58 protein-coding genes (2 of these 58 only partly in view) are annotated in these 55,558 nt (G+C 73.3%); 31 read left to right on the top strand and 27 right to left on the bottom strand.

Translation table 11 applies throughout. From position 1 onward, the window contains the following. Both ACH54P_RS05760 and ACH54P_RS05755 read left to right on the top strand, forming a co-directional pair. Positions 1–632: the 3' portion of an NlpC/P60 family protein gene (locus ACH54P_RS05760; protein ID WP_489917133.1), read on the top strand. 682 nt of this gene lie to the left of the window's left edge; the window shows 632 of its 1,314 coding nt (coding positions 683–1,314); its start codon lies off the left edge, out of view; it ends in the stop codon at positions 630–632. Between the two features lie 43 nt (positions 633–675). After that, positions 676–1,386, top strand: coding sequence for an SAM-dependent methyltransferase (locus ACH54P_RS05755; protein ID WP_489911275.1), 711 nt, complete (start codon positions 676–678; stop codon positions 1,384–1,386). Positions 1,387–1,388: 2 nt separating this feature from the next. On the opposite strand, the gene ACH54P_RS05750 is transcribed toward ACH54P_RS05755, so the two are convergent. After that, complete coding sequence (locus ACH54P_RS05750) at positions 1,389–1,787, bottom strand: DUF1801 domain-containing protein (protein ID WP_489911274.1); 399 nt, start codon at positions 1,785–1,787, stop codon at positions 1,389–1,391. Between the two features lie 82 nt (positions 1,788–1,869). Here ACH54P_RS05750 and mobA point away from each other — a divergent pair, with 82 nt between their 5' ends. From mobA to ACH54P_RS05730, 4 genes are all read left to right on the top strand, one after another. Further along, a complete protein-coding gene (mobA, locus tag ACH54P_RS05745; RefSeq protein ID WP_489911273.1) occupies positions 1,870–2,415 on the top strand; it encodes a molybdenum cofactor guanylyltransferase in 546 nt (181 codons plus the stop codon). Positions 2,416–2,585: 170 nt separating this feature from the next. Then, a complete protein-coding gene (locus tag ACH54P_RS05740; RefSeq protein ID WP_013226781.1) occupies positions 2,586–3,659 on the top strand; it encodes an AAA family ATPase in 1,074 nt (357 codons plus the stop codon). Between the two features lie 7 nt (positions 3,660–3,666). Continuing rightward, positions 3,667–4,611: a DUF58 domain-containing protein gene (locus ACH54P_RS05735; protein WP_489911272.1), complete on the top strand. Its 945-nt coding sequence runs from the start codon at positions 3,667–3,669 to the stop codon at positions 4,609–4,611. Positions 4,612–4,657: 46 nt separating this feature from the next. Then, positions 4,658–5,638: a VWA domain-containing protein gene (locus ACH54P_RS05730; RefSeq protein ID WP_489911271.1), complete on the top strand. Its 981-nt coding sequence runs from the start codon at positions 4,658–4,660 to the stop codon at positions 5,636–5,638. A 3-nt stretch (positions 5,639–5,641) separates the two neighbouring features. Here ACH54P_RS05730 and ACH54P_RS05725 read toward each other — a convergent pair whose 3' ends face one another. The 8 genes from ACH54P_RS05725 to ACH54P_RS05690 all read right to left on the bottom strand — a co-directional run bounded on the left by ACH54P_RS05725 (position 5,642) and on the right by ACH54P_RS05690 (position 12,452). Then, positions 5,642–6,157: a hypothetical protein gene (locus ACH54P_RS05725; protein ID WP_489911270.1), complete on the bottom strand. Its 516-nt coding sequence runs from the start codon at positions 6,155–6,157 to the stop codon at positions 5,642–5,644. A gap of 23 nt (positions 6,158–6,180) precedes the next feature. After that, entirely contained in the window at positions 6,181–6,642 is a 462-nt protein-coding gene (locus tag ACH54P_RS05720; RefSeq protein ID WP_489911269.1) for a tRNA (cytidine(34)-2'-O)-methyltransferase, read from the bottom strand. A 3-nt stretch (positions 6,643–6,645) separates the two neighbouring features. Next, positions 6,646–7,068 carry an acyl-CoA thioesterase gene (locus tag ACH54P_RS05715; protein WP_489911268.1) on the bottom strand — a complete coding sequence of 141 codons (423 nt, stop codon included), beginning with the start codon at positions 7,066–7,068 and terminating at the stop codon, positions 6,646–6,648. A 9-nt stretch (positions 7,069–7,077) separates the two neighbouring features. Next, positions 7,078–7,776, bottom strand: coding sequence for a hypothetical protein (locus tag ACH54P_RS05710; RefSeq protein ID WP_489911267.1), 699 nt, complete (start codon positions 7,774–7,776; stop codon positions 7,078–7,080). A gap of 317 nt (positions 7,777–8,093) precedes the next feature. Further along, on the bottom strand, positions 8,094–9,038 hold the full coding sequence (locus ACH54P_RS05705) for a TAXI family TRAP transporter solute-binding subunit (RefSeq protein WP_489911266.1): 945 nt from the start codon (positions 9,036–9,038) through the stop codon (positions 8,094–8,096). After that, the gene (locus ACH54P_RS05700; protein ID WP_489911265.1) at positions 9,035–10,429 is read right to left on the bottom strand and encodes a sensor histidine kinase; all 1,395 of its coding nucleotides are present in this window, start codon (positions 10,427–10,429) and stop codon (positions 9,035–9,037) included. Before ACH54P_RS05700 ends, ACH54P_RS05705 begins: the two co-directional genes overlap by 4 nt. A gap of 3 nt (positions 10,430–10,432) precedes the next feature. Next, positions 10,433–11,101, bottom strand: coding sequence for a response regulator transcription factor (locus ACH54P_RS05695; RefSeq protein WP_489911264.1), 669 nt, complete (start codon positions 11,099–11,101; stop codon positions 10,433–10,435). A gap of 7 nt (positions 11,102–11,108) precedes the next feature. Beyond that, the gene (locus ACH54P_RS05690) at positions 11,109–12,452 is read right to left on the bottom strand and encodes an MFS transporter (RefSeq protein WP_489911263.1); all 1,344 of its coding nucleotides are present in this window, start codon (positions 12,450–12,452) and stop codon (positions 11,109–11,111) included. Between the two features lie 184 nt (positions 12,453–12,636). On the opposite strand from ACH54P_RS05690, the gene fabG reads away from it, so the two are divergent. Next, positions 12,637–13,341 (top strand): 3-oxoacyl-ACP reductase FabG, encoded by a 705-nt coding sequence (gene fabG / locus ACH54P_RS05685; protein ID WP_489911262.1) that lies wholly within the window; start codon positions 12,637–12,639, stop codon positions 13,339–13,341. 35 nt (positions 13,342–13,376) lie between these two features. Continuing rightward, complete coding sequence (fabI, locus tag ACH54P_RS05680) at positions 13,377–14,144, top strand: enoyl-ACP reductase FabI (protein WP_489911261.1); 768 nt, start codon at positions 13,377–13,379, stop codon at positions 14,142–14,144. A gap of 3 nt (positions 14,145–14,147) precedes the next feature. Here the strand turns inward: fabI and ACH54P_RS05675 are convergent, their stop codons facing one another. After that, a complete protein-coding gene (locus ACH54P_RS05675; protein ID WP_489911260.1) occupies positions 14,148–15,308 on the bottom strand; it encodes a Cmx/CmrA family chloramphenicol efflux MFS transporter in 1,161 nt (386 codons plus the stop codon). Between the two features lie 73 nt (positions 15,309–15,381). After that, positions 15,382–15,963, bottom strand: a complete 582-nt coding sequence (locus ACH54P_RS05670; protein WP_489911259.1) for a TetR/AcrR family transcriptional regulator — start codon at positions 15,961–15,963, stop codon at positions 15,382–15,384. A gap of 87 nt (positions 15,964–16,050) precedes the next feature. Here ACH54P_RS05670 and ACH54P_RS05665 point away from each other — a divergent pair, with 87 nt between their 5' ends. Beyond that, a complete protein-coding gene (locus ACH54P_RS05665; protein ID WP_489911258.1) occupies positions 16,051–17,094 on the top strand; it encodes a ferrochelatase in 1,044 nt (347 codons plus the stop codon). Here ACH54P_RS05665 and ACH54P_RS05660 read toward each other — a convergent pair. Together ACH54P_RS05660 and ACH54P_RS05655 are read right to left on the bottom strand one after the other, a co-directional pair. Further along, positions 17,036–17,548, bottom strand: a complete 513-nt coding sequence (locus ACH54P_RS05660; protein ID WP_489911257.1) for a GNAT family N-acetyltransferase — start codon at positions 17,546–17,548, stop codon at positions 17,036–17,038. The genes ACH54P_RS05665 and ACH54P_RS05660 overlap by 59 nt on opposite strands. Positions 17,549–17,566: 18 nt before the next feature. Continuing rightward, complete coding sequence (locus tag ACH54P_RS05655) at positions 17,567–18,370, bottom strand: Rv1486c family protein (protein WP_489911256.1); 804 nt, start codon at positions 18,368–18,370, stop codon at positions 17,567–17,569. A gap of 100 nt (positions 18,371–18,470) precedes the next feature. Here ACH54P_RS05655 and ACH54P_RS05650 point away from each other — a divergent pair, with 100 nt between their 5' ends. Further along, positions 18,471–19,868, top strand: a complete 1,398-nt coding sequence (locus ACH54P_RS05650; RefSeq protein ID WP_489911255.1) for an ATP-binding protein — start codon at positions 18,471–18,473, stop codon at positions 19,866–19,868. Then, the gene (locus ACH54P_RS05645; protein ID WP_489911254.1) at positions 19,865–21,829 is read left to right on the top strand and encodes a vWA domain-containing protein; all 1,965 of its coding nucleotides are present in this window, start codon (positions 19,865–19,867) and stop codon (positions 21,827–21,829) included. Before ACH54P_RS05650 ends, ACH54P_RS05645 begins: the two co-directional genes overlap by 4 nt. Before the next feature lie 466 nt (positions 21,830–22,295). On the opposite strand, the gene ACH54P_RS05640 is transcribed toward ACH54P_RS05645, so the two are convergent. Beyond that, complete coding sequence (locus ACH54P_RS05640; protein ID WP_489911253.1) at positions 22,296–23,654, bottom strand: hypothetical protein; 1,359 nt, start codon at positions 23,652–23,654, stop codon at positions 22,296–22,298. 126 nt (positions 23,655–23,780) lie between these two features. Between ACH54P_RS05640 and ACH54P_RS05635 the strand changes: the two genes are divergently transcribed. Next, positions 23,781–24,539 carry a MerR family transcriptional regulator gene (locus tag ACH54P_RS05635; RefSeq protein WP_489911252.1) on the top strand — a complete coding sequence of 253 codons (759 nt, stop codon included), beginning with the start codon at positions 23,781–23,783 and terminating at the stop codon, positions 24,537–24,539. 67 nt (positions 24,540–24,606) lie between these two features. Further along, the gene (mshC, locus tag ACH54P_RS05630; protein WP_489911251.1) at positions 24,607–25,845 is read left to right on the top strand and encodes a cysteine--1-D-myo-inosityl 2-amino-2-deoxy-alpha-D-glucopyranoside ligase; all 1,239 of its coding nucleotides are present in this window, start codon (positions 24,607–24,609) and stop codon (positions 25,843–25,845) included. Between the two features lie 52 nt (positions 25,846–25,897). Here mshC and ACH54P_RS05625 read toward each other — a convergent pair whose 3' ends face one another. Together ACH54P_RS05625 and ACH54P_RS05620 are read right to left on the bottom strand one after the other, a co-directional pair. Further along, positions 25,898–27,529, bottom strand: coding sequence for an ABC-F family ATP-binding cassette domain-containing protein (locus tag ACH54P_RS05625; RefSeq protein WP_489911250.1), 1,632 nt, complete (start codon positions 27,527–27,529; stop codon positions 25,898–25,900). Between the two features lie 157 nt (positions 27,530–27,686). Beyond that, positions 27,687–28,163, bottom strand: coding sequence for a MarR family winged helix-turn-helix transcriptional regulator (locus tag ACH54P_RS05620; RefSeq protein WP_489911249.1), 477 nt, complete (start codon positions 28,161–28,163; stop codon positions 27,687–27,689). A gap of 147 nt (positions 28,164–28,310) precedes the next feature. Here ACH54P_RS05620 and ACH54P_RS05615 point away from each other — a divergent pair, with 147 nt between their 5' ends. The 3 genes from ACH54P_RS05615 to ACH54P_RS05605 are packed head-to-tail and all read left to right on the top strand — an operon-like array spanning position 28,311 to position 30,966. Beyond that, positions 28,311–28,898 carry an ArsR/SmtB family transcription factor gene (locus ACH54P_RS05615; RefSeq protein WP_489911248.1) on the top strand — a complete coding sequence of 196 codons (588 nt, stop codon included), beginning with the start codon at positions 28,311–28,313 and terminating at the stop codon, positions 28,896–28,898. Continuing rightward, positions 28,895–30,169, top strand: a complete 1,275-nt coding sequence (locus ACH54P_RS05610; protein WP_489911247.1) for an MFS transporter — start codon at positions 28,895–28,897, stop codon at positions 30,167–30,169. Before ACH54P_RS05615 ends, ACH54P_RS05610 begins: the two co-directional genes overlap by 4 nt. Then, on the top strand, positions 30,133–30,966 hold the full coding sequence (locus ACH54P_RS05605) for a metallophosphoesterase family protein (protein WP_489911246.1): 834 nt from the start codon (positions 30,133–30,135) through the stop codon (positions 30,964–30,966). The genes ACH54P_RS05610 and ACH54P_RS05605 overlap by 37 nt, the downstream gene beginning before the upstream one ends. On the opposite strand, the gene ACH54P_RS05600 is transcribed toward ACH54P_RS05605, so the two are convergent. Next, complete coding sequence (locus ACH54P_RS05600) at positions 30,961–31,506, bottom strand: CGNR zinc finger domain-containing protein (RefSeq protein WP_489911245.1); 546 nt, start codon at positions 31,504–31,506, stop codon at positions 30,961–30,963. The two genes, ACH54P_RS05605 and ACH54P_RS05600, sit on opposite strands and share 6 nt — an antisense overlap. Positions 31,507–31,544: 38 nt before the next feature. Between ACH54P_RS05600 and ACH54P_RS05595 the strand changes: the two genes are divergently transcribed. After that, complete coding sequence (locus ACH54P_RS05595) at positions 31,545–32,480, top strand: phosphotriesterase family protein (protein ID WP_489911244.1); 936 nt, start codon at positions 31,545–31,547, stop codon at positions 32,478–32,480. 18 nt (positions 32,481–32,498) lie between these two features. Here the strand turns inward: ACH54P_RS05595 and ACH54P_RS05590 are convergent, their stop codons facing one another. Next, the gene (locus ACH54P_RS05590) at positions 32,499–33,410 is read right to left on the bottom strand and encodes a PAC2 family protein (RefSeq protein WP_489911243.1); all 912 of its coding nucleotides are present in this window, start codon (positions 33,408–33,410) and stop codon (positions 32,499–32,501) included. A gap of 38 nt (positions 33,411–33,448) precedes the next feature. On the opposite strand from ACH54P_RS05590, the gene metH reads away from it, so the two are divergent. The 6 genes from metH (at position 33,449) to hisG (ending at position 40,973) form a co-directional block, all read left to right on the top strand. Next, the gene (metH, locus tag ACH54P_RS05585) at positions 33,449–37,012 is read left to right on the top strand and encodes a methionine synthase (RefSeq protein WP_489911242.1); all 3,564 of its coding nucleotides are present in this window, start codon (positions 33,449–33,451) and stop codon (positions 37,010–37,012) included. Between the two features lie 42 nt (positions 37,013–37,054). After that, positions 37,055–37,687: an HAD family hydrolase gene (locus tag ACH54P_RS05580; protein ID WP_489917131.1), complete on the top strand. Its 633-nt coding sequence runs from the start codon at positions 37,055–37,057 to the stop codon at positions 37,685–37,687. A gap of 59 nt (positions 37,688–37,746) precedes the next feature. Then, positions 37,747–39,210: an AlkA N-terminal domain-containing protein gene (locus tag ACH54P_RS05575; protein WP_489911241.1), complete on the top strand. Its 1,464-nt coding sequence runs from the start codon at positions 37,747–37,749 to the stop codon at positions 39,208–39,210. Positions 39,211–39,227: 17 nt separating this feature from the next. Next, positions 39,228–39,713, top strand: a complete 486-nt coding sequence (locus ACH54P_RS05570; RefSeq protein WP_489911240.1) for a methylated-DNA--[protein]-cysteine S-methyltransferase — start codon at positions 39,228–39,230, stop codon at positions 39,711–39,713. A gap of 102 nt (positions 39,714–39,815) precedes the next feature. Continuing rightward, positions 39,816–40,079, top strand: coding sequence for a phosphoribosyl-ATP diphosphatase (locus tag ACH54P_RS05565; protein WP_013226745.1), 264 nt, complete (start codon positions 39,816–39,818; stop codon positions 40,077–40,079). Between the two features lie 48 nt (positions 40,080–40,127). After that, on the top strand, positions 40,128–40,973 hold the full coding sequence (gene hisG, locus ACH54P_RS05560) for an ATP phosphoribosyltransferase (RefSeq protein WP_489911239.1): 846 nt from the start codon (positions 40,128–40,130) through the stop codon (positions 40,971–40,973). Between the two features lie 165 nt (positions 40,974–41,138). Here hisG and ACH54P_RS05555 read toward each other — a convergent pair whose 3' ends face one another. From ACH54P_RS05555 to ACH54P_RS05545, 3 genes are all read right to left on the bottom strand, one after another. Continuing rightward, on the bottom strand, positions 41,139–42,074 hold the full coding sequence (locus ACH54P_RS05555; protein WP_489911238.1) for a ParA family protein: 936 nt from the start codon (positions 42,072–42,074) through the stop codon (positions 41,139–41,141). 64 nt (positions 42,075–42,138) lie between these two features. Continuing rightward, on the bottom strand, positions 42,139–42,930 hold the full coding sequence (locus ACH54P_RS05550) for a thioesterase family protein (protein WP_489911237.1): 792 nt from the start codon (positions 42,928–42,930) through the stop codon (positions 42,139–42,141). Continuing rightward, positions 42,930–43,829 carry a RecB family exonuclease gene (locus tag ACH54P_RS05545; protein ID WP_489911236.1) on the bottom strand — a complete coding sequence of 300 codons (900 nt, stop codon included), beginning with the start codon at positions 43,827–43,829 and terminating at the stop codon, positions 42,930–42,932. The genes ACH54P_RS05550 and ACH54P_RS05545 overlap by 1 nt, the downstream gene beginning before the upstream one ends. A 283-nt stretch (positions 43,830–44,112) precedes the next feature. Between ACH54P_RS05545 and ACH54P_RS05540 the strand changes: the two genes are divergently transcribed. Next, entirely contained in the window at positions 44,113–45,264 is a 1,152-nt protein-coding gene (locus ACH54P_RS05540; RefSeq protein ID WP_489911235.1) for a site-2 protease family protein, read from the top strand. A gap of 72 nt (positions 45,265–45,336) precedes the next feature. Next, entirely contained in the window at positions 45,337–46,167 is an 831-nt protein-coding gene (locus tag ACH54P_RS05535; RefSeq protein WP_489911234.1) for a tRNA (adenine-N1)-methyltransferase, read from the top strand. A 127-nt stretch (positions 46,168–46,294) separates the two neighbouring features. Here the strand turns inward: ACH54P_RS05535 and ACH54P_RS05530 are convergent, their stop codons facing one another. Both ACH54P_RS05530 and ACH54P_RS05525 read right to left on the bottom strand, forming a co-directional pair. Continuing rightward, positions 46,295–46,744 (bottom strand): hypothetical protein, encoded by a 450-nt coding sequence (locus ACH54P_RS05530; RefSeq protein ID WP_489911233.1) that lies wholly within the window; start codon positions 46,742–46,744, stop codon positions 46,295–46,297. 13 nt (positions 46,745–46,757) lie between these two features. Beyond that, entirely contained in the window at positions 46,758–47,645 is an 888-nt protein-coding gene (locus ACH54P_RS05525; RefSeq protein ID WP_489911232.1) for a hypothetical protein, read from the bottom strand. Between the two features lie 362 nt (positions 47,646–48,007). Between ACH54P_RS05525 and arc the strand changes: the two genes are divergently transcribed. Next, entirely contained in the window at positions 48,008–49,810 is a 1,803-nt protein-coding gene (gene arc / locus ACH54P_RS05520; protein WP_489911231.1) for a proteasome ATPase, read from the top strand. A 51-nt stretch (positions 49,811–49,861) separates the two neighbouring features. Here the strand turns inward: arc and ACH54P_RS05515 are convergent, their stop codons facing one another. Then, positions 49,862–50,794, bottom strand: a complete 933-nt coding sequence (locus tag ACH54P_RS05515) for a DMT family transporter (RefSeq protein WP_489911230.1) — start codon at positions 50,792–50,794, stop codon at positions 49,862–49,864. A gap of 98 nt (positions 50,795–50,892) precedes the next feature. On the opposite strand from ACH54P_RS05515, the gene ACH54P_RS05510 reads away from it, so the two are divergent. Further along, complete coding sequence (locus tag ACH54P_RS05510) at positions 50,893–51,744, top strand: DUF3626 domain-containing protein (protein ID WP_489911229.1); 852 nt, start codon at positions 50,893–50,895, stop codon at positions 51,742–51,744. On the opposite strand, the gene ACH54P_RS05505 is transcribed toward ACH54P_RS05510, so the two are convergent. Beyond that, positions 51,721–52,611 (bottom strand): TIGR03620 family F420-dependent LLM class oxidoreductase, encoded by an 891-nt coding sequence (locus ACH54P_RS05505; RefSeq protein ID WP_489911228.1) that lies wholly within the window; start codon positions 52,609–52,611, stop codon positions 51,721–51,723. The genes ACH54P_RS05510 and ACH54P_RS05505 overlap by 24 nt on opposite strands. Before the next feature lie 67 nt (positions 52,612–52,678). After that, positions 52,679–53,017 (bottom strand): ArsR/SmtB family transcription factor, encoded by a 339-nt coding sequence (locus ACH54P_RS05500; RefSeq protein WP_489911227.1) that lies wholly within the window; start codon positions 53,015–53,017, stop codon positions 52,679–52,681. Positions 53,018–53,064: 47 nt separating this feature from the next. Between ACH54P_RS05500 and ACH54P_RS05495 the strand changes: the two genes are divergently transcribed. The 3 genes from ACH54P_RS05495 to ACH54P_RS05485 all read left to right on the top strand — a co-directional run bounded on the left by ACH54P_RS05495 (position 53,065) and on the right by ACH54P_RS05485 (position 55,006). Further along, positions 53,065–53,403 (top strand): hypothetical protein, encoded by a 339-nt coding sequence (locus tag ACH54P_RS05495; protein WP_489911226.1) that lies wholly within the window; start codon positions 53,065–53,067, stop codon positions 53,401–53,403. A gap of 8 nt (positions 53,404–53,411) precedes the next feature. After that, positions 53,412–54,341: an aldo/keto reductase gene (locus tag ACH54P_RS05490; RefSeq protein WP_489911225.1), complete on the top strand. Its 930-nt coding sequence runs from the start codon at positions 53,412–53,414 to the stop codon at positions 54,339–54,341. Positions 54,342–54,409: 68 nt separating this feature from the next. Next, positions 54,410–55,006: a hypothetical protein gene (locus ACH54P_RS05485; protein WP_489917129.1), complete on the top strand. Its 597-nt coding sequence runs from the start codon at positions 54,410–54,412 to the stop codon at positions 55,004–55,006. On the opposite strand, the gene ACH54P_RS05480 is transcribed toward ACH54P_RS05485, so the two are convergent. Further along, complete coding sequence (locus ACH54P_RS05480) at positions 54,997–55,515, bottom strand: NUDIX domain-containing protein (RefSeq protein ID WP_489911224.1); 519 nt, start codon at positions 55,513–55,515, stop codon at positions 54,997–54,999. The two genes, ACH54P_RS05485 and ACH54P_RS05480, sit on opposite strands and share 10 nt — an antisense overlap. 42 nt (positions 55,516–55,557) lie before the next feature. Between ACH54P_RS05480 and dop the strand changes: the two genes are divergently transcribed. Next, position 55,558 carries a 1-nt sliver of a depupylase/deamidase Dop gene (gene dop, locus ACH54P_RS05475; protein WP_489911223.1) on the top strand. 1,502 nt of this gene lie beyond the right edge of the window, so only 1 of the gene's 1,503 nt is visible here; the start codon is cut by the window's right edge — 1 of its three bases falls inside, at position 55,558; its stop codon lies beyond the right edge, outside the window.

Raw genomic sequence — 55,558 nt, 5'->3', positions numbered from 1 at the left:
CCCAGCTCCAGCGGAACAAGTCCGACGTCGAGCAGCAGCTGTACGCGGCGCAGGCCAAGGTCAACGGCCTGCAGGGCCAGCGCCAGCGCTACCAGGACTGGCTCGCCGAGAAGACCAGGGAGGACGAGGAACGCGCCCGCCAGGCCGCGCTCGGCTCGTCCGGCGGCGGGGGCCGCCCGTCGGGTGGGCCGGCGCCGTCGGGCCCGGCCGGCTCGTCGATCGAGGCCGTGATCGCCCGCGCGCTGTCGAAGCTCGGGATGCCGTACGCCTGGGGCGGCGGCAACGCGAGCGGCGCGACCCGCGGCATCCGCGACGGCGGCGTCGCCGACCGCTACGGCGATTACAACAAGATCGGCTTCGACTGCTCCGGCCTGATGATCTACGCCTTCGCCGGGGTCAGGGGCCTGCCGCACTACAGCGGCTACCAGTACACGGCGGGGCGGCGGGTCCCGCTGTCCCAGATGCGCCGCGGCGACATGCTGTTCTGGGGCGGCGCGGGCGGCATCCACCACGTCGCCCTGTACCTCGGCGGCGGCCAGATGGTCGAAGCGCCGCAGTCCGGGCTGCGCGTCCGGATCGCGCCGGTGCGCTACGGCGGGATCATGCCGTTCGCGACGCGCCTGATCGGCTGAAACCCGGTCGACGCCGTCGGCGGCGGGCCGCCAGGATCACCCGGTGGACGACGAACTGAACGCGCTGCGGCGCTCGCGGATGCGCTGGAACACGCCCCTGTCCGAAACCCACGCCGAGCTGCTGCTCGACCGGATGGCCCTCGGCGAAGGGCACCTCGTCGACCTCGGCTGCGGCTGGGGCGAGCTGCTGCTGCGGGCGGCCGCGAGGGCGCCCGGCCTGCGCGTGACCGGCGTCGACACCGACGTGACCGGTCTCGACCGCGGCCGGGCGGCGGCGGCCGAGCGCGGCCTGGCGGTGCAGTTCACCGAGGCCGACGCCGCGACCTGGGACGTGCCCGCGGAGCGGGCGTTCTGCATCGGCGCCGCGCACGCCTTCGGCTCGACCGAGGCGGCGATCGAGGGGCTCGCCCGCGTGGTGCCCTCGGGCCGGGTGCTCTACGGTGACGGCTTCTGGGCCGCCCCGCCCGATGCGGCGGCGCTGGAGATCTTCGGGCCGGACACGCTCACCCTGCCGGAACTGCTCGACGCCGCGCACGGCGCGGGGTGGCGCGTGCTGCACCTCAGCACCGCGGGCCAGCTCGAATGGGACGACTTCGAGTCGACGTCGAAGCTGGCCTGGCAGGAGTGGCTGCTGGCGAACGCGGCCGACCCGCGGGCGGCGGAGGTGCGGGACTGGCTCGACGAGCGCCAGCGGCAGTACGTCCGCGGCTACCGGGGCGTGCTGGGCCTCGCCTACCTGGTGCTCGGCCGCTGAGGTCAGCCTTGCTCGCGCTTGAGCTTGCGCCAGCCGCCGGCGCGGTTGTTCGCGATGATCTGCCGGAACATCGCCGTGAGCGCGGGCGCGTTGATCGGCTCGCCCTCGCGGAAGGCGACCGTCCGGGCGGTCTTGTTGCCGTGCCCGGCGGTGATGATGCCCGCCGGGTCGGGGACGATGCCACCGTCGTAGACGAACACGTTGACGTGGTCCTTCGCCGCCAGCAGGGCGCAGATGTTGCCCTCCAGCACGAAGTAGGGCTGCCGGGTGCGCTTGATCGTTTCGGTGACCCCGGGGTCGGCTGCGTGGACCAGCTCGCGGACCTGACGGCAGATCGCCTGCTGCCACTCCGGCAGGGCGTCGATGTAGGCGTCGACGCGGGGCTCGACGGTGCAGGTCATGCGAACCTCCGGGAACTCGCCGCGTCGAGTATGCCCGACGCGGGCCTTACCTCGCCCGTGCCGGGCCGCTAGTGTTCCCGGGATGCGCTACGCGGGGATCGTGGTGGCCGGGGGCTCGGCCCGCAGACTGTCCGGTGTGGACAAGCCGGCCCTCTCGGTGGGCGGGAAGCCGTTGCTGGCCCGCGCGATCCACGCCCTCGACGGCGCCGAGCGGGTGATCGCCGTCGGCCCGCGGCGGCCCGGGTTCGACGTGGTGTGGACGCGGGAACCGGTGCCGGGCACCGGACCGGTCGCGGCGCTGGCCGCCGGGCTCGCCTTCGTGCCCGAGGACGTCGAGGCGGTCGCCGTCCTGGCCGCCGACCTCCCGGGCGTCCGCCGGTCCACAGTGGACAAGCTGGTGGCCGCGATCGGCGACGGCGACGGCGCCGTCCTGGTCGACGCGGCCGGGGCGCGGCAGTGGCTGCTGGGCGCCTGGCGGGTGGCCGCGCTGAAGGCGGCGCTGCCGGACCCCGTGGAGAACGCGGCCCTGCGCCGCGTCCTGGGCGGGCTGGCCGTCACCGACGTCCCGGCCGAACGGGGCGAAGCGGACGACATCGACACGCCCGAGGACCTCGAACGCCACCGCTGAGCGCGGGAACCGGACCTCCTTCACAGGTGTCATACCGGCGACGGTGTTGGCTGCTCCCACGGGCCTTCGCGCCCGTCCGCGTGCCGGACGGACGAACGACCGGGGGACGCAGTACGGTCGCACCGCGTGATCACCGTCGCGGGGGCGGCGCACGAGCTTGAGGAGGCAGAGTGACCGAGCCCGGCTACGCCGAGGGCGGGAACGGGCAGCAGCCCGCGACGCCGGCCCGGGACGCCCAGTTGCTGGAGCGGACCGTGTTCGAGGTCAAGCGGATCATCGTCGGCCAGGACCGCCTGGTCGAGCGGATGCTGGTCGGCCTGCTGGCCAAGGGCCACCTGCTGCTCGAAGGCGTGCCCGGCGTGGCGAAGACCCTCGCCGTCGAGACGTTCGCCCGGGTCGTCGGCGGATCGTTCTCCCGCGTGCAGTTCACCCCCGACCTGGTGCCCGCCGACATCCTCGGCACCCGGATCTACCGCCAGGGCGCCGAGCGGTTCGACGTCGAGCTCGGCCCGGTCGTGGCCAACTTCGTGCTCGCCGACGAGATCAACCGCGCGCCCGCCAAGGTCCAGTCGGCGATGCTCGAGGTGATGGCCGAGCGGCACGTGTCGATCGGTGGCCAGACGTTCCCGATGCCGGACCCGTTCCTCGTCCTGGCCACCCAGAACCCGATCGAGAACGAGGGCGTGTACCCGCTGCCGGAGGCGCAGCGCGACCGGTTCCTGTTCAAGATCGTCGTCGAGTACCCCTCCGCCGAGGAGGAGCGCGAGATCATCTACCGGATGGGCGTCACCCCGCCCACCCCGCACGAGGTGCTCAGCCCGGGCGAGCTGGTCCGCCTTCAGGGCGTCGCGTCGCAGGTGTTCGTGCACCACGCGCTCGTCGACTACGTGGTCCGCCTGGTGCTGACCACCCGGACGCCGAACGAGCACGGCCTCGCCGACGTCGCCGGCTGGGTGTCCTACGGTGCCTCGCCGCGCGCGAGCCTCGGCATCATCGCCGCCGCGCGGGCGCTGGCCCTGGTCCGCGGCCGCGACTACGTGCTGCCCCAGGACGTCGTCGACGTCGTGCCGGACGTCCTGCGCCACCGGCTCGTGCTGTCCTACGACGCGCTGGCCGACGGCGTGCCGATCGACCACATCATCACCCGCGTGCTGCAGACCGTGCCGCTGCCGCAGGTCTCGGCCCGGCCGCAGGGCGGGACCGGCCAGGGCGGCCCGGTCCCGGCGGGCGCGCCGGTCAGGTAACCCCGAGATGGCCAAGAAGGAGGAGGGCACCCGCCCTTCCTGGGCGCCACCGGTGCTGCGCGGCGACCGCATGGAAGCCGGGCTCCGCACCCTGGAGCTCGACGTCCGCCGCCGGCTCGACGGGCTGCTGCAGGGCAACCACCTCGGCCTCGTGCCGGGGCCGGGGTCCGAGCCCGGCGAGGCCCGCCCGTACCAGCCCGGCGACGACGTCCGCCGGATGGACTGGGCGGTCACCGCCCGCACCACGACCCCGCACATCCGCGAGACCGTCGCCGACCGCGAGCTGGAGACGTGGGTGGTCGCCGACCTGTCGGCGAGCCTCGACTTCGGCACGGCGCTCTGCGAGAAGCGCGACCTGGTGGTCTGCGCCGTCGCCGCGGTCGCGCACCTGACCGGGGGCGGCGGCAACCGGATCGGCGCGCTGATCTCGACCGGCGCGGAGACCACCCGCATCCCGGCGCGCGGCGGGCTGCCGCACGCGCGCGGGCTGGTGCGGAAGCTGGCCGAGACGCCCCGCGCCCCCGAGGGCACCCGGGGCGACTTCGCCCAGGCGCTCGAAGCGCTGCGCCGCCCGCCGCGCCGCCGCGGCCTCGCCGTGGTGATCTCCGACTTCCTGGGCGACAGCTCGTGGGAGCGGCCGCTGCGGGCGCTGGGCGGGCGCCACGAACTGATCGCGATCGAAGTCCTCGACCCGCGCGACATCGACCTGCCCGAGGTGGGCACCGTCGTGCTGGCCGACCCGGAGACAGGGAAACAGCGCGAAGTGCACGCTTCGGCCTTGCTGCGCAAGGAGTTCGGGGCCGCGGCCCACGCCCACCGGCAGAAGGTGGCGGCCGGCCTGCGGCGCGCGGGTGCGGCGCACCTGACGCTGCGCACCGACGCCGACTGGATCGCCGACATGGTGCGGTTCGTCGTCGCCCGCAAGCGGCGCTGGTCGGGGGGTGTGGCGTGAGCGGACCGTTCACCACCACCGCACCACGGGGCAGCGGGGTGCGCGCATGAGCCTGACCGGGTTCACCGCGCCCTGGTGGTTCCTGCTGCTGATCGCGGTCGCCGCGGTCGCCGTCGGGTACGTGCTCGCCCAGCGGGCACGGCGGCGGCGGACCATGCGGTTCGCGAACCTGGACCTGCTGGAACGGATCGCGCCGAAGAGCCAGGGCTGGGTCCGGCACCTGCCGGCCGTGCTGATCGTGCTCTCGCTGCTGCTGCTCACCGTGGCGCTGGCCGGGCCGACCGCCGAGCAGAAGGTGCCGCGCAACCGGGCCACCGTGATGCTGGTGATCGACGTGTCGCTGTCGATGGAGGCCACCGACGTCGCGCCGACCCGGCTCAAGGCGGCGCAGGAGGCGGCGACGTCGTTCGCGCAGAACATGACGCCGGGGATCAACCTGGGGCTGATCTCCTTCGCGGGCACGGCGACGGTGCTGGTCAACCCGACCACCGACCGCAACGGCGTGATCAAGGCGATCGAGAACCTCAAGCTGGCGCAGTCGACGGCGACCGGTGAAGGCATCTTCGCGGCGCTGCAGTCGGTGGAGAGCTTCTCCAGCGTCGTCGGCGGGGCGGACGGGCCGCCGCCGGCGCGGATCGTGCTGATGTCGGACGGGAAGCAGACCGTTCCGGAAGACCTGTACGCGGCGCGCGGCGGGTACACCGCGGCGCAGGCGGCGAAGCAGGCCGGGGTGCCGATCTCGTCGATCTCCTTCGGCACCACCCACGGTTCGGTCGACATCGACGGCAAGCCCCAGCCGGTCAGCGTGGACGACGAGTCCCTGCACGAGATCGCGCGGCTGTCGGGCGGCGACTTCTACAAGGCGGCCAGCGCCGAGGAGCTGAAGAAGGTCTACGCGGACCTCGGCGAGCAGATCGGCTACGAGATCAAGGACGCCGACGCGAGCAAGCCGTGGGTCGTCGTCGGCACGCTGATCCTCATGCTGGGGGCGGCGGCCAGCCTGTTCTTCGGGCAGAGACTCCCGTGACGCTCACCCTTCCCGGCGGACGCCGTACAGGCTGCCGCCGAGAAGGGTGACCCCGGAGAGGACGCCGCTGACGAACGGGACCCAGGGCAGCGCCTCGGTGCCGAGCAGGGCGAGACCGGCGATACCGAGCACGGTCAGGACCACGCCGACCACCAGGATCGACCGGGTCTTCCACGCGGACGCCAGCGCGACGAAGTGGAGCCCGACGACGGTGGCGATCCACGCGACGTTCGCCTGCACCGGCGCGTCCAGCAGGCTGAGGACGAAGAACCCGGCGACGAGCAGCACCACTTCGCCGACGACGATCACCCGGTAGCGGGGACCGAACACGGGCCGGTCGTCGAGGGTCGGCCGCCCGCCGGCGCGGACCCCGAGGACGACGACGGCGCCGAGCGCCACGACGGCGAGCGCGCGCAGCACCCACCCGGCCGCGGCGGGCAGCGGAGCTCCCGAGTTGACCAGGACGAACACGGTGCCGAACGCGGCGCCGATGAGCGCCCCCAGGAACTGCTGTCGCATCCGGTGAACCTACCGGAAGGCGATCAAGGGACCGCGAAGCCGTTCTGCCGCCAGGCTTCGTAGATCGTGATCGCCGCGGTGTTGGCCAGGTTCAGCGACCGGCTGGTCGGCAGCATCGGCAGCCGCACGCGGTCGGTCACCTCCGGCGCCTGCTGGACGTCCGCGGGCAACCCCACGGACTCCGGCCCGAACATCAGCACGTCGCCGGGCGCGTACGCGACGTCCGTGTACAGCCGCGTCGCCGACGCGCTGAACGCGTAGACCTTCGCCGGCAGCAAGGCTTCCCACGCCGCCGGGAGGCCGGCGTGGACCCGCACCCGCGCCAGGTCGTGGTAGTCGAGCCCGGCGCGGCGCAGCTGCTTGTCCTCGAGGGTGAACCCGAGCGGCTCCACGAGGTGCAGTTCGCAGCCGGTGTTGGCGGCGAGCCGGATCGCGTTGCCCGTGTTCGGGGGGATTTCGGGGTGGTAGAAGAGGATGCGGAACACGGCTCAGTCCCCGAGGAGCGTCGCGTACACCTTGCGGACGGCGTCCGGGGGCGCCGCGGGCCGCAGGGTGGCCGGGTCGATGAACACGTACCGGATGTTCGCCGCCAGCAGCAGCGTGGCGGCGCGGTGGATCTCGAAGTCGAAGACCAGCGACGTCGTGCCGAGGTGGTTCAGGTACTGGGAGACGACCAGTTCCTCGTCGTACCGGGCGGGGGCGCGGAACTTGAGGTTGGCCTCCGCGACCACGATGTCCGTGCCGTGGGCGAGGAACTCGTCGTGCGAGCCGAACAGGGCCTTCTCCGCCTCGAAGGCGCACATGTCCACATAGGCCAGGTAGTGGGCGTTGAAGACGATGCCCTGCCCGTCGCATTCGTGGTAGCGCACGCGCAGCGGCATCGCGACGATCGGGCGGCGGGGTTCGGTCACGGCCTCAATCTAGCCGAACGTGATGTCCGGGTAGCGCGGTGACGGCCCGTCGAACAGGTGCCGGTCGACGCCGCGCAGGTGCAGGTCGAAGAACGCGGCGACGTAGTCGCGTTGCGCGGTCAGCGACCGCTGCGGGTCGACCGTCCCGACGACCGCCGCGGCCCGCTCCGGCGTGACGAGCCCGGCCGGCTCAGGAACGGCCGGTCGAGGCCCCGCCGCACGACGTCGCCGGGCAGGTAGGGATCCGGCGACGGTGGCCCGAAGCCCCACCCCATCGCGCCGCCCGAGGTTGATCCCGGCGTCGATCCGCCGGTCGGTCACCATCGTCTCGCCCGCGGTGAACCCGCCGTAGGAGTGGCCGGCCATGCCGACGCGGCGGAGGTCGAGCGCCGCGCCGAGGCCGCGGGGGAGCGGCTTGCCGTCGGCGTCCGCCCGCACTCCGCGGGCCAGGGTGCCGAGCACGGATTTCGTGTCCGCGACGCGGGCGTCGAGCGCCTTCTTCTTGTCCGCCGGGGAACTCGACGGCGGCCGCTTCGTGGGTGTGCGACACGCGGGCACCTCCCCCCGGGCCTGGCGGCGCGTCGCCGTCCAGTCGACCGAGCCGCGCGGCAGCCCGGGGAAGTCCGGCGACGCGGCCTGCTCCTCGATCGCGGCAGCCACTGCACCGGGCAGCCACTGCTCCCGCGGCGCGGACCCGGTGAACCGCACGGGGTAGTCGACGTGACCATCAGCTCGCGCCGCTGGGCGGGCACCCACGGATCGGCCCGGCGGGGGTCGACGAGGTGCAGGGCCGTGGTGCCGACCCGGTACGGGCCGGTCAGCTCCGGCAGGGTGACGGACAGGGTCGCGGCGGCGGCCGGCGCGGCAGCCGCGGTGACGGCGGCGAGCGCGAGCCCGGCGGCGAACGCCCGGCGCTTTCCGGACAAGGTGATCCCCCTCGTGTGTCGGTCTCCGTCCAGCCTGGCGAAGACGAGCGGCCGGTGCCTCCCACCGGCGAGGGAGGCCGGGGCGTCCGGAAGTCGGGTTCAGCCGTGCAGGGCGCGGTACGCGGCGGCCGCGCCGGGTTGCAGGGGGACCGGTTGGGTGCCGATCAGGGTGCGGACGTCGAGGAACTGCGTGCCGACCGCTTCCGCGGGTACCAGGGCGGTGGCGCGCTCCACGAGCAGGCGGACCACCGCGGCGGCGACGTCGTCGGGCAGGGCGGGGGAGCAGACGAGGAGGTTCGCCACGCCGATCGTGCCCAGCGCGGACACCCCGCGGTACGCGCCGTCGGGCACCTGGACCTGGTCGTAGACCGGGCCGTACGCCGCGCGCAGGGCCGGGACCACCGAATCGAGGGGCAGCAGCGCGATCGGTGTCGTGCGGGTGAGGTCGGCGAGCTTCGGCGTCGGGACCCCGCCGGACCACAGCATGGCGTCGATCCGGCGGGCGGCGAGTGCGCGGACCGCGTCGTCGAACAGCAGGTGCCGGGCGTCGACCGGGACGCCCGCCTTCGCGAAGAGACGCTCGCCGAGCTGGGCCGCGCCGGACCCGCCCGCGCCCAGCGACACCGGGCGGCCCGCCAGGTCGGCGAGGCGGCGCACCGGCCCGTCCGCCCGCACGACGAGCTGCAGGTAGTTCTCGTACACCCGGCCCAGCGCGAGCAGCGGCACCTTCTCGCCGAACGGCGGCCCCCCGCCGAGCGCCGTCTGGGCGACGTCGGCGAGCACCAGCCCGAGGTCGGCCCGGCCCTCGCGCACCAGGCCGACGTTGGCGACGCTCGCCTCGGTGGGCACGGCCGTGGCGTGCAGCCGCGGTTCCGCACCGTTCAGCTCGGCCGCGAGCAGCTCCGCGAACGCCAGGTAGAAGCCGCCGCGTTCGCCGGCGGCGATGGTGACCGGCCGCTCCGGGCCGGGGTAGCCCGACGTCGAGCACCCGGCCAGCGCGAGGCCGAGGCCGCCGAGCAGGGCGGTGCGGCGGGTGAGCGTCATCCCGGCTCCTCCTGCAGCGGCAGCGTGACGCGGACTTCGAGGCCGCGCGGCTCGGCCTGCCGCAGTTCCAGGACCCCGCCCCGGGTGCGGACCTGCTGGTGCGCGATGGCCAGCCCGAGCCCGGTGCCGCGCGGGGCGCCTTCGCCGCCGGCGCGCCAGAACCGCTCGGTCGCCCGTGCCCGGTCCTCAGTGGACAGACCGGGTCCGTCGTCCCGGACGACGAGCGTCGCGGTCTCCGGGCCGGCGCCCCAGTCCGTGGTGATCGTCGCGCCGCGGCCGGCGTAGTGGACGGCGTTGTCCAGCAGCACGTCGAGGATCTGGGCGAGCTCGCCTTCCGGGCAGCGCACGGTCACCGGCTCGTCGTGCCCCGGGGGCGGCAGCAGCGCGGCCCCCGCGTCTTCGGCGGCGGGCCGCCAGGCGTCGACGCGCTCGGCGAGCACGGACGCGAGGTCGCAGGCTTCGCCGGCGCCCCCGGCCGCGACCCGGGTCGCCGTGCTCTCGGCCAGTGCGAGCGCCAGCAAGCCGTCCAGGAGCTTTTCGAGGCGCTCGACCTCGGCGACGGTGGCCCGGTAGGTGGCGTCGCCGCCCTCGACCCGGCCGGCCAGGGAGTCGACGCGCAGCCGCAGCGCCGCCATCGGGTTGCGCAGCTGGTGGGAGGCGTCGGCCACCAGCCGGTGCTGCTGTTCGGCCGCTTCGAGCACGGCCTCGGACATCCGGTTGAGCTCCCCGGCCAGGGTTCGCAGCTCGCGGGGCCCGGTGCGTTCCGGGACGTGCGCGCGGTGCCCGGCGGCGACGGCCAGCACCCCGGTCTCCAGCTCGTGCAGCGGCCGCACCATCCACCGGGCCAGCACCACGGCGAGCAGCACGAACACCACCGCGACCAGCAGGGCGCCGGCGCCGATGGTGCCCCAGCGGGTGGCGACGTCCGCGGCGGCCGCCGTCACCGACGCCCGCAGCACGACCACGCCGGAGACGCGGGTGCCGGTGCCGACCGGGCGGGCGAAGTACGCCGGCTCGGCCGACCACGGGCTCAGCCGGTCGGCCCGCGGCGCCGGCTCGTTGCGCATCGTGGCCTCCACCAGCGCGTGCACCGCCGGGTCCGCCGCGGTCAGCCCGCCCGCCTGCACCAGCGGGACGCGCCGGGCGTCGACGATGACCACGCCTTCGCCGTACAGCTCGGCGTAGCGCGCCGCGTCGGCCGCGAGGGCCGCCGGGTCGCGCGTGTCGACGGCCTGCTGGGCGAGCACGACGAACCGGTCGACGTCGGCGGTGCGGGAGATGACGAGCTGCTGGGTGCGCTGCTCGGCGGTCGCGGTCAGCAGCGGCACGGCGAACGCGGCGACCACCGCGAGCGCCAGGGCGACCAGGACCACCAGGAGCCGGGTGCGCACGGGTCAGCCCCGGCCGAGCCGGTAGCCGAAGCCGCGGATGGTGGTGAGCAGGCCCGGCCGGTCGAGCTTCGCGCGCAGCTGCGTCAGGTGGACGTCGAGGGAGCGCGAAACCGCGAGGTAGGCGTCGCCCCAGACCTCGTCCATCAGCTGCTGGCGGCTCACCGCGGTGCCGGGGCGCGCGGCGAGCACGGCCAGGATCTCGAACTCCTTGGTCGTCAGCCCGGCGTCGCGCCCGGCGACCAGGACCCGGCGGGCGCCGAGGTCGATCTCGACGTCCTCGACGCGCACGACGTCGCCGGCCGGAGCCTCGCGGGCCACCGCGCGCCGCACGACGGCGTCCATCCGGGCGAGCAGCTCGGCCAGCCGCACCGGTTTGGTCAGGTAGTCGTCCGCGCCCAGGCGCAGGCCGCGCACGACCGAGCGCTCGTCGCCGCGCGCGGTCAGCACAATCACCGGCACCGGGGAGACCGCCCGGATCTTGCGGAGGACGTCGAGCCCGTCGAGGTCGGGCAGGCCCAGGTCGAGCAGGACGAGGTCGGCTTCGCGGTGGTGGTGCAGCGCGTCGGCCCCGCGCCCGACGCTGGTGACGGGATGACCGCGCGCGTGCAGCGACTCGGCGAGCGCGCCGGCGACACCCGCGTCGTCTTCGACGAGGAGCACGCGCACGGCCATCCCCTTCTCAGCGTTCGCCCGCGCCCACCGGTTCGGGCCGCGCCTCCAGCTCGGAGCTCTTCGAGGTTTCCCGCATTGTGCCGTAGACGATCAGGGAAACCAGGACGCAGCCCGCGACGTACCAGAAGAACACCGACTCGTGCCCGGCGCTCTTCAGCGCCTGCGCGATGAGCTCGGCGGTGCCGCCGAAGATCGCGACGGTCAGGGCGTAGGGCAGGCCGACGCCGATGGCGCGGATCTTCGTCGGGAACAGCTCGGCCTTCACGATCGCGTTGATCGACGTGTAGCCCGCCACGACGACGAGCCCCGCCAGGACGAGGAAGAACGCGCCGACCGGGTTCCGGGTCGAGCCCATGACCGTCATGATCGGGACGGTCAGCAGCGTGCCGGCGATGCCGAAGAACAGCAGCAGCGGGCGGCGGCCGATCCGGTCGGACAGCCTCCCCGCGAGGGGCTGCAGGATCGCCGCGAGCAGGATCGCCGAGAACAGGATGATGGTGACCGTCCGCCGCGGGATGTGGGCGGTGTTCTCGAGGAACTTCTGGCTGTAGGTGGCGAAGGTGTAGAAGGCCACCGTGCCGCCGAGGGTCAGGCCGACGACGAGCGCGATCTCCTTGGGGTACTTGGCGAGCGCGCGCAGCGTGCCGCGTTCGCCGGTCGCGGCGCTCTCGTCCGCTTCGCGCCGGTAGCTCTCCGACTCGTCCATCCCGCGGCGCAGCCACATGACGCTGAGCGCGGCCACCGTGCCGACGCCGAACGCGATCCGCCAGCCCCACGACGTGAGCTGCTGCTCGGTGAGCAGGCCCTGCAGGATCAGCTGGAGCCCCAGGGCCAGCAGCTGGCCGCCGTAGAGCGTCACGTACTGGAAGCTGGAGTAGAAGCCGCGCTTGCCGGGAGTGGCCACTTCCGACAGGTACGTCGCCGACGTGGAGTACTCGCCGCCGACCGACAGGCCCTGGATCAGCCGGGCCACCAGCAGCAGGATCGGCGCCGCGAGCCCGATCGTGTGATAGCTCGGGGTCACGGCGATGAGCAGCGAGCCGCCCGCCATGAGCGTGACCGACAGCACCAGCGCGCTGCGGCGGCCGAAGCGGTCGGCGAAGCGGCCGAGCATCCAGCCGCCGAGCGGGCGCATGAGGAACCCGACCGCGAACACGGCGGCGGTGCCGAGGAAGGCGGCCGTCGTGTCGGTCGTGGGGAAGAAGGATTTGGCGAAGTAGGTGGTGAACGCCGCGTAGGCGTACCAGTCGTACCACTCGACCAAGTTGCCGATGGAGCCGCGCAGCACGTTGCCGATCACGCGTTTCTCGCTGACGGCCCCCGTCGCGGCGCCGTTGATCCGGGTTGTCATCGTCGACCTCCTGTGTTGCGACTCACGGTGACCAACCAGCGGGTAACCAGCAAGGTCGGGAGGCAGTTCCTAACACCCGCTTAGGACGGTCGCGGCGACCCCGGGCGCGGGTGCGCGACCCGGCGGCGCTGCCGATAACCTCGTGCGCGACAGCAGCGCGCGGTTCACGAAGAGGGAGAACACTGTGGGACGGTCGGTCTTGGTCACCGGGGGCAACCGGGGCATCGGTCTGGCGATCGCCCGGGACCTCGCCGAGCAGGGGCACCAGGTCGCCGTCACGCACCGTGGTTCGGGTGCGCCGGACGGGCTCTTCGGGGTCCGGGCGGACGTCACCGACACCGAGCAGATCGACGCGGCGTTCAAGCTCGTCGAGGAGCACCAGGGCCCGGTCGAGGTGCTCGTGTCCAACGCGGGGCTGACCGACGACACGCTGCTGATGCGGATGAGCGACGAGCAGTTCGAGCGCGTGATCAACGCCAACCTCACCGGCGCCTACCGCGTCGCCAAGCGCGCCTCGCGCGGCATGCTGCGCGGCAAGTGGGGCCGGTTCGTCTTCATCTCGTCGGTGGTCGCGCTGTCCGGCTCGGCCGGCCAGGCGAACTACGCGGCGTCGAAGGCCGGGCTGGTCGGCTTCGCCCGTTCGCTGGCGCGGGAGCTCGGCTCGCGCAACATCACCTCGAACGTCGTCGCCCCCGGGTTCGTGCACACCGACATGACCGACGAGCTGCCCGAGGACCGCAAGAAGGAGATCCTCGCGCAGGTGCCCGCCGGCCGGTACGCCGAGCCGTCGGAGATCGCCGCCGCCGTCCGCTACCTCGCCTCGGACGAGGCCGGCTACGTCAACGGCGCGGTGCTGCCGATCGACGGCGGCCTCGGCCTCGGCCACTGACCCACCCGTTCACCGCACCAAGACATGGAGGACCCGTGCCCGGACTGCTCGAAGGCAAGCGCCTGCTGATCACCGGCATCATCACCGACGCCTCGCTCGCCTTCCACGCGGCCAAGATCGCGCAGCAGGAGGGGGCGCAGGTGGTGCTCACCGGCTTCGGCCGGATGTCGCTGGTCAAGACCATCGCGAAGCGGCTGCCCAAGCCGGCGCCGGTGCTCGAGCTCGACGTCACGAACCAGGAGCACCTCGACAGCCTCGCCGACCGGATCCGCGAGCACGTCGACGGCCTCGACGGCGTGCTGCACTCGATCGGGTTCGCCCCCCAGAGCTGCCTCGGCGCGCCGTTCCTCGACGCGCCGGCCGAGGACGTCAAGACCGCCGTGGACGTCTCGGCGTACTCGTTCATGTCGCTGTCGAGGGCGTGCCTGCCGCTGCTGGGCCGCGGTTCGTCGATCGTCGGCATGGACTTCGACGCGCGCGTCGCGTGGCCGGTCTACAACTGGATGGGCGTCGCGAAGGCCGCGCTGGAGTCGGTCAACCGGTACCTGGCCAAGGAGCTCGGCCCGCAGGGCATCCGCGTCAACCTGGTCAGCGCGGGCCCGATGAAGACCATGGCCGCGAAGTCGATCCCGGGCTTCTCCGACCTCGAAGACGGCTGGGGCGACCGCGCGCCGCTCGGCTGGGACAGCTCGGACCCGGACCCGACGGCGAAGAGCGTCTGCGCGCTGCTGTCGGACTGGCTCCCGGCCACCACCGGCTCGATGATCATGGTCGACGGCGGGGTCCACGCCCTCGGCATCTGAGCCTCACGCGAGCACGGGTTCGCGGTTGTCGTTCCGCTGGACGACGGCCGCGGCCGTGAGCGCCGCGAGGGTCGCCGCGCCGAGGGCCATGCCGGTCCAGGCGACGCTCGGGAAGCCGAGCCCGGCGTCGATCGCGACGCCGCCGAGCCACGGCCCGATCGTGTTCCCGACGTTGAAGGCCGCCGTCGTGCTGGCGCCGACGAGCGTCGGCGCGTTCCCGGCCACCGCGTACGTGCGGACGTTCAGCGCCGGGTTGGCGCCGAACCCGGCGGCCCCGAAGACGAGCACGGCCGCCACGGCGACCACCGGGTCGGTCGTGAGGGCCAGGACGAGCAGTGACACCAAGGCGAGCGCGACGCAGCCGTAGAGCGTGGCGAACGGGCGCCGGTCGGCCAGGCGCCCGCCGGCCGTGATGCCGATGAGCGCGCCGACGCCGAAGAGGGCGAGCACCCCCGGCACCCACTCCGCAGGCAGGCCGTCGGTCTCGGTCAGCAGCGGCGCGAGGTAGCTGAACGCGGCGAAGATCATGGCCTGGCACAGGGCGATCACGCCGAGCGCGAGCCAGACCCGCCCGCGCCGGTACAGCCGCAGCTCGGTGCGGACGCTCATCCCGCCGCCGGTCGTCTCCGGCACCAGCGCGGCCACCCCGGCCGCCGCCAGCAGCGTCACCGCGGCGACCGCCCAGAACGCCGTCCGCCAGCCCGCGTGCTGGCCGATGACCGTCCCCGCCGGGACGCCGGCGATGTTGGCCACGGTCAGCCCGCCGACGAGCACCGCCATCGCGCGGCCGCGCCGCTCGACGGGCACCAGCGCGATCGTCGTCGCCACGGCGACGGCCCAGAAGCCCGCACAGGCGAGCGCGGCCACGACCCGCGTCGCGAACAGCAGCGCGTAGCCGTCGGCGAGCGCGCCGACGACGTGCGCTCCGAAGAAGACCGCGAGCAGCACCAGGAGCGTCCGGCGGCGGGGGAGCCGCAGCGTGCCGATCGCCAGCAGCGGTGCGCCGACGACCATGCCGACGGCGAAGGCGGAGATCAGCAGCCCGGTGTCGGGGATGCTCACCCCGAGGTCGGCGGCCATCCCGGGGAGCAGGCCGGTGATCATGAACTCGGACGTGCCCAGCGCGAACACGCTGAGCCCGAGGACGAAGACGGCCAGGGGCACGAGGTCCTCCATGGTTGTGGATCGGTCAGTTCAAAACTCGGGCAGGGGCCTGGGGGCGCGTATTCGGGGTGCGTCAGGCCGTGACGGCCGTAAGGGCGAGGTCGGCGACGGCGTGCATGGCCTCGCCGCTGGCGCCGCGGCGGGACATCACCCGCAGTCCGGAGATCGTGCTGAGCAGGAACTCCGCGACGTCGGCGGGTGCGCGGCCCGGCCGGAGACTGCCGTCGAGGACACCTTCCCGCGCGCACTCGGCGAGCAGGGCCAGCTGTTTCTCCGTGTCGTGCTTCAGGGCTTCCCCCACCTCGTCGTCCGGGGTGCCGAGTTCGGCGAGGGTGTTGACGACGAGGCAGCCGCGCCGGCCGTGCTCGAGTTCGTCGCCGATGAGGGCGTCGAACATCGCCGCGATCCGCTCCGCGGCCGTGCCCGGGCCGTCGAGGACGGCCTTCCGGTCGGCCAGCCCGCGGGCGCTGTAGTGCGCCAGTGTGCGCCGGAACAGGGCTTTCTTGCTCGTGAAGGTGTTGTAGACGCTGCTGCGCCCGAGCCCGGTCGCCGCGCACAGGTCCTGCGTCGACGTCGCCTCGTAGCCGTGGTCCCAGAACGCCTGCATCGCGCTCTCGACGGCGGCGGACTCGTCGAACTCCCGTGGCCTGGCCATGCCCGTCACCGTACCAGGGTTTTGGACTGCTCGATTCACAACCGGCCCCCGTCAGCGTGCGGGCCGCCACATCGGCAAGATGACGGGGTGGGATACGACGCGTTGCTGTGGCTCTCGTTCGGCGGTCCGGAAGGACCCGAGGACGTCATGCCGTTCCTCGAGAACGTCACCCGGGGCCGGGGGGTGCCGCGCGAGCGGCTCCTGGAGGTCGCCGAGCACTACCGCCACTTCGGGGGCGTCTCGCCGATCAACGAGCTGAACCGCGACGCGATGGCCGCCGTCGAGAAGCAGCTCGCGGCCGCCGGCATCGACCTGCCGGTCCACTTCGGCAACCGCAACTGGCACCCGATGGTCGAGGACACCCTGGCTTCGCTGACCGAGGCCGGCGCGAAGCGGGTCCTGGTCTTCCCCACGAGCGCGTACGGCGGCTACTCGGCGTGCCGCCAGTACGACGAGGACATCGAGCGCGCCCGCGCCGCGGTCGGCCCCGAGGCCCCCGAACTGGTGAAACTGCGTCAGTTCTTCGACCACCCGCTCTTCGTCTCGGCCGTCGCCGACGGCGTGCGCGCGGCGCACGCGTCCCTGGGCGACGTGCCCGGGATCCGGACGGTCTTCACGGCGCACTCGGTGCCGGACAGCGCGGACCTCGCCTCGGGCCCGCCGTCCGACGGCGGCCGCCGGTACTCGAAGCAGATCGCGGAGGCGGCCCGGCTCGTCGCGGCCGAGGCAGGGCTGGCGGAGTACGACGTCGTGTGGCAGTCGCGGTCCGGCCCGCCGCAGGTGCCGTGGCTGGAGCCGGACATCGTCGACCACCTCGACGCGATGCACGCCGAGGGCGTCCAGGCGGTGGTCGTCTCGCCGATCGGCTTCGTGTCGGACCACCTCGAGGTGATCTGGGACCTGGACAACGAGGCGGCGGAACGCGCGGCCGAGCACGGCATGGCGTTCGCCCGCGCGGCGACGGCCGGCAGCGACCCGAGGTTCGCGGAGCTGGTGGTGGAACTGGTCCGCGAGCACACGCACGGCGTGGCGCCGCGCAAGCTGTCGCCGTTCCCGGCGGCGGGCTGCACGGTCAACGGCGCGCCGTGCGCGGTGGGGTGCTGCGAACCGGCGAAGCGCCCGGCTCGCTGAGAGAGGTCTGCAGCAGGTTCGCCGACACCGCGAACCCGTGCCGTTCGTAGGCCCGGACGGCGCGGGTCGACGAGTGCACGGTGACCCGTTCCAGCCCGAGTTCCCGGGCCAGGCGCAGGGTTTCGCCGATCAGGAGGCCGCCGAGGCCGCTGTCGCGCGCCTCCGGCGTCACGTAGACCGACTGCACGTCCCCGCAGGCCCGGGAAACGGCCAGCGGGGTCGGCATCCGGGGGGTGACGGCGAGGAACGCCATCCCGACCACCTCGTCGTCCCGCACCAGCACCAGGCACCGGTGGGTGGCGGCGTTGTCGCGTGCCCAGCCGGCGAATTGCCGCACGAACCCGGCACGACCGGCGGCGGGGACGCCGTCCTGCTCGGCCACCCAGCGCCACCGGAGCGCGGCGACGGCGGGGAAATCGGCGGGACCGGCGGGGCGGATCTCGATCTTCGGCACGCCCGTCATCCTGGTGGGTCAGCCTTCGCGGGCCGTCTGTTCCCCGAAGACCCGGACCGCCTCGTTGACCGCCGCGCACCGCGCCGTCCGGACCGCGTCCGACAACGGCCGCAACGCCTGGGCCCGCAGCGTCGACGCCGAGGCCGACAGCGCGCCGCCCGGGTCGTCGGTCTGCGCGACCACGAGGATCGCCGCGATCTCCTCGGCCCGCTGCAGCACGCGCAGCGCGCGCCCGGGGGTGCCGGCCGGCCAGTCGACGTCCGGCCGGGACCGCAGGTGCGCCGACAGCTCCGCCCGCACGCCCGGCCGGTCGGAAGCGACGTCGAGCGCCTGCAATGCGCCTGCGCTCGCGCGGATCGCGTCCGTCAGCCCGTGCTCGGCCTCGCCGAGGGCCACGTACTCCGGCGGTGCCGGCGCCGCCGTCGCGAGCGAGTAGACCGTCCAGCGCACCAGGCCTTCGGCGATCGGTTCCGGCACCAGCCCGAACCCGAGGTCGGCGAGCACCACGGCGTCGCCCGAGCGCAACGCCGCTTCGGTGAACGGCCCGCCGCCGCCGAGGCCGCGGACGTCGCCGGGCACGGGGAGCACCAGCCGGAAGGATTTCGCTCCCTGCGAACGCAGCGCCATCAGCAGCTGCACCGGGGTGGCCGCCCGGTTGAAGGCCAGGGGCAGGTCGAACGCCTCCGCCGCGGCCGCGTCGGCGGCGACCACGTCATGGGCCTCACCCCACGCGAGCAGGGCGTCGAGCACATCGTCGGAAGCGGCGGCTCCGTTCAGCCACGCGCTGGACCAGACGGCGAAGGTCGCACTGGGACGGCACACGACGCCCTATTTTACCGGTCCTTCCCGCGGTGCGGGAGCGCGCCCACGCTGGAGTCGCTCCACGTCGACGCACCGCCGATCCGGCAGTAGCGTCGAACGGGTGAACGCAGTTCCCGAAGCCCTTCCCCGCACCGCCGGGGCCCTGCGCGCGGCCGGGTACGCCCCGCGGCCGATCGCGCGAGAGATCCACGACAACCTCCTGAAGGCCCTGAAATCGGGCGAAGACGCGTGGCCCGGCATCGTCGGGTTCTCGCGGACCGTGCTGCCCCAGCTCGAACGCGCGCTGCTCGCCGGTCACGACGTCGTCCTGCTCGGCGAACGCGGCCAGGGCAAGACCCGCCTGCTCCGCACCCTCGCCGGGCTGCTCGACGAGTGGACGCCCGTCATCGAGGGCTCCGAGCTGGGCGAACACCCGCTGCAGCCGATCACGCCCGCGTCGATCCGCCGCGCCGCCGAACTGGGCGACGACCTGCCGGTGGCCTGGCGCCACCGCTCCGAGCGCTACACCGAGAAGCTCGCGACGCCGGACACCTCGGTCGGTGACCTGATCGGCGACGTCGACCCGGTGAAGGTGGCCGAAGGCCGCAGCCTCGGCGACCCCGAGACCATCCACTTCGGCCTGGTCCCGCGCGCCCACCGCGGCATCGTCGCCATCAACGAGCTGCCCGACCTCGCCGAGCGCATCCAGGTCGCGCTGCTCAACGTGATGGAGGAGCGCGACATCCAGGTCCGCGGCTACACCCTCCGGCTGCCCCTGGACGTCCTGCTCGTCGCCACGGCGAACCCCGAGGACTACACCAACCGCGGCCGGATCATCACCCCGCTGAAGGACCGCTTCGGCGCCGAGATCCGCACCCACTACCCCCTCGACGTGGAGTCGGAGGTGGCGGTCGTCCGGCAGGAGGCCGACCTGGTCGCCGAGGTCGGCGAGCCGCTGCTGGAGGTCATCGCCCGGTTCGTCCGGAACCTCCGCGAGTCGCCGGTGATCGACCAGCGGTCCGGCGTCTCGGCGCGGTTCGCCGTCGCCGCGGCGGAAACCGTGGCGGCCGCGGCCCTGCGGCGGTCGGCGCTGACCGGCGAGGAGCCGGCCGTGGCGCGGCCGGTCGACCTCGACGCCGTCCCGTCGGTGCTGCGCGGCAAGATCGAGTTCGAGCCCGGCGAAGAGGGCCGCGAGATCGAGCACCTCGTGCACCTGCTGCGCCGCGCGATCGCCGAGACCGCCCGTGAGCGGTTCGCCGGCCTCGACCTGCGCCCGCTGGCCGACGCGGTCGCCGACGGCCACCTGGTCGCCACCGGCGAGCGCGTGCCGGGCAAGGACGTCCTCGAAGCGCTGCCGGAGCTGCCGGTGCTGCACGAGGTCGCCGCGCGCGCCGGCGTCGCCGCCGACGAGCCCGCCGGGCGGATCGCGGCCGCCGTCGAACTCGCCCTCGAATCGCTGTTCCTGGCCCGGCGGCTGGCCAAGGACTCCGACGACGCGACAACCGTCTACGGCCGATGACCGCGGTCCCGCTTCCCGACGGCTACTCCTACGGCCCGTGGCACGACGGGCCGGACCCGCTCGCGCCGCCGGCCGACCTGCGTGACGCGCTCGACGAGATCGGCCGCGAGGTGATGGCCGGGGCGTCGCCGCGGTCCGCGCTGGAGGAGCTGCTGCGCCGGGGCACCGACCGCACGTCGGGGCTGGACGAGCTGACCCGGCGCCTGTGGCAGCGCCGGTCGCAGATCCAGCGGCGCAACAACCTCGACGGGACGCTGCAGGAGGTCCAGCGCCTGCTGTCCGAGGCCCTCGACGCCGAGCGCCGTGAGCTGTTCCCGGATCCGGACGACGAAGCCCGGTTCCGGGAGGCCCAGCTGGACGCGCTGCCGCCGGGCACGGCCGCGGCCGTCAACGAGCTGGCCGAGTACGACTGGCGGTCCGAACAGGGCCGGGAGAACTACCAGAAGATCCGGGACCTGCTCGGCCGGGAACTGATGGAGTCGCGGTTCCAGGGCATGAAGCAGGCCCTGCAGAACGCCGGGCCCGAGGACGTCGAGCGGATCAACGAGATGCTCTCCGACCTCAACGACCTCCTCGCCGCGCACGCCCGGGGCGCCGAGGACATCCAGGAGCGCTTCGAGGGCTTCATGGGCAAGCACGGCGAGTTCTTCCCGGAGAACCCGCGCACGGTCGAGGAGCTGATCGACGCGCTCGCCGCCCGGTCCGCGGCGGCCCAGCGGATGCTCAACTCGATGTCGGCCGAGCAGCGGGCGGAGCTGGCCGAGCTGACCCAGCAGGCGTTCGGCGACCCGCGCCTGGCCCAGCAGCTGTCCCAGCTGGACGCCCAGCTGCGGGCGGCGCGGCCGGGCGAGGACTGGACGTCGTCCGAGCGCTTCCGCGGCAAGAACCCGCTGGGCATGGGCGAAGGCGCCCAGGCGATGGCGGATCTCGCCGAGCTGGACGCGCTGGCCGAGCAGCTGGGCCAGTCCTACCCCGGTGCCCGGCTGGAGGACATCGACCTGGAGGCGCTCGAACGCCAGCTCGGCAAGGACGCCGGGGTGGACGCGCGGCGGCTGTCCGAGCTGGAGCGTGAACTGCGCCGCCAGGGGCTGTTCGAACGGGCCGCCGACGGCTCGCTGCGGTTGTCGCCCAAGGCGTTGCGGCGCCTGGGCGAGACGGCGCTGTCCGACATCGTGAACGCGTTGCGCGGCAAGGCCGGCGAGCGCGAGACCGAGTCGGCGGGCGCGGCCGGCGAGCCGACCGGCGCGTCGCGGCCGTGGCGGTTCGGGGACATGCAGCCCTGGGACGTGCCGAGGACCATCCGCAACGCCGTGCTCCGGTCGGTGTCGGTGGGGGAGCGCGCGGTCCGGCTGGACGTCGAGGACGTCGAGGTGGCCGAGACCGAGCACCGCTCCCGCGCGGCGGTGGCGTTGCTGGTCGACACGTCGTGGTCGATGGTGCAGGAAGGGCGCTGGCTGCCGATGAAGCGCACGGCGCTCGCGCTGCACCAGCTGATCAGCACCCGCTTCCGCAACGACGCCCTGCAGCTGATCACGTTCGGCCGCTACGCGACGTCGGTGGAGCTGCCGGAGCTGATCGGGCTCGAGGGCGCGTGGGAGCAGGGCACGAACGCCCACCACGGGCTGCTGCTCGCGGGGCAGCACCTGCGCCGCCACCCGGACGCCCAGCCGGTGGTCCTGATGGTCACCGACGGCGAGCCGACGGCCCACCTGGAACCGGACGGCGAAGCGGTCTTCGACTACCCGCCGCTGCCCCAGACGCTCCACAAGACACTGTCCGAAGTGGACCGCCTGGCCAAGCTGGGCGCCTCGGTGACGGTCTTCCGCCTCGGCGACAACCCCCGCCTGACGGCGTTCGTGGACCTGATCGCCCGCCGCTCGGGCGGCCGCGTGGTGGCCCCGGACCTCGACGGGCTGGGCGCCGCGGTGGTCGGCGACTACCTGCGGACCCGACGGCGCTGAGGGCGGGCGGCCCGGCACCGGGACGGCGGCTGGCTGGCGTGCCTGCGCAGGGCAGGTGCGGCGAAGGCGGTGGTGGGCGGCTGCTTGCGCGCCCGGCGCCGCTGGGGGCCGGGCGGCTACCTGCGAACCCGGCCGCGCCGGGGCCCGGCGGCCCGCTCGCCTTGCGTGGGAGCGCGCCCGGCGCCGTGGCCGGGCGGCTCGCTCGCCCCGCGCTGCGAAGGCAGCGGTGCTGCGCGGCCGCGTCCGCATCCGGCGGCGCGGAGGCGGCTGGCTCGCGTGCCTGCGGCAGAGCAGGTGCGGCGAAGGCGGTGGTGGGCGGCTGCTTGCGCGCCCGGCGCCGCTGGGGGCCGGGCGGCTACCTGCGAACCCGGCCGCGCCGGGGCCCGGCGGCCCGCTCGCCTCGAGCGCGCCCGGCGCCGTGGCCGGGCGGCTGCCTTCGCCCCTCGGCGCAGGCGGCGGTGACCGGCTACCTGCGCGCCCGGCGCCGCGGAGCGGCGACCGGTTCGTTCGCCCTGCGCAGCGACTCCGCGGCGAGGAGACCGTCCCCATGGCCCGCGGGGAGATACGCCTCGTGATCCGCCAGAACCTCGCGGCCCAGGACACGCGCCTGCGCGACGGCACCCGCCGCGGTCAGCACGTCCACCGATCGGCGCCGGAGCCGGAGCATCCGGTCGAGGCGCGGGGCGAGCTCCGCCGACGTCAGCGCGCGGAAGTGGCGCCACAACGCCGCCGTGTGGTCGACGCCTTCCACCGACGCGTCCGGCTCGACCACGTCGAACGCCCGGTCCAGCGCCGGCGCTAGCCGCTCCTCCGCGTGGAGCCGGCCGAGCAGGGCCCACTGGGTGAGGCGGTGCATCGTCACGACCTCGCCGGTCACGTCGAGCCCGGCGAGCGACGCCCCGGTGAGGCCGGCGAGCGCCGCGTCCACCGCCACCGGGTCGGGGCCCGCCCGGTGGACCAGGGAACGGCGGACACCGCGGGGCGCGAGCACCGCCAGCAGCTCCGCGAGCACCAGGGCCCGGCCGTCCCGGGCCGCCACCACCCGCAGCGCTTCGCACGCGGTGTCTTCGACACAGCCCGGGTAGCCCGGCGCCACCGCGGCGTGGGGCACCCGGCCGAGGTGGCCCTGCCGCCGGAGCACGGCGCCCGCCTGGGCGAGCGCGAGCGGGAGGCAGCCCAGCTCCCGGACCAGCTCCTCGTCGCCGGACCGGCCGGACCACGCGCGCAGGAACGCGACCGCCTCGGTCTCGTCGAACCCGCTCACCGGCACGACCCCGCCGAGGATCTCGAAGTCCGGCACGGTGGTCGTGACGAGCACCCGGGCGTGAGCGGGCAGCCACCGGTTGAGGGCGTCCGGGTCGGCCGCGTCGTCGAACACCACCAGCGGGCGGTCGAGGCCGTCCAGCCACGCCATGCCCGCCAACGCGGCCGCTTCGGCGTCGGCGACGGGCAGCGGGGCCAGTTCGGCGTACGCCCGGACGGCGTTGGCCGGGTCCTCCGCGGCCACCCACACGACGGCCGACCGGCCCGCGGCCGCGCGGGCGTACGCGGCGGCGAGGTGGGTTTTGCCGACGCCGTGGCCGCCGAGCAGGACGCAGAACCGGCCGCCGGCGAACGTCTCGTCGATGCGAGCCGCGAGCGAATCCCGGCGGACGGCCGAAAGCGGTTCGCGCGGGACCGCGCCGACCATGAGCCGCGTCACGGGTTCCGGCGGCCCGCCGGGCTCTTCCGATGACGGCGCGCGCCGCCGCCGCAAGACCGCGGCGACCACCGTGACCAGGACGATCACGGCGACGGCGCCGCCCACCGCGACCTCGGCTTGCATCGAGCCAGGCTAACCGCGCTCGCGACCGTGTGACGGCTACGGAAGGGTGACGCTTGACCCTCACGCCGCGTGAGGCACCACGGTGATCACCGCAAGGGCCACACCGGCCGGAGAGGAAGGGGAACGATGGGCCACCCCGTGGGCAAGGTCGCCGCACTGGCCGGGATCACCGTCCGGACGCTGCACCACTACGACGAGATCGGCCTGCTCAGCCCGAGCGGGCGGACGCCGTCGGGGTACCGCAGCTACGACGACGGCGATCTCGACCGCCTGCAGCGCATCCTGTTCTACCGGGAGCTCGGGTTTCCCCTCGAGACGATCGCGACCCTCGTCGACAACCCGGGCATCGACGCCGACGCGCACCTGGAACGGCAGCGGGAGCTGCTGGTGGCGCGGATGGGCGAGCTCGGGCGGATGGTCGCGGCCGTCGATCGTGTGATGGAGGCGAGAGCCATGGGCAACGCGTTGACGCCCGAGGAGAAGTTCGAGGTGTTCGGCGGGTTCCGCGAGCCGGACGGCTACGCGGAGGAGGCGGCACGGCGGTGGGGTGACACGCCCGAGTGGCAGCGGGCAGCAGCACCGTCCAAGGAGGACCTCGTGGCGGGCGAGGCGGTCCGGAAGGACTGGGTGCGCCGGCTGAACACCGTCCTCGACGCGGGCGGCGCCGCGGACGGCCCCGAAGCGATGGACCTGGCCGAGGAGCACCGCGCGATGCTCGCCCGGTTCATGGGCGAGTGCTCGTACGAGACGCAGCAGCGGATCGGTGAGCTGTACGTCACGGAGCCGGTGCAACTCGGCTTCCTGGTCCGGGAGGACGAGCGGCGGCCCGGCACCGGCGCCTTCGTCCGCGACGCGATCAGGGCGAACGCGGTGCGCCGCGGGTAGTACTCCACGTGGGGGAGGAGTCCCACCGGGCGGGAGGGTGCCGGGGGCAGCGCTTACAGTCGGGGGTATGCAGACTTGGTCATCGGTCGACGTGCCCCGCATCCCCGGCACCCCCCGCCCGCTGCGGCTCCACGACACGGCCACCGGGCAGATCCGCCCGACCGCGCCCGGCGCCACCGCCCGGATGTACGTCTGCGGCATCACGCCCTACGACGCGACGCATCTGGGGCACGCCGCGACGTACCTCGCCTTCGACCTGGTGAACCGGGTCTGGCGGGACAACGGCCACGAAGTCCACTACGTGCAGAACGTGACGGACATCGACGAGCCGCTGCTGGAGCGCGCCGAGCGCGACCAGGACGACTGGGTCGTGCTGGGCATGCGCGAGACGGCGCTGTTCCGCGAGGACATGACCGCGTTGCGCGTCATCCCGCCCAAGCAGTTCGTCGGGGCGGTCGAAAGCATCCCGGAGATCGTCGAAGTCATCGCGAAGCTGCTGGCCAACGGCGCCGCCTACCGGGCCGACAACCCGGAGTTCCCGGACGTCTACTTCGACCACACCGCGACCGGGAAGTTCGGCTACGAGTCGAACTACGACGCCGAGACGATGGCGAAGTTCTTCGCCGAACGCGGCGGCGACCCCGGCCGCGCCGGCAAGCGCCACCCGCTGGACGCGCTGCTGTGGCGCGTGGCCCGCGAGGGCGAGCCGTCGTGGGAGTCCGAGCTCGGCCCCGGCCGCCCGGGCTGGCACATCGAGTGCAGCGCGATCGCGGTCAACCGGCTGGGCCTCGGGTTCGACGTCCAGGGTGGCGGCTCGGACCTGATCTTCCCGCACCACGAGTACAGCGCGGCGCACGCCGAAGCCGTGGCCAAGGACGGCCAGTTCGCCCGCCACTACGTGCACGCGGGCATGATCGGCCTCGACGGCGAGAAGATGTCGAAGTCGCGCGGGAACCTGGTCTTCGTCTCGCGCCTGCGGGCCGACCAGGTCGACCCGGGCGCCATCCGGCTGGCGCTGTTCGCCGGGCACTACCGCGGCGACCGCGCGTGGACCCCCGCTCTGCTGACCGACGCGGAGGGCCGCCTCGCCCGCTGGCGCGAGGCCGTTTCCCTGCCCACCGGGCCGTCGGCCGAGGACACCGTCGCCCGGCTGCGCGACCACCTCTCCGACAACCTCGACACGCCGAAGGCCCTGGCGGCGATCGACGCGTGGACGAACGAGGCCCTGCGCCGCGACGGCACGGACCCGGCGGCACCGGGCCTGATCCGCATCGCCGTCGACGCCCTCCTCGGCATCACCCTCTGACGACAAGGCGGGGCCCGGTAGCGCCACCGGGCCCCGCCTTGTGTATAACGACCTATACCGCCACGGGCTGGCCCTCGGCCAGTTCCAGGTGGTCGCCCTGCCAATCCCGGCGCAGCCAGCGGTCGTGGGACGCGATGACGACCGCGCCCGGCGCCGTTTCCAAGGCGGCGAACAACTCTTCCGCCAGGGTCAGCGAAATGTGGTTCGTCGGCTCGTCGAGCAGGAGCACGTCCGGCGGTTCCGCCAGCAGGACCGCCAGCGCGAGCCGGCGCCGCTGACCCACCGACAGCGCCCCGACGGGCTGCCGCAGATCGCGCGAAGCCAGCAGTCCCAGCCCGCTGAGCGGGGGAGCTTCCTCGCCGAGCGCGTCCCGGTACACGCGGGCCGCGGTCCGCGCGGGCTCGGCGAACGCCACATCCTGCTCCAGCAGCCCGACCCGCACCCCGTGTCCGAAGTGGACCGAGCCGCTCGCCGGGGTCAGGTGCCCGGCCAGCACCGACAGCAGCGTCGACTTCCCGGCGCCGTTCCCGCCGGTGACGAGCAGCCGGGCCGAACCGCCGACGTCGAGCCGCGGCAGCCGCAGCCGTCCCGGCACCTCCAGGCCACGCACCGAGATCGACGGCCCGTCACCCGCGGCGCGGCCGGTGAGCTCCGCCCGGAACCGCAGCGGGGGCGGGGGTTTGCGCACCTGGTCGCGTTCGAGGTGCTCGAGCCGCTGCTCGGCGTCGCGCACCCGCCGCGAGATCGTCTTCTGGACGCGGGCGCCCTTGAAGTGGTGGATGAACTTGTCGTTGTCCCGCGGGCCGCGCCCGTAGGCGACGTTGCGCGCCGTGACCGCGACGGTTTCCCGCAGCTCCTTGAGTTCCTCCTGCTCCTCGGCGTAGCGCTGTTCCCAGCGGGCCCGCTCCGCCTTCTTGTGCCCGAGGTAGTCGGAGTAGCTGCCGCCGTAGCGGACCGCGCCGCCGGCCTGGCGGTCGGCCGCGGCCGGGTCGAGGTCGACGATGTCCGTGCAGACGGCGTCGAGGAACACCCGGTCGTGCGAGGACAGCACCACGATCCCGGTCAGTTCGGCGAGGTGGCGCTCCAGGAACGCCATCGCGGCGTCGTCGAGGTGGTTGGTCGGTTCGTCGAGCAGGAGCGTCTCCGGACGGCGGATCAGCAGCGCGGCCAGCCCGAGCCGGGACCGCTGCCCGCCGGACAGCGTCCCGAGCCGCCGGTCCGGTTCGACGCCGCCGAGGCCGAGCCCGTCGCAGACGAGCTTCGCGCGGCGGTCGGCGTCCCACAGGTCGTGGGCCTGGGCCCACTCCAGCACGCGGCCGTACTCCTCGAGGACCGCCGCGTCGTCCGGCCGGTCGGTCATGGCCGCGGTCAGCTCGTCGAGCCGGACCGTGGCGGCCCGGATCTCGGCGAGCGCGTCGTCGAGGACGTCGGCGAACGTCGCGTCCAGCGGGAAGGGCAGCTCCTGCAGCAGGAACCCGACGTCCGGGCCGCGCAGCACCTCGCCGGAGCGGGGTTCTTCGAGCCCGGCGAGCAGCCGCAGCAGCGTGGACTTGCCGCTGCCGTTCTCGCCGACCAGGCCGAGCCGCTGGCCGGCGGACGCGGTCAGCGAGACGCCGTCGAGGACGACGCGGGTGCCGTAGCCGAAGACGACGTCCTTGGCCTGCAACGGAAAAACGAGAGACATGTGCGATCACCGGGCCCGGATGGAAAGAAGCGGAAATCCCGCCGGGCGTCGTGGCACGCGGGAGCGTCGGCTCGACCGGGTGCCGCCTCGGAAGCGGGATGGGCGCGGTTCAGTTCCTCATAGTGGACTCAGGTTAACGCAACAACCGTAGAGTTAGTCAACCGGTTATGGCCTGGGTCACATCCGGCAGCTCGGTGGTGGACCGTTCGGCCGCGGCGGTGCCGTCGGTGAGGAACTCGAGCAGCGCCGTCAGCTGGCGGCGGTCGAAGCGGGCGAGCCGCTCGCCGACGAACCGGGCCATCGGCGCGTACAGCTCGGCGAGCTCGGCCATCCGGTCGGGCAGCGGCCGGACGACGAGCCGGCGGCGGTCCGCCGGGTCCGGGGCGCGCTCGGCGAGCCGGTGGCGTTCCATCCGGTCGAGGAGGCGGGTGAACGCGCCCGTGCTCATCCCGAGCAGGCGCGCGAGCTCGGACGGCGAGTCGCTGACGCCGCCGTGGAGCAGGTGCAGGCAGTGCAGCTCGGTCGGGGTGACGCCCATCCGCTCGGCGACCGCCGCGTGGAAGAGCGCGGTCGAGCCCACGAACCGGGGGAGGGCGAGGGCGGCGGCGGTGGCGAGTTCGCGCTGGTCGGGCAACGTCCATCCAAGGTCGGGTGACGGGGCAGTCACTGCTTCGCGCAGTCACTGCCCCGCGAACGATAGCGGAGCCGGTTGACAAACCCGCAGGCGGGACCGCACTATGAAAGTGCACTTTCGAAAGAGCTCTTTCAGATAGGACGACCGATGGCCGAGCTGCCGCCGCGCAAGCGGATCGAGGACGTCGAACTGCTGCGCGCCCTGGCGCACCCGTTGCGGTCGGCGCTGCTGAACCACCTGACCGCGGTCGGGCCGCGCACCGCGAGCGAATGCGCCGAGGCCGTCGGCTCCACGGCGTCCAACTGCAGCTGGCACCTGCGGCAGCTCGCGCAGTACGGCCTGGTCGAGCGGGCCGACGCCGAAGACGGCCGGGAACGGCCGTGGCGCGCCCGGCAGGTCGGCCTGGAGATGGGGGAGCTGGCCGACGACCCGGCGCGCCGGGCGGCGCAGCTGGGCGTGGTCGGCGCGCAGCTCGGGCACGAACAGGAGCTCACGCAGCGGTACCTCGACTCGCTGGAGGGCCTCGACCCGGCGTGGCGGTCGGCGTCCGGGCTGATGACCTACGCGCTGCGCGTCACCCCGGACGAGCTGACCCGGCTGACCGACGCGATCGACGCACTGGTCCGGCCCTACGTCGGCGCGATCCGGCCGGACGCGCCGCCGGACGCGCGCCCGGTGCACGTCGGCCTGCGGGCGTTCCCGCGCATCGAACACTCGGGGAAGGCGGAGGAATGAAGCAGCTGCTGGGGGTACCGGCGTTCGCGCGGTTGTGGGTGGCCGCGTTCTTCGGCGAGACGGCCGAGTGGATGCTGCAGGTGGCGTTGCCCGTCCACGTCTTCCAGCGCACCGGCTCCGCCGCGACGACGGCGTTGAGCATCGTGCTCGGCCTGCTGCCCGCGGTGCTGCTGAGCCCGGTCGCCGGTGTCGTCGCCGACCGGTGGAACCGCCGCGCGGTGCTGTTCGGCGTCTGCTGCGGGCTGGCCGTCGTCGTGTTGCCGCTGCTGGCGGAGCCGGGCGTCACCGTGGTCTACGCGGTGATGGCCGCGCAGGCGGCCCTCGCGTCGGTGTTCGAACCCGCGCGCAACGCGCTCGTCCCGGAGCTGGTCGGCGTCGAGGAGGTCACCGGGGCGAACGGGCTGATGAGCGTCAACGGCAGCGTGGCGCGGCTGGCCGGGGGCTGGGCCGGCGGCGCGCTGCTGGGCTTCGGCGGGCTCGCCGACGTCGTCACCGGCTACCTCGCGGTGCTCGTGGTCGCCGGGGCGCTGCTGGCCAAGCCGTTCCGCCGGGTCGCCGCGCCCGCGCCGGCCACCGCGCGGGAGCCGGTGGTGCGGGCCTGGCTCGACGGCCTGCGGGAGCTCACGCACAACCGGCGGTTGTGGCGCACCGGGCTCGCCCTGGTCTTCACCTCGCTCGCACAGGGCATGTTCCTGGTGCTGTTCGTGGTGTACGTCCTGGACGTGCTCGGCGGCAGCGAAGCCGACGCCGGGCTGCTGCGGGGCGTGCAGGCCCTCGGCGGGCTGGCCGCCGGGTTCGCCTTGGCCACCGTGGCGCGGCGGGTGGCGCCGGCCGCGCTGCTCGGCTGGGGTTCGATCGTGCTGGGCCTGCTGTCCGCGGTGATCTGGAACCTGTCCCTGGTGACGACGGCGCTGGGCGTGTACGTCGGGCTGTTCGTGCTGGTGGGCGCCCCGGGCGTGGTCGTCGGGGCCGGCGTGCTGTCGGAGATCCAGAGCGCGGTCGCGCCCGAACGCGCCGGACGGGTGCTGAGTACGACGTTCGCCGTCGTCGCCACGTTCACCACCGCCGGCGCGCTGCTGGCCGGCACGCTGGTCGCGGCGACCGGGCCGGCGGTGCTGCTCGACGTCCAGGCCGGCGTCTACGTCCTCGCCGGGATCGTCGCGCTCGTGCCCGGAACGCGGTGGATCCGCAGGTTTCGCGAAGGTCCCGCGGCGCCGGTGGCTACGGTGGAGGGGTGCCGCACCTCTTCGCCACCAGCGACCTCCACGTGACCCATGAGGGCAACGGCCCGATCCTCGACTCCGTCGTCCCGGAGACCCCCGAAGACTGGCTGCTCGTCGCCGGTGACGTCGCCGAGCGCGCCGAAGCCACCATCGGGACGCTGAAGACCCTGCGCGACCGGTTCGCGAAGGTCGTCTGGGTCCCGGGCAACCACGAGCTGTGGACGACGAAGAACGACGACTGCCAGCTGCGGGGCCAAGCCCGCTACGAGTACCTCGTCGAGCAGTGCCGCGAGATCGGCGTGCTGACGCCGGAGGACGAGTTCCCGGTCTGGCGGCACGGCCCGCGGCCGCTGACGATCGCGCCGCTGTTCCTGCTCTACGACTACAGCTGGCGGACCCCGCAGGCCGAGGGGGCGTCCCTGGAGGAGGCCCTGCGCCAGGCCAGGGAGGCCGGCGTCGTCTGCACGGACGAGTACTTCCTGTTCCCGGACCCGTACCCGAGCCGGCAGGCGTGGTGCGAAGACCGCCTGAAGGTCAGCGCCGAGCGCCTCGACGCGATCCCCGAGGACCACGGCACGATCCTGATGTCGCACTGGCCGCTGCACCGCCACCCGACCGCGCCGCTGTACTGGCCGGAGTTCGCGCTGTGGTGCGGCACCACCAAGACCGAGGACTGGCACGTCCGCTACCGCGCGGAGATCGCCGTCTACGGCCACCTGCACATCCCGCGCACCACCGAAGCCGACGGCGTCCGCTTCGAAGAGGTTTCGCTGGGCTACCCGCGCGAGTGGCGGAAGCGGGCCCGGGGCGCGGTGCCGATGCGCCGCATCCTCTGGCCGTCATGACCCGGCGCGGCGCCGTTCCCTGAGCGCGCGCACGCGGCCCCGGCTGGCGCAGGCGGGGGACGGGCACCAGCGCCGCCGGCCGCCGGGGTCGGCGAACACACCCCGGCAGTCCTGTTCGGGGCAGGCCCGCAGGTCGTGGCGCAACGGCCCGGTGAGCCAGTCGGCGGCCTGGTGCGCCAGCCGGGCGAAGGCGGCGGCCGCGGTCGGCGGGGCGCTGCGGTGCAGCCGGTCGAGCGCGGCCAGGTGCACCGGCTCGGGCTTGAGGAACGCGGCCAGCGGGCGCACCTGGTCGGCTCGCGGCGGAACGCCGCCGACCGCGCCCAGCGCGAGCGGCCGCAGCACCTCCCGGAGTTCGTGGGCGGTGCCCAGGTCGAAGTCCGTGACCGGGGCCAGCGGGGTCAGGTCCGAGCGGGCCAGCCAGTCGCGCAGCCGCTCCGCGGTCGGGATCCGCTCGACGGGCTGCGGCCCGAAGTGGCGGCCACGCGTGGCGAGCAGGTTCAGCCAAGGCGCGCCCATGTCGAGGCGGAATTCTTCCGGCACCTCGTCATCGTAACGGGTGAGCCGTTACACTCGGGCGGGTGACCGGGGAACCCAAGGTGCGGACGCTGACCGGCGACATCGATCCCGCCGAGCTGGGCGTGACCGACTCGCACGACCACCTCTTCTTCGCCTCGAAGCTGCTGCCGGGCGAGGAACTCGACGACACCGGCGCGGCGATGCTGCAGCTCGCCGAGTTCAAGGGGGCGGGCGGCGCCACGCTGGTGCAGTGGACGCCGTACGGCCTCGGCCGCCGGACCCGGGAACTGGCCCAGCTCTCCCGGGAGACCGGGGTGTACATCGTCGCGGCCACCGGCCTGCACCGGGCCGGGCACTACTCGCCGGCCGTGCTCGAGCGGGTCGTCGACGACCTCGTCGCGGTCTTCGTCGCCGATCTGACCGAGGGCACCCCGCCCGCGGACCTGCCCGAGGACCTGCGGGGCCGGCAGCGCGCCGGGCTCATCAAGGTCGCGGGCGGCTTCCACGGGATCGACGACCACGCCCGGGCGACGCTGACCGCCGCGGCGGTCGCGCACGACGAGACCGGGGCACCGATCGCCGTCCACCTCGAACTGGGCACGGCGGGGCTCGAAGTCGCCGAGCTGCTCTGCGGATCCCTCGGCGTTCCGGCCGACCGGGTGATCCTGGGCCACCTCAACCGCAACCCCGACCTGCGGTTGCTGCGTGAAATCGCCGACGCGGGCACGTTCCTGGCGTTCGACGGGCCGTCGCGGGCGAACCACGCCACGGACTGGCGGCTCCCGGACTGCCTCGAGGCCCTGGTCGAGGCCGGGCACGGCGCTCAGCTGCTGCTGGGCGGCGACACGACGACCGCCACGGCCCGCCGCGAGGTCGGCCTGCCGTACCTGCTCACCACGCTGGCCCCGCGGCTCGCCCGGCTGCTCGGCGGCGACGTCGTGACGGCGATGCTGGTGGCGAACCCCGCCCGGGCGTTCGCCACCAGCTGGCTGAAGTAGCCCCTGCTCGGGGCCGGCTCAGCGCAGGCCGAAGCCTTCCTGCCCGCCACCGCCCCCACGGCCGCGGCGGCGCAGGTAGCGCTCGAACTCGGCGGCGATCTTGTCGCCGCTGACGTCCTCGGCCACGACCTCGCTCTGCGCGTCACCGCGTTCTTCGAGGCTGCGGACGTACTCGCTGATCTCTTCGTCCTCGTCGGCCATCTCGCTGACCGTGCGCTGCCACTCCTCGGACTGCTCCGGCAGCGCGCCCAGCGGGATTTCGACGTCGAGGATGTCCTCCAGCTTGTGCAGCAGCGCCAGCGTCGCCTTCGGGGACGGCGGGTGCGACACGTAGTGCGGCACCGCGGCCCAGATCGACACGGCCGGGATGCCCGCCTGCACGCAGTAGTCCTGCAGGATCCCGACGATGCCGGACGGGCCCTGGTAGTTGTTCAGGTCGAGCCCGTACAGCGACGCGGTGTCCTTGTCGTACGCCGTCCCGGTGACCGGGACGGGCCGTGTGTGCGCGGTGTCGGCGAGCAGCGCCCCCAGCGTCACGACGGTCGCGACGTCCAGCTGCTGGATGTGCTCCAGCAGCTCGGCGCAGAAGGCGCGCCAGCGCATGTTCGGCTCGGGACCCTGCACGAGCACGACGTCGCGGTCGAACCCGTCGGGACGGCACACCGACAGCGTCGTGGTCGGCCAGTCCACCCGTCGAGTGACGCCGTCCACCATCCGGACGTTCGGGCGGCTGACCTGGAAGTCGTAGTAGTCGTCGGGCTCCAGTTCGGCCAGTGGCGTGGCGTCCCAGTTCAGCTGCAGGTGCTCGACCGCCCGGCTGGCCGCGTCACCTGCGTCGTTCCAGCCTTCGAAGGCGACCACCATCAATGGCCGGGAGGGTTCGGGGCGGTCGCCGGGCGGCCGCGGGGTCTCGTCGACGGGCTCACTCACCGGACCAGCCTACGACCACCGGCCTTACCCTGTTCAGCATGTCCGATCGCCTGTCGTCACCGTTCCTGGATGCCCTCCGGTCCCGCGTGCTGGTGGCCGACGGCGCGATGGGCACGGCCCTGCAGGCCCACGACCTGAGCCTGGACGACTTCGGCGGCCTGGAGGGCTGCAACGAGATCCTCAACGTCACCCGGCCGGACGTGGTCCGTTCGGTCCACCGCGGGTACCTGGAAGCGGGCGCGGACGCCGTCGAAACGAACACTTTCGGGGCCAATTTCGCCAACTTCGCCGAGTACGACATCACCGGCCGGATCTTCGAACTGGCCGAAGCCGGGGCGCGGCTGGCCCGGGAGACCGCCGACGAGTTCGCGACGCCGGACCGCCCGCGGTTCGTGCTCGGCTCGGTCGGCCCTGGCACGAAGCTGCCGACGCTCGGGCACGCGCCGTTCACCACCCTCCGTGACGCCTACGCCGAGCAGGTCCGCGGCCTGCTGGCCGGCGGCGCCGACGCGGTGATCGTCGAGACCACCCAGGACATCCTGCAGACGAAGGCGTCGATCATCGGCGCCAAGCGGGCGATGGCCGCCGAGGGCAGGCGCGTGCCGATCCTCGCCTCCATCACCGTCGAGACCACCGGGACCATGCTGCTCGGCACCGAGGTCGGCGCGGCGCTGGCCGCGCTGGAGCCGCTCGGCATCGACGTCATCGGGCTCAACTGCGCCACCGGCCCGGCCGAGATGAGCGAGCACCTGCGGCAGCTGGCCAAGCACGCCCGCGTGCCGCTGTCGGTGCTGCCCAACGCCGGCCTGCCGGAACTGGGCCCGGACGGCGCCGTGTACCCGCTCGGCCCGGAAGCCCTGGTCGAGGCGCTCACCGGGTTCGTCCGCGAGTTCGGCGTCGGCCTGGTCGGCGGCTGCTGCGGCACCACCGACGAGCACATCCGGCAGCTCGCCGCGGCCGTCGCGGGCACCGCGCCGGTGCCGAGGCGGCCGCACCCCGAGCCCGGCGTGTCGTCGCTGTACCAGGCGGTGCCGTTCAAGCAGGACGCCAGCGTGCTGATGATCGGCGAGCGGACCAACGCCAACGGGTCCAAGGCCTTCCGCACCGCGATGCTCGAGGGCCGCTGGGACGACTGCGTCGAGATCGCCCGCGAGCAGACCCGCGACGGCGCCCACCTGCTCGACCTCTGCGTCGACTACGTCGGCCGCGACGGCACCGCGGACATGGCCGAGCTGGCCGGACGGCTCGCGACGGCGTCGACCCTGCCGATCATGCTCGACTCGACCGAGGTCCCGGTCCTGCGCGCCGGGCTGGAACGCCTCGGCGGCCGCTGCGCGGTCAACTCCGTCAACTACGAGGACGGCGACGGACCCGGATCGCGGTTCACCCAGGTCATGGACCTGGTCAGCGAGTTCGGCGCCGCCGTCGTCGCCCTGACCATCGACGAAGAGGGCCAGGCGCGCACCGCGCAGAAGAAGGCCGACATCGCGACCCGGCTCATCGAGGACATCACCGGCAAGTGGGGGCTGCGCACCTCCGACGTCATCATCGACGCCCTGACCTTCACCATCGCCACCGGCCAGGAGGAGTCGCGCCGCGACGGCATCGAGACGATCGAGGCCATCCGCGAGATCAAGCGCCGCCACCCCGACGTCCAGACCACGCTCGGCCTGTCGAACATCTCGTTCGGGCTGAACCCGGCCGCCCGCCAGGTGCTGAACTCGGTGTTCCTGCACGAATGCGTCCAGGCCGGGCTGGACACCGCGATCGTGCACGCGTCGAAGATCCTGCCGATGGCCCGCATCCCGGACGACCAGCGCGCGATCGCCCTGGACCTCGTCTACGACCGCCGTCGTGAGGGCTACGACCCGCTGCAGGAGCTGATGGGCGTGTTCGAGGGCGTGAGCGCGGCCTCGTCCAAGGCGTCACGGGCCGAGGAGCTGGCCGCGCTGCCGCTGTTCGAACGCCTCGAACGCCGGATCGTCGACGGCGAGCGCAACGGCCTCGCCGACGACCTCGACGCGGCCCTGGAGCAGCGGCCCGCCCTGCAGATCATCAACGACACGCTGCTGTCCGGCATGAAGACCGTCGGCGAGCTGTTCGGCTCCGGGCAGATGCAGCTGCCGTTCGTCCTGCAGTCCGCCGAGGTGATGAAGGCCGCCGTCGCCCACCTCGAGCCGCACATGGAGAAGGAGGACGACGCCGGCAAGGGCCGGATCGTGCTGGCCACCGTGCGCGGCGACGTCCACGACATCGGCAAGAACCTCGTCGACATCATCCTGTCCAACAACGGCTACGAGGTCGTCAACCTCGGCATCAAGCAGCCGATCACGACCATCCTGGACGCGGCCGCGGAGCACGGCGCCGACGCCATCGGGATGTCCGGGCTGCTGGTCAAGTCCACCGTGATCATGAAGGAGAACCTCCAGGAGATGAACTCCCGGGGCGTCTCCGCGCGGTGGCCGGTGCTGCTCGGCGGGGCGGCGCTGACCCGGTCCTACGTGGAGAACGACCTGACCGAGCTCTACCTCGGCGACGTCCGCTACGCGCGGGACGCGTTCGAGGGACTGCGGCTGATGGATGCGATCATGGCCGCCAAGCGCGGCGAATCACCGCTGGTGGACACCGACGCGGAGAAGAAACGCCAGGAGCGCAAGGAACGCCGCGAACGCTCGCTGCGGATCGCCGAGGCGCGCAAGGCCCGCAAGGCCGAAGAAGAAGCCCTCGAAGGGCCGCCGCCCGCGCGGTCGGACGTCGCCACCGACGTCCCGCTGCCGGTGCCGCCGTTCTGGGGCTCCCGGGTGGTCAAGGGCGTCCCGGTCGCCGACTACGCGGCGATGCTCGACGAGCGCGCGACCTTCATGGGCCAGTGGGGCCTCAAGGGCGCCCGCGGCGGCGCCGGCCCGACGTACGACGAACTGGTCGAGTCCGAAGGCCGGCCGCGGCTGCGGTACTGGCTCGACCGGCTGACCGCGGACGGCGTCCTGGCCCACGCGGCCGTCGTCTACGGCTACTTCCCGTGCGTCGCCGAGGGCGACGACCTCGTCGTGCTCACCGAACCCGAGCCGGACGCGCCCGAGCGGCTGCGCTTCACCTTCCCGCGCCAGCGCCGCGACCGGCGCCTCTGCCTGGCCGACTTCTACCGGCCGCGGGAGGCCGTCTCGGGCGGTGAGGTGGACGTCGTGCCGTTCACCGTCGTCACCATGGGCCGGCCGATCGCCGACTACGCGAACGAGCTGTTCGCCGCCGACGCCTACCGCGACTACCTCGAGGTGCACGGCCTCGGCGTCCAGCTCACCGAGGCGCTGGCCGAGTACTGGCACTGCCGCATCCGGCAGGAGCTGACCTTCCCCGGCGGTGTGGCGGTCGCCTCAGAGGACCCCGACGACGTCGAGGAGTTCTTCAAGCTCGGCTACCGTGGAGCGAGGTTCTCACTGGGCTACGGCGCCTGTCCCGATCTCGAGGACCGGGCGAAGATCGTCGCGCTGCTCGAGCCGGGCCGGATCGGCGTCAAGCTGTCCGAGGAGTACCAGCTGCACCCCGAGCAGTCGACCGACGCGATCGTCTGCCACCACCCGGAAGCGAAGTACTTCAACACCTAAGGGAGATCCACTGTGGACGGACTCGTCGCCGTGCTGTGGGACATGGACGGCACGCTCGTCGATTCCGAGAAGCTGTGGGACATCGCGCTGTACGAGACGGCGGAGTGGCTCGGCGGCAGGCTCTCCGAGGAGCAGCGGATGACGCTCGTCGGGTCCAACATGGACGACACCTCGGCGTACCTGCTCGAGGTCGTCGGTCTTCCGGTGACCCCCGAGGCGATCGCGTCGACGGGCGCGGAGATCCGCCGCCGCACGGCCGGGCTCTTCGACGACGAACTGCCGTGGCGCCCGGGTGCCCGCGAAGCACTCACGGCGGTGCGTGAAGCGGGTCTGGCTTCGGCGCTGGTCACCTCCACCGAGCGGGACCTGACCGAGCTGGCGCTGAACACGATCGGCCGGGAGTTCTTCGACGTCACCGTGTGCGGCGACGAGGTCGAAGGTCTGAACAAGCCGCACCCGCGCCCGTACCTCAAGGCGGCGGAGCTGCTCGGCGTTGCGCCCGAGCGGTGCGTCGCGGTCGAGGACTCGCCGCCGGGCACCGCGTCCGCGGTCGCGGCGGGCTGCACGGTGCTGGTGATCCCCAACGACGTCCCGGTCGAGGCGGGGGAGCGGCGCGTGTTCCGCGACTCGCTCGTCGGGATCGACGTGCCGGCGCTGGCGGCCCTGCTCGGCTGAGCACCACCATGTCGCATTTCCGCTAGCCCGGGGCGCCCTAGGTCCGCGATGCTGACGTGGTGCATGAGGACTTCGAGCGGTGCGTGCGGGCCGTGCAGGGGAAGGACGCCCGGTTCGACGGGTGGTTCTACACCGCCGTCCTGACCACGAAGATCTACTGCCGGCCCAGCTGCCCGGTGGTGCCGCCGAAGCCGCGGAACATGAGCTTCTACCCGAGCGCCGCGGCCGCCCAGCAGGCCGGGTTCCGGGCGTGCAAGCGCTGCCGCCCCGACGCCAGCCCCGGCTCGCCGTTGTGGAACGAGCGCGCCGACCTCGTCGCGCGGGCGATGCGGCTGATCGCCGACGGCGTCGTCGACACCGAAGGCGTCCGCGGCCTCGCCGCCCGGCTCGGCTACAGCGTCCGGCAGGTCGAACGCCAGGTGCTCGCCGAACTCGGCGCCGGCCCCCTGGCCCTCGCCAGGGCCCAGCGCGCCCAGACCGCGCGCACCCTGATCGAGACGACCACCCTGCCGATGACCGAGCTGGCCCTCGCCGCCGGTTTCGGCAGCCTCCGGACGTTCAACGACACCGTCCGCGAGGTCTTCGCCCTCTCGCCGACGGAACTGCGCAGCCGCGCGAAGGGCACGCCGTCGGGCGCCGCCGGGGCGATCGTCCTGCGGCTGCCGTACCGGCAGCCGCTGTGCCCGGACAACCTGTTCGGGCACCTCGTGGCCACCGGCGTGCCGGGCGTGGAGGAGTGGCGCGACGGCGCGTACCGCCGGACGCTGCGGCTGCCGCACGGCCACGGCGTCGTCGCGCTGCGGCCGCAGGACGGCCACATCGCCTGCCGGCTCACCCTGGCCGACCTCCGCGACCTGCCCGCCGCCACCAGCCGGTGCCGCCGCCTGCTGGACCTCGACGCCGACCCGGTCGCCGTCGACGACCAGCTCGCCACCGACCCCCTGCTCGCGCCGCTGGTCGCGGCCGCACCCGGCCGGCGGGTCCCGCGCACGGTCGACGGCGCCGAGTTCGCCGTGCGGGCCGTGCTGGGGCAGCAGGTCTCGACGGCGGCGGCGCGCACCCACGCGGCCCGGCTCGTCGTCGCCCACGGCGAGCCGGTCGACGACCCCGAAGGCGGGCTCACCCACCTGTTCCCGTCGCCGGAGGCCCTGGCTTCGCTGGATCCCGAGACCCTCGCCATGCCGCGCAGCCGCCGTCGCACGCTGCTGGGGCTGGTCTCGGCGTTGACCGACGGCCTGGACCTCAGCGCGGGCAGCGACTGGCAGGCGGCCCGGGCCGCGCTGGGCGCGTTGCCCGGCTTCGGGCCGTGGACGGTCGAGAGCATCGCGATGCGGGCGCTGGGCGACCCGGACGCCTTCCTCCCCACCGACCTCGGCATCAAGTACGCGGCGGAGACCCTCGGCTTGGGCGGCCAGGCGGCCGTCGTCGCCCGGTCCGCGGCGTGGCGCCCCTGGCGGGCCTACGCCACCCAGCACCTGTGGGCCACCGGCGACCACGCGATCAACCGGATGCCCGCGGCATGAACCCGGCAGGAGAAACCATGCGCACCCACGCCGTCGTCGACAGCCCGTGCGGCCCGTTGACGCTGGTCGCCGAGGGCGACGCGCTCCGCGGCCTCTACATGGCCGATCAGCGCCACCGCCCGGACGAGCCGACCTTCGGCTCGCACCATCCGGGCGCGGAGATCTTCGACCGCGCCGAAGCCGAGCTGAAGGAGTACTTCGCCGGGCAGCGGCGCGAGTTCGACGTCCCGCTTTCCTTCGCGGGCACGCCGTTCCAGCAGGCGGTGTGGGCCGAGCTGCGGAAGATCCCGTACGGCACGACGATCTCCTACGGCGAGCTCGCCGACCGGCTCGGCAACCCGGGAGCCTCCCGCGCGGTGGGGCTGGCCAACGGCAAGAACCCGATCGGCATCATCGTCCCGTGCCACCGGGTGGTCGGCTCCACCGGTTCGCTCACCGGCTACGGCGGCGGCCTCGAGCGCAAGCGGTACCTGCTGGACTTCGAGCAGGGCGCGCTCTTCTGATCCCAGCTGGTGGGAGCGGAGGTCCACGGCCGTGTGAGATGGGCAGCATCCCCGGCGGGCCGGGGCGGCGCCGCGGGGTCCGGGATGGAAGGATCGCGGACCGTGAAGACCTTCGATGAGCTGTTCGCGGAGCTTGCCGAGCGCGCGCGTACCCGTCCCGACGGGTCCGGCACCGTCGTCGCCCTCGACGCGGGAGTCCATGCCCAGGGCAAGAAGGTGCTCGAGGAAGCCGGCGAGGTGTGGATCGCCGCCGAGCACGAGTCCGACGAGCGCCTCGCCGAGGAGATCTCGCAGCTGCTGTACCGGGTGCAGGTGCTGATGCTCGGCCGTGGCCTGTCGACCGAGGACGTCTACCGCTACCTGTGACGGGTTCGCCCGGTGCTGGACCGGGCGAGGAACGAGGAGAGAAGCGAAATGCTGCGTGTTGCCGTGCCGAACAAGGGAGCCCTCGCCGCCGCGGCGACGGAGATGCTCGGCGAGGCGGGCTACCGGAAGCGGCATGAGCAGCGCGACCTGACGGTGCTCGACACGGTGAACGAGGTCGAGTTCTTCTTCCTGCGGCCCAAGGACATCGCGATCTACGTCGGCTCCGGCGAGCTCGACCTCGGCATCACCGGCCGCGACCTCGCGCTCGACTCCGGCGCCCCGGTGGAGGAGGTCCAGGCGCTCGGTTTCGGCGGCTCGACGTTCCGCTACGCGGCCCCGGCGGGCCGGGACTGGAAGCCGGCCGACCTGCACGGCAAGCGGCTCGCGACGTCGTACCCGCGGCTGGTCCGCGACGACCTCGCCCGCCACGGCGTCGAGGCCGAGGTGATCCGCCTCGACGGCGCGGTGGAGATCTCGATCCAGCTCGGCGTCGCGGACGCGATCGCCGACGTGGTCGAGTCCGGCCGGTCGCTGCGCCAGCACAACCTGGTGGCCTTCGGCGACCCGATCTGCGTGTCGGAGGCGGTGCTGCTGCAGCGTCGCGGGACACCGGAGAGCAAGCCGAAGTCGCAGCTGGCCGCGCGCCTGCGCGGGGTCGTGTTCGCGCAGCAGTACATGATGCTGGACTACGACTGCCCGCGAACCCTGGTGGAGCGCGCGATCGCGATCACCCCGGGCCTCGAGTCGCCGACGGTGGCCCCGCTCGCCCACGAAGACTGGGTGGCGGTGCGGGCGATGGTGCCGCGCAAGGAGGTCAACCGGATCATGGACGAGCTGGCCGAGGTCGGCGCGAAGGCGATCCTGGCGTCGGACATCCGCTCCTGCCGCTTGTGAGCCGGGCGGCGTGCCCGGCTCACCACCGCAGGTTGTGAGCCGGGTGGCATGTTTGCCCACGCCGCGCATCTACCGCAGGTTGTGAGCCGCGCGGCGCGATCCGCTCGCGCCGCGCGCGAACCGCCGGTGTGCGGGCGGGAAACCGCTTCCCGCCCGCGCACCCGCTCACCGGGGCCGGTGCGGCTTCTTCGGCAGCAGGTCGTACAGCCCCTTGCGGGCGCCGTTGTCGTTGACGTTGCGGGCCACCGCCACCTCGGAGATGAAGTCTTCGAAGACGAACTCCTCGTCGGCCGGGACCACCGCCGGGGCGGAGTTGTGCTCGAGGTAGCTGTCCAGCGTGCCCGCGATCTCGCGGAACGACAGCGCCTGCAACGTCTCCGGCGCGAACGTCGTGACCGGGACGCCGTTCGCGGCCGCCTCGTTCATCACCACGCCCAGCGGCAGGTGCGACAGCATCGGGATGCCGAAGTCGTACATCTCCTGTAGCGCCGCGGCCGCGTAGTGCGAGATCGGCCGCCGGTACAGGCTCGGGACCAGGCCGAACCACGACAGCGGCTGCCGCCCCACCGTCTGCTCGACGTACCGCACCTGGTCGGCCAGCAGCCGCAGCGCGCGGATGCTCGTCTTGTCCGGCTGGACCGGCACCAGGATGCCGTGCGACGCCGCCAGCGCGTTGTTCGTCAGCACGTCCAGCGCCGGCGGGCAGTCGATGACGCAGTGGTCGTAGTTGGCGAACTGGATGACCCGCGCCAGCTGCCAGCCGGGCACGCGGAACGAGTCGAGCCGCCGGATCAGGTCGAACATCCCCGGCGACGTCGGCACGACGTCGAGCGCGCCGCCGCGGCCGAGGTTGCTGCGCGGGTGCGGGACGACGAGCTCCTCGATCGGGCCCTTCCACGTCTTGGCCAGCGCCTTCGCCAGGCTCGGCCGGTCCGCGGGCACTTCGGACAACCCGAGCATCTCGGTCGTCGCGTGGCCCTGCGGGTCGAGGTCGACCAGCAGCACCCGCCGGCCCCGCTCGGCCAGTGCGGCCGCGGTGCCGACGCTCAGTGAGGTCTTGCCGACCCCGCCTTTCTGGTTGACCACCGAGGTGATCTGCATGCCGGAGCGCTCCTCAAGTCGGTCGTTCCGCGAAGGTTATTGGATGCGGGCCGGTTGTGGGTGGCTATCCGCCCCCGGCCTGTCGCGGCCGGACCATCAGCGCCTGCGCGCCGGTGGCCACCGGCCCGCCGGCGTCGTGCAGGATGCTGGTCGCCGTGCCGATGCCGTCGCGCCCGACCAGCGTGACCGCGTCCAGGCCGATCCACTCGCCCGAGGGCGGCCGCCGCAGGTGCACGGTCAGCTCGGAGTTGATGAACCACCACTTCCGGGGGTCGAGGTAGTTCGACACGCCGTTGGCGGAGTCGGCGACCGTGAACAGCCGCTGCAGCCCGCTCGGCTCCTCGCCGTCGACCAGCGGGACGCGCTGGCGCGCCCACACCGCCGCCGGGCCGGGCACGTCCATGCCGCCGCGCACCGCGCGCCACTCCATCGCGTCGAGGTAGCCGCTCTGCCAGCCCTCCGGCCACGGCGACTCCTCGACGGTGGCCGGCGCCGGCAGGAGCGGACCGGCGTCGGTGCTCACCTCCGCCGTGTCGGACGTCGCGATGCGCCACGCCGACGCGCGCGCCACGACGCGGTCCGCGCTCGCCAGCTCCGCCTGCAACAGCTCCACCGACCGGCCGGGCCGGTCCACGCGGGCCCGCACGAGGAGTTCGGCGATCGGTGCCGGGCCGAGGATCTCCACGGTCACCCGTGCGAGCAACGCCGGGTGGGCAGGATCGACGTTTTCGAGGGCCCGGACGAGCAGCGCCGACGGCGGGCCGAAGTGCTGCGAGTCCGAGGACCACGGCCCGGCCGTGTGCCCGGTCGCGGAGAACCGGCCGCCGCCGAGCGGGACGTAGAACGCGTCGGCCATCAGTCGGCCCGGTCCAGCGGCGTCTCGTCGCCCGCGTCGGGCTCCGGCCAGCCGGGGTACTCCGGCGGCGTGCCACCGTACTCGGGGCAGTGCGCCTGGTGGTCGCACCAGTTGCACAGCTTGCTCTTGTTCGGCCGGAAGTCGCCCGTCTTACCCGCCTTCAGGATGGCCTGCCAGATGGCTTCCAGGGTGCGTTCGAAGCGCACCAGCTCGGCTTCGTCCGGCGTGTAGGCGAGCGACTGACCGTCGGTCAGGTACATGAGCTTGAGCTGGCGCGGCACGATCCCGCGCAGCCGCCACAGGACCACGGCGTAGAACTTCATCTGGAACATCGCCTTGGCCTCGCCGATTTCGCGCGGCGCGGCCCCGGTCTTGTAGTCGACGACCCGGATCTCGCCGGTCGGCGCGACGTCGACGCGGTCGATGTAGCCGCGCAGCAGGACCCCGGAGCCGAGCTCGATCTCGACGTGCAGCTCGCAGGCCTCCGGCTCGAGCCGCCGCGGGTCCTCCAGCTCGAAGTAGGCGTCGAGCAGCTTTTCCGCCGACCGCAGCCATTCCGCGTGGTCGTCCGGCTTCCCGCCGTCGAACAGCTCCGTCCACTCCGGACGGTCCGCGGACAGGTCGGTCCACGCCGGACCCAGCAGCTCGCGCGCCCGCGGTGGCACGCGCTCGACGGCGGGCAGCGCGAACAGCCGCTCCAGTACCGAGTGGACGAGCGTGCCGCGCAGCTGGGCCTTGGTCGGGACCTCCGGCAGCCGGTCGACCGCGCGGAACCGGTAGAGCAGCGGGCACTGCTTGAAGTCACTGGCCCGTGACGGCGACAACGCGGGCCGCCGCCGCACCTCGGTGGCGACGGCGGAGGCTGGGGGTTCCGTGGTGACGGTGTCGGCGTCGGGCATGGGCAGAGCGTAACGCCGGGGTCCGACAGTTCCGGCGACCGCAACGCCCGGCACCCCCACCCAGCCGGACAGCCCCGCCCCAAAAGGTTCGGCTGGCGTACCGCAACAGTCGGCTCGGGCCCGGCGACGAGCCGACCGCCCAGGTACGCGTGTCGTCCGGCTGGGTACGCGTGTCGGCCGTCCAGGAACGCGTGTCGTCCGGCTGGGCACGCGTGTCGGGCGGGGGCGACACCATCCGGGCCGGATCACCCGCTCCCCACACCCGGGGCTCTAGGCTCTCGGCATGGCCGCGACCAGTGAGCAGGGCACCGGGGGCACCCGGCAGGCCGTGCTGTCCGACGGTGGCCTCGTGCTGTTCCGGGTCGCCGGCGTGCCGGTGCTGCTGGCGCCGTCGTGGTGGATCGGCTCGCTGATCGTCGTCGTGCTCTACGCGCCGCTGGTCGGGCGGCTGCTCCCGGACGCCTCGGCGGCGACGTCGTGGCTGCTGGCCGGCGCCTTCGCGCTGCTGCTGGGCCTGTCGGTGCTCGCCCACGAGCTCGGCCACTGCCTCGTCGCGCTGCGGCTGGGGATCCCGGTGCGGCGGCTGCGCCTGTTCCTCCTCGGCGGCCTGTCCGAAGTGGCCCGCACGCCCAAGCGCCCCGGCGACGAGGGCCTGGTCGCGGCGGCCGGACCCGCGGTGTCGCTGCTGCTGGGCGGCTTCTGCGGCCTCCTGATGTTCGCCGTGCCCCCGGACGGCGCGGTCTGGCTCCTGGTGGCCGAGTGCGCGGTCGCGAACCTCGCCGTCGGCGTGTTCAACCTGCTGCCCGGCCTGCCCCTGGACGGCGGGCGGCTGGTCCGCGCCGGCGTCTGGGCGGCCACCGGCATCCGCGCCAAGGGCACGCGGGCCGCCGTCGCGGGCGGCGCGGTGGTGGCCGCGGGGCTGATCGTGTGGGCGCTGTGGGGCCTGGCGACCGCGAGCCCGGACCGCTGGCTGCGGCTGGGCGTCTGCGTCGTCACGGCGTGGTTCGTGATCCTCGGCGCGCGCTCCGAGCTGGCCGCCGAGGCGCGCCGCACCTGGCCGGACGGCCTCGTCCTGGGCGAGCTGGTCCGGCCGGTGCTGCAGCTGCCTGCCGAGAGCCCGGTGTCGGACGCGCTGGCCGCGTCGGCGGGCCGGGGCGTGGTGCTGGTCCGCGCCGACGGCGTCGCGGCCGGGCTCCTGGACGAAGGCGCCGCCGAACGGCTCGCCGGGTTGTCGCCGCACGCGCCGGCCGAGCTGGCGGCCGAGCCGATCCGGGCCGAGACCGTGCTGCTGGCGTCGGAACCGGGGGAGGACATCGTCGAGCGCGTCCGCGAGACCCCGGCGTGGCAGTTCCTCGTCGTCGACGACGAAGGCCGCCCGGCGGGCGTGCTGCGCCGGGACGACCTGCGGGCCGCCCTGAACCGCCGGACCCGCTGAGACCCGGCGGTACCACCGTCCGGGCGGCCTGCGAAGATCTGTCGTCGGCCATTCGGGGTATCGGAGGAAGTGTTGTCGGTCAGCGGACCGTTTCGCGCGGGTGATCGGGTGCAGTTGACCGACTCGAAGGGGCGGCACTACACCCTGACGCTGGCCGACGGTGGTGAGTACCACACCCACCGCGGCGCGCTCGCCCACGACGACCTGATCGGCCGTCCCGAGGGATCGGTCGTCACGTCCGCGGGCGGCTCGACCTACCTGGCGCTGCGCCCCCTGCTGCCGGACTACGTGCTCTCGATGCCCCGCGGCGCGCAGGTGATCTACCCGAAGGACGCCGCGCAGATCGTGATGTGGGGCGACATCTTCCCGGGCGCGCGTGTGCTCGAGGCGGGCGCCGGCTCCGGCGCGCTGACGTGCTCGCTGCTGCGCGCGGTCGGCCCGGCCGGGCACGTGCACTCGTACGAAATCCGCGACGACCACGCCGAACACGCCGAGCGCAACGTCGAGAAGTTCTTCGGCGAGAAGCCGGCGAACTGGTCGCTGACCGTCGCGGACCTGGCCTCGCACGAGGGCGAGGTCGACCGGGTCGTGCTGGACATGCTGGCCCCCTGGGACCAGCTGCCGAACGTGGCCGCCCACCTGGTGCCGGGCGGCGTGCTGACCGTGTACGTGGCGACCGTCACCCAGCTTTCGCGGGTCACGGAGTCGCTGCGCGAGCAGCAGTGCTGGACCGAGCCCGAGTCGTGGGAGACGCTGATGCGGCCCTGGCACGTGGTGGGCCTGGCGGTCCGGCCCGACCACCGGATGGTGGCGCACACGGCGTTCCTGCTCACCGCCCGGCGGCTGGCGGACGGAACGGTGTCCCCGCGCGTGTCGCGACGGCCCAGCAAGGGCAAGGGCTGAGGTCCGCCGAGCGGCGTTCAGGACGAGCCGGGCGTTAGCCGGGCACGTACCGACGGGTGGTCAGGGGGCGCGGGCGCCAGCCGAGGACGCAACCAGCGGTCGAGCGGCGTTCAGGACGGCGCGGGTCCTAGCCGGGCACGCACCAGCGGCCGCTCTCCTTGTGCAGCGGGAACGGCGTGTCCTTGGTGCCGCCCGCCGCTTCGACGTGCACCACCACCGTCGCGGATTCGCCGCGCAGGACCGGGGGCTCGGGCAGGGTCGCGGTGACCGGGCCGGCCGCGTCCCACGTCCGCTGCAGCCCGGCCAGCGCCTCGGCGCTCTGCGGGCGGCACGTCAGCTTGCCGAACGCCGACGAGTCGTGCGCGGCGATCGCGTCGACGATCGCCCGGGCCAGCACCCGCACCGCCGCCGTGTCGGCCGCGTCGGGCGCGGGCGGCACCGACGGGCGGGTCGGCGGCCGGGGCGGGCTCGACGAGGCGGGCGGGGAGCCGGTCGGCGCGACGAGCACCAGACCCAGCACCACGCCCGCACCGGCCACGCCGAGCAGCACCAGCCCGGCGACGAGCGCGCGGTTCACCGCCGTCGCGGGCTCACGAGCCGTCCGCCTGCACCTTGGACAGGCACCACAGCCCGGCTTCCTTCTGCGCCGACATCGTGCCGACCTTGGTCTTGCTGCCGTCGGTGGCCGAGTACCGCACGGTGGACTTGTCCCCGTTGTCGGTCGGCGAGCCGGTCAGCTTCACCGTGACCTTCGGGATCTCACCGGTGGTGCCCTCGAAGACGCTGCGGCAGATGGTGTCGCCCAGCGCCTTCTCGTCGCCGGCGTTGTACGCGGCGATCGTCGTGTCGAACAGCTCCTGCGAGCTCGGCCTGCCGCTGGGGGCCGGGCCGCCCGCGGGCTTCGTGCTCTTCGTCGACGGGCTGGTCGGCGTGGTGGACTTGGGCTTCGGCGTGGACGCCTTCGGCACGGTCGACGGGGCCGCCGAGGTGCTGCTGCCGGCCGGCGGGGCCGCGGTCTGGTCGTCGTCACCGTTGGCGAGGACCAGCGCGGTCACGCCACCGCCGACGAGGACCACCGCGGCGGCCGCGATCCCGATGATGAGCCCGGTTTTCTTCTTCTTGGGCGGGGGAGCGTCGCCGAAGCCGCCGCCGCCGTACGGGTCGTACCCGCCGAAGCCCTGCTGCTGCTGGTCGTAGCCGCCCGGCTGCTGGCCCCACTGGTCCTGCTGCTGCCCGTACTGGGGGTAGCCGCCTTGCTGGGGCTGAGGGCCCGTCTGGGGCGGGTAACCGCCCTGCTGGGGCTGCTGCCCGTAGGGCGCGGGCTGGCCGAACTGCTGGGTGCCGCCGTAGCCCGGCTGCGGCTGCGGTCCGCTCTGGGGGTAGCCGCCTTGCTGGGGCTGGCCGTACGGCCCGGGCTGCTGCCCGTAGCCGCCGGGCTGCTGGCCGTAGCCGCCCGGTTGCTGCGGCGGGTAGGTCATGAGTGGTGCCCCCTAGCGTTCCTTCGTAGAGACCCGGCCATCCGTGCGCCGACGTCGGCCCGATGCTAGCCACCGGGCGTGGCCGCCGCGCGGTTAGGGCGGAACTGGCCCGGAATGCCCGCCCCGGCCGGGGTTGGCGGTCCCGGGGGCGGGGTACTCCCGTCGTGCTGGCTTCACCCCGGCCCGGTCGAACCCGTCGAGCACCCCCGCCACGGCACCGAAATGGCCGCTTGCGCTGCGGGAATGTCCGTGCTGGGGGAGGCTGGGAAACCGCGACGCGCCGATCTTGTGATGCGGAAAGGCCTTTTCTTGTCGGTGATCGCCGGTACCGTGGAATGAAAAGCACTCCGAGGAGGTGCCCGATGCATCATGACCTTCCCGGAGGTCGGCGCGAGGAGGCCGACCCTTCAGCAACATCCGGAGCTGGGACGACGGCGGACGAGCAGGCTCGGCAGATCCGTTTTCTCGAGGAGGAAGTGGCGCTGCTGCGCCGCAAACTGACCGACTCGCCACGGCAGAACCGAGTTCTCGAACAGCGGCTCGCCGAGGCCTCGGAAAGGGTGAGCCAGCTCACCGAACGCAACACCAAACTGGTCGAAACCCTGCGCGAAGCGCGAGGACAGCTCCTCGCTCTCCGTGAAGAGGTCGACAGGCTGGCCCAGCCACCGTCCGGCTACGGCGTCTTCGTCGAGGCCTACGAGGACAACACGGTGGACGTCTTCACGGCCGGCCGGAAGATGCGGGTGTCGGTCTCACCCGCGGTCGAACTCTCGTCGCTGCAGCGCGGACAGGCGCTGCGGCTCAACGAGGCGCTCACGGTGGTCGAGGCCGGCGGCTTCGAACGCACCGGTGAGGTGTGTGCGCTGCGTGAGGTGCTCGCCGCCGACGTCGAGGGCGGCAGCCTTCGCGCGCTGGTGGTCGGGCACGCGGACGAAGAGCGGGTGGTCCTGCTCTCCGATCTGCTGGCGGAGCAGCCGCTCAAGCCGGGCGACTCGCTCCTGGTCGACTCCAAGGCCGGCTACGCGTACGAGCGCGTGCCGAAGGCGGAGGTCGAGGACCTGGTGCTGGAGGAGGTGCCGGACGTCCGCTACGAGGACATCGGCGGCCTCACCCGGCAGATCGAGCAGATCAGGGACGCGGTGGAACTGCCGTTCCTGCACGCCGACCTCTACCAGGAGTACCAGCTGCGGCCCCCGAAGGGCGTCCTGCTCTACGGCCCGCCGGGCTGCGGCAAGACGCTCATCGCGAAGGCGGTGGCGAACTCGCTGGCCAAGAAGGTGGCCGAGGCCCGCGGCGACGCGGCGGACGGGAAGTCCTACTTCCTGAACATCAAGGGCCCCGAGCTGCTCAACAAGTTCGTCGGGGAGACCGAGCGGCACATCCGCCTGATCTTCCAGCGAGCGCGGGAGAAGGCCTCCGAGGGCACCCCGGTGATCGTGTTCTTCGACGAGATGGACTCGATCTTCCGTACCCGTGGGTCGGGCGTGTCGTCCGACGTCGAGACCACGATCGTGCCGCAGCTGCTGTCGGAGATCGACGGTGTCGAAGGCCTGGAGAACGTCATCGTCATCGGCGCCTCCAACCGTGAAGACATGATCGACCCGGCGATCCTGCGGCCGGGCCGGCTCGACGTCAAGATCAAGATCGAGCGTCCGGACGCCGAAGGCGCGAAGGACATCTTCTCCAAGTACCTGGCCGAAGGCCTGCCGATCCACGCCGACGACCTCGCCGAGTTCGGCGGCGACGCCAAGGCGACGTTCGACGCGATGATCCAGCACACCGTCGAGCGGATGTACGAGGAGAGCGACGAGAACCGGTTCCTCGAGGTGACCTACGCCAACGGGGACAAGGAAGTCCTGTACTTCCGCGACTTCAACTCGGGCGCGATGATCCAGAACATCGTGGACCGGGCGAAGAAGTCGGCGATCAAGTCGGTGCTGGAGACCCAGCAGCCGGGTCTCCGCGTGCAGCACCTGCTGGACGCGATCGTCGACGAGTTCGCGGAGAACGAGGACCTGCCCAACACCACCAACCCGGACGACTGGGCCCGGATCTCCGGCAAGAAGGGTGAGCGGATCGTCTACATCCGCACGCTCGTCACCGGCAAGAACCAGGACTCGGGGCGGGCGATCGACACCGCCACGAACACCGGTCAGTACCTGTAGTTCCGAGCGCCCGATGGGGCGGTCGCCACGGCGGCCGCCCCATCGGCGTGTCTAGCGGCGGACGAGTTCGGCTTCGGCCGGCGCCGCGCGCCGCACGCGCACCCTGCCGTGGGCGGCGAGGATGCCCAGCACCACCAGGAGCGCGCCCGCCGGCTGGTTCCAGCTCACCGGTTCCCCCAGCACGAGCACGCCGAGCAGCACGCCGACGACCGGAGTCAGGTACGTCACCGCCGAAGCGTTCGCGGCGCCCCACGCGGCGATGATCCGGACGTTCCAGACGTAGGCGATCCCGGTGCCGAACACGCCGAGTGCGACCATGCTCGCCACCACCGGCAGGTCGAGGCGGACCGGCGCCGTCGCGATCGCCGGGGCCAGCAGGCCCAGGATCACCGTCGCGAAACCCGTTTGCCCGAAGGCCACGACGACCGGATCCGTCCCGCGTGGTGAGACGAACCGGCGCATGTAGACGAAACACGCGCCGTAACACGTCGTCGCGCCGAGACACGCGAGCTGCGCCGTCAGCTGGTGCGAAACGTCGATGCCGTGCCACACCCCGACGATCGTCAGCACGCCGAGGAAACCCAGCAGCAGGCCGAGCACCCGCGGCGGCGTGAACCGCTCCTCGGGCAGCGCCGCGGCCGCGATCAGCATCGTGACCAGCGGCGTCGTCGCGTTGAAGATGCTGGCCAGACCGGATGAAATGTACTGTTCCGCCCACGAGAACAACAGGAACGGCACCACGCACAGCAGCACCGACACCACCGCGAGATGGCCCCACAGCACCGGATCCCGGGGAAGCGCGCGCCGGCGCAGCACCAGCACCACGGCCAGCGCCAGCGCGCCCAGCGCGACGCGGGCCAGCGCGACCTGGGCGGGGGAGAGGCCGCCGAGACCCACCTTGATGAACAGGAAACTCGCTCCCCAGACGACCGCCAACAGCGCGAACCGCACCGTGACCCCGAAACCCGTGACTCCGAACGACATGCGCGCAGTCAAGCCGCCGGACCGGCCGCGAAGCCAGCGGTTTTCGGACTTCTCCCTCTGTATAACGGCCTATACCTCGGAGGACTGGAATGTCACCCATGTCCAGGGGGACCGGGGAAGAGCCGTGGCGACGGGCGATCACCTACGTCGAGAGCCGGGTCTCGGGGCCGCCCCTGCCGGCGGACCTGGATGTCACCCTGCACTTCCACCCGGACCGGCTGGTGGGTGCGGTGCCGCTGCTGCGGCACTGGGTGTCCGACGGGGTGTACCGCTCGCAGTTCGAAACCGGGACGGGCAACGGCGGCCTCACCGCGCACCCGGGCGGCGACCGGTGGCGCTGGGAGCACCGCATGTTCGGCGGGGTCTACGACAACCTGCCACCCTCGGTGCGGCCGAAGTACGGCTCCCTGAACCACCGCCGCCGCCCGGCCGGGGGTTCCGTCCGGTTCGGCTCGGCTCACCTGCGCCTGAAGCGCGAGGTGCTGGCGCGGGTCACGTTCTGCTACCCGGACAGCTTCGCCGAGCCGTCCGCCTTCGGCACGGCCGCGCACCTGCCGCTGATCCCCCTCGTCGAAGCGGACGCGCCGGACGAACTCGACGACTACGTCGAGGCTCACGTGCACGGCCCGCTCCGGCTGGAGTCCGACGTGGCGGCGCTGGTGCTGGACCCGGCGTTCCGCGGGACCGACATCGAAGCGGCGGCCGCCGAGCTGCCGTTCCCCACGGAATGGCACCCGGGGTTCCGGCTCTCGGTGACGGCGCTCGCGGAGCACGCGGACTACCGCGGCGAGGACGTCGTGCGGGCCGGCGAGGACATCGCCGAGGAGGGCTGGTTGGACGCCCGTGTCATCGGTGACGCCGTCCGCGCCGGCCGGCACGACCCCCAGGTGCTCAAGCGCGTCTGGCACTGCACCGCGCGGTTCGGGCTACGCGCCGACGCCGGCGGGTAGCAGCGCTTCGGCGAGCCGGCGCCAGTGCGGCATGGCCGAGCTGCCCGGCGCGACTCCGATGACCTGGATGCCGACGTGGTCGGCGCCCGCGTCGAGGTGGGCGTGCAGCTTCGCCGTGACCGTGTCGAGGTCGCCCCAGAAGACGAGGTCGTCGACGAGCCGGTCGCTGCCGCGGCCGCCGTCGATGTCCGCCTCGGTGTAGCCCAGCCGCCGGAACTTCGCGATGTTGTACTGCTGGGTCAGGTACGGGTGCAGGTGCTCGCGGGCGATCCGGCGCGCCTCGGCCGCGTCGGTCTCGAAGAGCACGGCGTGTTCGACGCCGAGGAACGGCTTCTCGCCGAGGATCTCCCGCGCCTGGGCCGTGTGGTCCGGCGTCACGTGGTAGGTGTGCGCGCCCGCCGAGCGGTCGCGGGCCAGCTCCAGCATCTTCGGGCCGTACGCCGCCAGCAGGCGCCTCATGGGGGCCCCGGGGGCGGGATTGGCGCTCGTGGCGGCGTCCATGGCGTCGAGGTAGCCCCTCATCGCCTGGAGCGGCTTCGGGCGCGGCGTGCCGCCGAAGCCGAGGCCGAGGAGATGGCGGTCCGGGTACGCGTCGGCCAGCAGCAGGGCTGCGCCGCGGGTCCAGTGCGGCTCGCGGGACCAGATCTGCGCGATCCCGTTGACGACGGTGAGGCGTTCGGTGGACGCCAGCAGGAACCCGGCGTGCGTCAGGGCTTCCCGGCCGTTCCCCTCCGGGATCCACAGGGCCGGCCAGCCGAGCTCTTCGAGTTCTTGCGCGGAGTCCCGGATCAGGCTCGCCGGCTGGTCTTCGAAGTCGAACGTCCAGATGCCGTAGCGGCCGAGCCGCAGGTTCTCGATCGTAGCCATGAATCGAAGTATCGCAGATATTCGATATGACGGTCGAGAAGGGGGCTGCGCAGGGGAGAGGAGCCGGTCAGAGGCTGTGCCCGAGCACGTCGACGAACGCGGCGATCCGCGCCTCGTCGCGCTTGTAGTGCGTCCACTTGCCGACGCGCGTCGCCCGCACCAGGCCGGCCCGCTGCAACGCGGCCATGTACGCCGAGACGGTCGACTGCGCGAGACCCAGCTTCTCCTGGATGTGGCTCACGCACACCCCGACCTCCGCCGGATCGGCGATGGCCCGGTCCGCCGGGAAGTGCCGCTCGGGCTCCCGCAGCCACCGCAGCACCTGCAGCCGAACCGGGTTCGCGAGCGCCTTGAACACCTCGAGCAGCTGCTCGGCGTCCGGCTGGGATTCGGTGCGTGTCGTCATGGCTGGCGCCGAGTATATCGTCGTATAACGCCCTATACTCACCGGCTGTGAGCGAAGAAATCCGCCGCCCCCGCGCGCCCATCACCGAATCCGACGTCCTGGCCTGGCTCGAGACGACGGCCGCCGCCGTCCAGGCGGGGGAGGTGAGCGCCCAGGAGCTGATCGACATCCTCGGCGAGCTCCGCCGTGCTTCCGCGGCCTGCGCCGACGCGTCCGACTGGGCCCTGCTGGCCGCCCGTGAAGGCGGCGCGAGCCTCCGTCAGATCGCCCCCGTCTTCGGCAAGGGCTACGTCCGGGCCCCGGCGGCCCGCCTGGAGAAGCTCCACCGGCAGGCCCAGAACTCCGACCAGTGGCTGGCCATCCTCCGGCACAAGCAGACGGCGTGAGGGGACCCATGGATCGCATCGCCCTCGGCCTGGCGGCACTGGGCCGGCCCGCCTACATCAACCTGGGCCGGGACGGCGCGCTGCCGCCGGTGCGGGACGTCGGTTCGATGCGGGCCGCGACCTTCGCGGTGCTCGACGACGCCTACGCCGCGGGCGTCCGGCACGTCGACGTCGCGCGGTCGTACGGGCGCTCGGAGGAGTTCCTGGCCGGCTGGCTCGCCGAGCGCGGGCACACCGACGTCGGGATCTCGAGCAAGTGGGGCTACGCCTACGTCGGGGACTGGCGGCTCGACGTCGAGGTGCACGAGGTGAAGGAGCACTCGGCGGCCCGGTTCGCGGCGCAGTGGGCGGAAACCCTGGCGCTGCTGGGGGATCGCGTGGGTCTGTACCAGGTGCATTCGCTCACTGTGGACAGTCCGTTGTTCACCGACGAGCCGCTGCTCGAGGCGCTGGCGGAACTCTCCGCGAACGGCGTCGCGGTCGGGTTCTCCACCTCCGGCCCGGCGCAGGCGGACGCGATCGAGCGGGCGTTCGCGCTGGAAGTGGCCGGGCGGCCGGTGTTTTCGGCGGTGCAGTCGACGTGGAACCTCCTGGAGCCGTCCGCGGGTCCGGCGCTGCGGGCCGCGCACGCGGCCGGGAAACGGGTGCTGGTCAAGGAAACCCTGGCCAACGGCCGGCTCGCGGTCGAGGCGCCGTCCGTCGTGGTCGACGCCGCGGCGGCGCGCGGGACCGGGCCGGACGCGGTCGCCGTCGCGGCGGTGCTGGCGCAGGACTGGGTCGACGCGGCCGTGATCGGCCCGGCGAGCCCGGGGCAGCTCGAGGCGAACCTGCGGGCCACGACGCTGGAACTGGGGACGACCGAGCTGGCCGCGCTGGCGGCCCTCGCCGAGGACCCGGGCGAGTACTGGCGACACCGGTCCTCCTTGGCGTGGGACTGAGCGGCTGCACTACCCTTCGCAGCCACGGACGGGATGACAGGAGGCCGGAGCACGTGCGTCATCGGCAGGTGGTCGCCTTGGCCGCGGTCGCGTTGGTCGGCCTCACCGGCTGCGACGGCCCCGACCCGAACAACCTCGAGACGTACTACGACGATCCGGCGCCCACGTCGTCGGCCCCGGTCACCTCGGAAGCGCCGGTGAGCCCCGCGAAGGCGGCCCCGGTGACGCCGGTCGTGCCCGACCTCGGGCCGCTCGCGGAGCGGGCGCTGCTGTCGGACGCCGACGTCGCCGAGGAAGGCGTGCAGCCGGGTTCGGGCGAGGCTTCGGGGTGTCTGGCGGACGGACCGTCGGCGGGCAGCCGGACCACGACGTGGCGCTACCCCAGCGGGTCGGAGCTGAGCCACCGCGTCGTGGCGTTCGCGGACTGGTCGGCCGCCCGGGCAGTGGCGGAAAACGAGTGCCCGGGCAAGACGGTGAGCGTCCCCGTCCAACCCGGGGTCGAGCGGCAGCAGGCCTGGCGCGACGGCAAGACCTGCACGGTGTTGCTGGCCAAGGGAAGGCTCGTGTCCGAGTTGACGGTCTCGGCGAGCACCGAAACGCGGGCCGTGGACGCGGCGAAGCGCCTGCTGCCCGCGATGGCGGCGAAGCTCGCGGCTCAGCCGTAGCGGCGGAACCATTCCCGGACGCCTTCGCGGCCGTCGGGGATGAAGGGCAGCTCGGGCGCCGGGTTGTCGACCCAGGCGCGAAGGTCCGCCAAGGGGATCCAGCGGCCTTCGACGATCTCTTCGGCCTGGTGGTGGATGGGGCCGTCCCAGCGGACCTCGAAGGCGAAGTTGTGGCAGCGGTTGCGGCCGTCGTCGTAGACCTTGGTGAACAGCGGGACGGGTTCCACCCCCTGGACGCCCAGCTCCTCGGCGAGTTCGCGGCGGGCGCACTCGGCCGGGGTCTCGCCGGCGGCGACGACCCCGCCGGCCCAGCAGTCCCAGGTGGACGGGAAGACGTCCTTCACGGCGGTGCGGAGGTGCACGTAGACGGCGTTTCCGTCACCCGAACGGACCAGTACGACGCCGGCGGCGTGCCACAGGCCCCCGGCGCGGACCCGGGCGCGGGTGGTCGCGCCGACGACGGCGCCGGCCTGGTCATAGAGGGCAACGAGTTCGTCACTGCCTGGCATGGGTGCATCGTTCCACTAGGGCGACCCCGTAGGGTGGTGGACA

The sequence above is a fragment of the Amycolatopsis sp. N2S4-7 genome, from assembly GCF_058119595.1.
Note: the sequence above shows the minus strand (reverse complement) of the source record. Positions and strands in the feature narration are given on the sequence as shown.

Coding starts and splice junctions, on each gene's coding strand:
- ACH54P_RS05750 (WP_489911274.1), bottom strand. CDS start 1,787: ATGACCTGCACCGTCGAGCCCCGCGTCGACGCCTACATCGACGCCCTG.
- mobA (WP_489911273.1), top strand. CDS start 1,870: ATGCGCTACGCGGGGATCGTGGTGGCCGGGGGCTCGGCCCGCAGACTG.
- ACH54P_RS05735 (WP_489911272.1), top strand. CDS start 3,667: ATGGCCAAGAAGGAGGAGGGCACCCGCCCTTCCTGGGCGCCACCGGTG.
- ACH54P_RS05730 (WP_489911271.1), top strand. CDS start 4,658: ATGAGCCTGACCGGGTTCACCGCGCCCTGGTGGTTCCTGCTGCTGATC.
- ACH54P_RS05725 (WP_489911270.1), bottom strand. CDS start 6,157: ATGCGACAGCAGTTCCTGGGGGCGCTCATCGGCGCCGCGTTCGGCACC.
- ACH54P_RS05705 (WP_489911266.1), bottom strand. CDS start 9,038: ATGACGCTCACCCGCCGCACCGCCCTGCTCGGCGGCCTCGGCCTCGCG.
- ACH54P_RS05695 (WP_489911264.1), bottom strand. CDS start 11,101: ATGGCCGTGCGCGTGCTCCTCGTCGAAGACGACGCGGGTGTCGCCGGC.
- ACH54P_RS05690 (WP_489911263.1), bottom strand. CDS start 12,452: ATGACAACCCGGATCAACGGCGCCGCGACGGGGGCCGTCAGCGAGAAA.
- ACH54P_RS05670 (WP_489911259.1), bottom strand. CDS start 15,963: ATGGCCAGGCCACGGGAGTTCGACGAGTCCGCCGCCGTCGAGAGCGCG.
- ACH54P_RS05645 (WP_489911254.1), top strand. CDS start 19,865: ATGACCGCGGTCCCGCTTCCCGACGGCTACTCCTACGGCCCGTGGCAC.
- ACH54P_RS05640 (WP_489911253.1), bottom strand. CDS start 23,654: ATGCAAGCCGAGGTCGCGGTGGGCGGCGCCGTCGCCGTGATCGTCCTG.
- ACH54P_RS05635 (WP_489911252.1), top strand. CDS start 23,781: ATGGGCCACCCCGTGGGCAAGGTCGCCGCACTGGCCGGGATCACCGTC.
- mshC (WP_489911251.1), top strand. CDS start 24,607: ATGCAGACTTGGTCATCGGTCGACGTGCCCCGCATCCCCGGCACCCCC.
- ACH54P_RS05625 (WP_489911250.1), bottom strand. CDS start 27,529: ATGTCTCTCGTTTTTCCGTTGCAGGCCAAGGACGTCGTCTTCGGCTAC.
- ACH54P_RS05615 (WP_489911248.1), top strand. CDS start 28,311: ATGGCCGAGCTGCCGCCGCGCAAGCGGATCGAGGACGTCGAACTGCTG.
- ACH54P_RS05610 (WP_489911247.1), top strand. CDS start 28,895: ATGAAGCAGCTGCTGGGGGTACCGGCGTTCGCGCGGTTGTGGGTGGCC.
- metH (WP_489911242.1), top strand. CDS start 33,449: ATGTCCGATCGCCTGTCGTCACCGTTCCTGGATGCCCTCCGGTCCCGC.
- ACH54P_RS05580 (WP_489917131.1), top strand. CDS start 37,055: ATGGACGGCACGCTCGTCGATTCCGAGAAGCTGTGGGACATCGCGCTG.
- ACH54P_RS05570 (WP_489911240.1), top strand. CDS start 39,228: ATGCGCACCCACGCCGTCGTCGACAGCCCGTGCGGCCCGTTGACGCTG.
- hisG (WP_489911239.1), top strand. CDS start 40,128: ATGCTGCGTGTTGCCGTGCCGAACAAGGGAGCCCTCGCCGCCGCGGCG.
- ACH54P_RS05555 (WP_489911238.1), bottom strand. CDS start 42,074: ATGCAGATCACCTCGGTGGTCAACCAGAAAGGCGGGGTCGGCAAGACC.
- ACH54P_RS05550 (WP_489911237.1), bottom strand. CDS start 42,930: ATGGCCGACGCGTTCTACGTCCCGCTCGGCGGCGGCCGGTTCTCCGCG.
- ACH54P_RS05545 (WP_489911236.1), bottom strand. CDS start 43,829: ATGCCCGACGCCGACACCGTCACCACGGAACCCCCAGCCTCCGCCGTC.
- ACH54P_RS05540 (WP_489911235.1), top strand. CDS start 44,113: ATGGCCGCGACCAGTGAGCAGGGCACCGGGGGCACCCGGCAGGCCGTG.
- ACH54P_RS05525 (WP_489911232.1), bottom strand. CDS start 47,645: ATGACCTACCCGCCGCAGCAACCGGGCGGCTACGGCCAGCAGCCCGGC.
- arc (WP_489911231.1), top strand. CDS start 48,008: ATGCATCATGACCTTCCCGGAGGTCGGCGCGAGGAGGCCGACCCTTCA.
- ACH54P_RS05515 (WP_489911230.1), bottom strand. CDS start 50,794: ATGTCGTTCGGAGTCACGGGTTTCGGGGTCACGGTGCGGTTCGCGCTG.
- ACH54P_RS05510 (WP_489911229.1), top strand. CDS start 50,893: ATGTCCAGGGGGACCGGGGAAGAGCCGTGGCGACGGGCGATCACCTAC.
- ACH54P_RS05505 (WP_489911228.1), bottom strand. CDS start 52,611: ATGGCTACGATCGAGAACCTGCGGCTCGGCCGCTACGGCATCTGGACG.
- ACH54P_RS05500 (WP_489911227.1), bottom strand. CDS start 53,017: ATGACGACACGCACCGAATCCCAGCCGGACGCCGAGCAGCTGCTCGAG.
- ACH54P_RS05490 (WP_489911225.1), top strand. CDS start 53,412: ATGGATCGCATCGCCCTCGGCCTGGCGGCACTGGGCCGGCCCGCCTAC.
- ACH54P_RS05480 (WP_489911224.1), bottom strand. CDS start 55,515: ATGCCAGGCAGTGACGAACTCGTTGCCCTCTATGACCAGGCCGGCGCC.